This is a genomic window from Kineococcus endophyticus, from assembly GCF_040796495.1.
In the GTDB taxonomy this organism is placed as follows: Bacteria; Actinomycetota; Actinomycetes; order Actinomycetales; family Kineococcaceae; genus Kineococcus; species Kineococcus endophyticus.
In genome coordinates this window covers 115,344-171,117 of sequence record NZ_JBFNQN010000012.1, presented here as the reverse complement: position 1 = coordinate 171,117, position 55,774 = coordinate 115,344, and the positions used below count along the sequence as shown (strand labels likewise).

The 55,774-nt window shown below is 74.8% G+C and carries 62 protein-coding genes, 1 tRNA gene and 1 pseudogene (2 of these 64 only partly in view); 26 read left to right on the top strand and 38 right to left on the bottom strand.

The window, feature by feature from the left end:
- Positions 1–1,112 carry the 5' portion of an aldehyde dehydrogenase family protein gene (locus AB1207_RS17845; RefSeq protein ID WP_367639751.1) on the bottom strand. It extends 358 nt beyond the left edge of the window, so the window shows 1,112 of its 1,470 coding nt (coding positions 1–1,112); its start codon is at positions 1,110–1,112; the stop codon falls past the left edge of the window.
- 161 nt (positions 1,113–1,273) lie between these two features.
- On the opposite strand from AB1207_RS17845, the gene AB1207_RS17840 reads away from it, so the two are divergent.
- On the top strand, positions 1,274–1,831 hold the full coding sequence (locus AB1207_RS17840; protein ID WP_367639750.1) for a TetR/AcrR family transcriptional regulator: 558 nt from the start codon (positions 1,274–1,276) through the stop codon (positions 1,829–1,831).
- Between the two features lie 39 nt (positions 1,832–1,870).
- Here AB1207_RS17840 and AB1207_RS17835 read toward each other — a convergent pair whose 3' ends face one another.
- From AB1207_RS17835 to AB1207_RS17800, 8 genes are all read right to left on the bottom strand, one after another.
- Positions 1,871–2,332 (bottom strand): OsmC family protein, encoded by a 462-nt coding sequence (locus AB1207_RS17835; RefSeq protein WP_367639749.1) that lies wholly within the window; start codon positions 2,330–2,332, stop codon positions 1,871–1,873.
- 81 nt (positions 2,333–2,413) lie between these two features.
- Complete coding sequence (locus AB1207_RS17830; protein WP_367639748.1) at positions 2,414–3,493, bottom strand: sugar ABC transporter substrate-binding protein; 1,080 nt, start codon at positions 3,491–3,493, stop codon at positions 2,414–2,416.
- 31 nt (positions 3,494–3,524) lie between these two features.
- A complete protein-coding gene (locus AB1207_RS17825; RefSeq protein WP_367639747.1) occupies positions 3,525–5,147 on the bottom strand; it encodes a methyl-accepting chemotaxis protein in 1,623 nt (540 codons plus the stop codon).
- A 166-nt stretch (positions 5,148–5,313) separates the two neighbouring features.
- On the bottom strand, positions 5,314–6,336 hold the full coding sequence (locus AB1207_RS17820) for a hypothetical protein (RefSeq protein WP_367639746.1): 1,023 nt from the start codon (positions 6,334–6,336) through the stop codon (positions 5,314–5,316).
- Between the two features lie 204 nt (positions 6,337–6,540).
- Positions 6,541–6,804 carry a hypothetical protein gene (locus AB1207_RS17815; RefSeq protein ID WP_367639745.1) on the bottom strand — a complete coding sequence of 88 codons (264 nt, stop codon included), beginning with the start codon at positions 6,802–6,804 and terminating at the stop codon, positions 6,541–6,543.
- Positions 6,794–7,642: an aminoglycoside phosphotransferase family protein gene (locus AB1207_RS17810; RefSeq protein WP_367639744.1), complete on the bottom strand. Its 849-nt coding sequence runs from the start codon at positions 7,640–7,642 to the stop codon at positions 6,794–6,796. The genes AB1207_RS17815 and AB1207_RS17810 overlap by 11 nt, the downstream gene beginning before the upstream one ends.
- 182 nt (positions 7,643–7,824) lie before the next feature.
- The gene (locus AB1207_RS17805; RefSeq protein WP_367639743.1) at positions 7,825–8,127 is read right to left on the bottom strand and encodes a DUF1905 domain-containing protein; all 303 of its coding nucleotides are present in this window, start codon (positions 8,125–8,127) and stop codon (positions 7,825–7,827) included.
- A gap of 21 nt (positions 8,128–8,148) precedes the next feature.
- Positions 8,149–9,252 carry a spore photoproduct lyase family protein gene (locus tag AB1207_RS17800; RefSeq protein WP_367639742.1) on the bottom strand — a complete coding sequence of 368 codons (1,104 nt, stop codon included), beginning with the start codon at positions 9,250–9,252 and terminating at the stop codon, positions 8,149–8,151.
- A gap of 47 nt (positions 9,253–9,299) precedes the next feature.
- On the opposite strand from AB1207_RS17800, the gene AB1207_RS17795 reads away from it, so the two are divergent.
- Together AB1207_RS17795 and AB1207_RS17790 are read left to right on the top strand one after the other, a co-directional pair.
- On the top strand, positions 9,300–9,947 hold the full coding sequence (locus tag AB1207_RS17795) for a hypothetical protein (RefSeq protein ID WP_367639741.1): 648 nt from the start codon (positions 9,300–9,302) through the stop codon (positions 9,945–9,947).
- Between the two features lie 41 nt (positions 9,948–9,988).
- Positions 9,989–10,351, top strand: coding sequence for a VOC family protein (locus AB1207_RS17790; protein WP_367639740.1), 363 nt, complete (start codon positions 9,989–9,991; stop codon positions 10,349–10,351).
- Positions 10,352–10,404: 53 nt separating this feature from the next.
- Here AB1207_RS17790 and AB1207_RS17785 read toward each other — a convergent pair whose 3' ends face one another.
- Both AB1207_RS17785 and AB1207_RS17780 read right to left on the bottom strand, forming a co-directional pair.
- Positions 10,405–10,818, bottom strand: a complete 414-nt coding sequence (locus AB1207_RS17785; protein WP_367639739.1) for an ASCH domain-containing protein — start codon at positions 10,816–10,818, stop codon at positions 10,405–10,407.
- Between the two features lie 67 nt (positions 10,819–10,885).
- The gene (locus AB1207_RS17780) at positions 10,886–11,401 is read right to left on the bottom strand and encodes an AAA family ATPase (RefSeq protein WP_367639738.1); all 516 of its coding nucleotides are present in this window, start codon (positions 11,399–11,401) and stop codon (positions 10,886–10,888) included.
- A 64-nt stretch (positions 11,402–11,465) separates the two neighbouring features.
- Here AB1207_RS17780 and AB1207_RS17775 point away from each other — a divergent pair, with 64 nt between their 5' ends.
- Complete coding sequence (locus AB1207_RS17775; RefSeq protein ID WP_367639737.1) at positions 11,466–11,780, top strand: hypothetical protein; 315 nt, start codon at positions 11,466–11,468, stop codon at positions 11,778–11,780.
- Positions 11,781–11,802: 22 nt separating this feature from the next.
- Here the strand turns inward: AB1207_RS17775 and AB1207_RS17770 are convergent.
- Positions 11,803–13,184, bottom strand: a pseudogene (locus tag AB1207_RS17770) (APC family permease).
- A gap of 113 nt (positions 13,185–13,297) precedes the next feature.
- Positions 13,298–13,615 carry a hypothetical protein gene (locus AB1207_RS17765; RefSeq protein ID WP_367639736.1) on the bottom strand — a complete coding sequence of 106 codons (318 nt, stop codon included), beginning with the start codon at positions 13,613–13,615 and terminating at the stop codon, positions 13,298–13,300.
- 58 nt (positions 13,616–13,673) lie between these two features.
- On the opposite strand from AB1207_RS17765, the gene AB1207_RS17760 reads away from it, so the two are divergent.
- Complete coding sequence (locus tag AB1207_RS17760; protein WP_367639735.1) at positions 13,674–15,572, top strand: CYTH and CHAD domain-containing protein; 1,899 nt, start codon at positions 13,674–13,676, stop codon at positions 15,570–15,572.
- Positions 15,573–15,582: 10 nt separating this feature from the next.
- Here AB1207_RS17760 and AB1207_RS17755 read toward each other — a convergent pair whose 3' ends face one another.
- On the bottom strand, positions 15,583–17,316 hold the full coding sequence (locus AB1207_RS17755) for a putative bifunctional diguanylate cyclase/phosphodiesterase (RefSeq protein ID WP_367639734.1): 1,734 nt from the start codon (positions 17,314–17,316) through the stop codon (positions 15,583–15,585).
- 202 nt (positions 17,317–17,518) lie between these two features.
- On the opposite strand from AB1207_RS17755, the gene AB1207_RS17750 reads away from it, so the two are divergent.
- Complete coding sequence (locus tag AB1207_RS17750) at positions 17,519–20,242, top strand: putative bifunctional diguanylate cyclase/phosphodiesterase (RefSeq protein ID WP_367639733.1); 2,724 nt, start codon at positions 17,519–17,521, stop codon at positions 20,240–20,242.
- A 20-nt stretch (positions 20,243–20,262) separates the two neighbouring features.
- Positions 20,263–20,784 carry an FBP domain-containing protein gene (locus tag AB1207_RS17745; protein ID WP_367639732.1) on the top strand — a complete coding sequence of 174 codons (522 nt, stop codon included), beginning with the start codon at positions 20,263–20,265 and terminating at the stop codon, positions 20,782–20,784.
- 83 nt (positions 20,785–20,867) lie between these two features.
- Here AB1207_RS17745 and AB1207_RS17740 read toward each other — a convergent pair whose 3' ends face one another.
- A complete protein-coding gene (locus tag AB1207_RS17740) occupies positions 20,868–21,440 on the bottom strand; it encodes a GNAT family N-acetyltransferase (RefSeq protein WP_367639731.1) in 573 nt (190 codons plus the stop codon).
- Between the two features lie 243 nt (positions 21,441–21,683).
- Between AB1207_RS17740 and AB1207_RS17735 the strand changes: the two genes are divergently transcribed.
- The 3 genes from AB1207_RS17735 (at position 21,684) to AB1207_RS17725 (ending at position 23,241) form a co-directional block, all read left to right on the top strand.
- The gene (locus AB1207_RS17735; RefSeq protein ID WP_367639730.1) at positions 21,684–22,676 is read left to right on the top strand and encodes a glycoside hydrolase family 6 protein; all 993 of its coding nucleotides are present in this window, start codon (positions 21,684–21,686) and stop codon (positions 22,674–22,676) included.
- 16 nt (positions 22,677–22,692) lie between these two features.
- A tRNA-Gly gene (locus AB1207_RS17730) sits at positions 22,693–22,765 on the top strand.
- A gap of 23 nt (positions 22,766–22,788) precedes the next feature.
- Positions 22,789–23,241, top strand: a complete 453-nt coding sequence (locus AB1207_RS17725) for a hypothetical protein (protein ID WP_367639729.1) — start codon at positions 22,789–22,791, stop codon at positions 23,239–23,241.
- Here the strand turns inward: AB1207_RS17725 and AB1207_RS17720 are convergent.
- On the bottom strand, positions 23,193–25,214 hold the full coding sequence (locus tag AB1207_RS17720) for a SpoIIE family protein phosphatase (protein ID WP_367639728.1): 2,022 nt from the start codon (positions 25,212–25,214) through the stop codon (positions 23,193–23,195). The genes AB1207_RS17725 and AB1207_RS17720 overlap by 49 nt on opposite strands.
- 20 nt (positions 25,215–25,234) lie before the next feature.
- Complete coding sequence (gene soxR, locus AB1207_RS17715) at positions 25,235–25,696, bottom strand: redox-sensitive transcriptional activator SoxR (RefSeq protein WP_367639727.1); 462 nt, start codon at positions 25,694–25,696, stop codon at positions 25,235–25,237.
- Positions 25,697–25,743: 47 nt separating this feature from the next.
- Here soxR and AB1207_RS17710 point away from each other — a divergent pair, with 47 nt between their 5' ends.
- Complete coding sequence (locus AB1207_RS17710) at positions 25,744–26,418, top strand: VOC family protein (protein WP_367639726.1); 675 nt, start codon at positions 25,744–25,746, stop codon at positions 26,416–26,418.
- 25 nt (positions 26,419–26,443) lie between these two features.
- The gene (locus AB1207_RS17705; RefSeq protein ID WP_367639725.1) at positions 26,444–27,481 is read left to right on the top strand and encodes an LLM class flavin-dependent oxidoreductase; all 1,038 of its coding nucleotides are present in this window, start codon (positions 26,444–26,446) and stop codon (positions 27,479–27,481) included.
- 150 nt (positions 27,482–27,631) lie between these two features.
- Here the strand turns inward: AB1207_RS17705 and AB1207_RS17700 are convergent, their stop codons facing one another.
- The 5 genes from AB1207_RS17700 to AB1207_RS17680 are packed head-to-tail and all read right to left on the bottom strand — an operon-like array spanning position 27,632 to position 31,302.
- The gene (locus AB1207_RS17700) at positions 27,632–27,901 is read right to left on the bottom strand and encodes a DUF4235 domain-containing protein (RefSeq protein WP_367639724.1); all 270 of its coding nucleotides are present in this window, start codon (positions 27,899–27,901) and stop codon (positions 27,632–27,634) included.
- Between the two features lie 7 nt (positions 27,902–27,908).
- The gene (locus AB1207_RS17695; RefSeq protein WP_367639723.1) at positions 27,909–28,205 is read right to left on the bottom strand and encodes a DUF3618 domain-containing protein; all 297 of its coding nucleotides are present in this window, start codon (positions 28,203–28,205) and stop codon (positions 27,909–27,911) included.
- On the bottom strand, positions 28,202–28,675 hold the full coding sequence (locus AB1207_RS17690; protein WP_367639722.1) for a phage holin family protein: 474 nt from the start codon (positions 28,673–28,675) through the stop codon (positions 28,202–28,204). Before AB1207_RS17690 ends, AB1207_RS17695 begins: the two co-directional genes overlap by 4 nt.
- 32 nt (positions 28,676–28,707) lie before the next feature.
- Positions 28,708–30,342 carry an L-glutamate gamma-semialdehyde dehydrogenase gene (gene pruA, locus AB1207_RS17685; protein ID WP_367639721.1) on the bottom strand — a complete coding sequence of 545 codons (1,635 nt, stop codon included), beginning with the start codon at positions 30,340–30,342 and terminating at the stop codon, positions 28,708–28,710.
- 42 nt (positions 30,343–30,384) lie between these two features.
- Positions 30,385–31,302 carry a proline dehydrogenase family protein gene (locus AB1207_RS17680; protein ID WP_367639720.1) on the bottom strand — a complete coding sequence of 306 codons (918 nt, stop codon included), beginning with the start codon at positions 31,300–31,302 and terminating at the stop codon, positions 30,385–30,387.
- Positions 31,303–31,391: 89 nt separating this feature from the next.
- Here AB1207_RS17680 and AB1207_RS17675 point away from each other — a divergent pair, with 89 nt between their 5' ends.
- From AB1207_RS17675 to AB1207_RS17650, 6 genes are all read left to right on the top strand, one after another.
- A complete protein-coding gene (locus AB1207_RS17675) occupies positions 31,392–32,489 on the top strand; it encodes a PucR family transcriptional regulator (RefSeq protein ID WP_367639719.1) in 1,098 nt (365 codons plus the stop codon).
- A gap of 87 nt (positions 32,490–32,576) precedes the next feature.
- A complete protein-coding gene (locus tag AB1207_RS17670) occupies positions 32,577–33,377 on the top strand; it encodes a PHP domain-containing protein (RefSeq protein WP_367639718.1) in 801 nt (266 codons plus the stop codon).
- The gene (locus AB1207_RS17665) at positions 33,374–33,865 is read left to right on the top strand and encodes a hypothetical protein (RefSeq protein ID WP_367639717.1); all 492 of its coding nucleotides are present in this window, start codon (positions 33,374–33,376) and stop codon (positions 33,863–33,865) included. The genes AB1207_RS17670 and AB1207_RS17665 overlap by 4 nt, the downstream gene beginning before the upstream one ends.
- Complete coding sequence (locus AB1207_RS17660) at positions 33,862–34,365, top strand: putative immunity protein (protein ID WP_367639716.1); 504 nt, start codon at positions 33,862–33,864, stop codon at positions 34,363–34,365. The genes AB1207_RS17665 and AB1207_RS17660 overlap by 4 nt, the downstream gene beginning before the upstream one ends.
- A 41-nt stretch (positions 34,366–34,406) precedes the next feature.
- On the top strand, positions 34,407–35,372 hold the full coding sequence (pip, locus tag AB1207_RS17655; RefSeq protein WP_367639715.1) for a prolyl aminopeptidase: 966 nt from the start codon (positions 34,407–34,409) through the stop codon (positions 35,370–35,372).
- Positions 35,369–35,821 (top strand): MarR family transcriptional regulator, encoded by a 453-nt coding sequence (locus AB1207_RS17650; protein WP_367639714.1) that lies wholly within the window; start codon positions 35,369–35,371, stop codon positions 35,819–35,821. The genes pip and AB1207_RS17650 overlap by 4 nt, the downstream gene beginning before the upstream one ends.
- 3 nt (positions 35,822–35,824) lie before the next feature.
- Here the strand turns inward: AB1207_RS17650 and AB1207_RS17645 are convergent, their stop codons facing one another.
- From AB1207_RS17645 to AB1207_RS17620, 6 genes are all read right to left on the bottom strand, one after another.
- The gene (locus AB1207_RS17645) at positions 35,825–36,694 is read right to left on the bottom strand and encodes a DUF4241 domain-containing protein (protein WP_367639713.1); all 870 of its coding nucleotides are present in this window, start codon (positions 36,692–36,694) and stop codon (positions 35,825–35,827) included.
- Between the two features lie 68 nt (positions 36,695–36,762).
- A complete protein-coding gene (locus AB1207_RS17640) occupies positions 36,763–37,164 on the bottom strand; it encodes a hypothetical protein (protein ID WP_367639712.1) in 402 nt (133 codons plus the stop codon).
- Positions 37,165–37,265: 101 nt separating this feature from the next.
- A complete protein-coding gene (locus tag AB1207_RS17635; RefSeq protein ID WP_367639711.1) occupies positions 37,266–38,144 on the bottom strand; it encodes a hypothetical protein in 879 nt (292 codons plus the stop codon).
- Positions 38,141–38,596, bottom strand: coding sequence for a hypothetical protein (locus AB1207_RS17630; RefSeq protein ID WP_367639710.1), 456 nt, complete (start codon positions 38,594–38,596; stop codon positions 38,141–38,143). The genes AB1207_RS17635 and AB1207_RS17630 overlap by 4 nt, the downstream gene beginning before the upstream one ends.
- A gap of 26 nt (positions 38,597–38,622) precedes the next feature.
- Positions 38,623–40,656, bottom strand: a complete 2,034-nt coding sequence (locus tag AB1207_RS17625; RefSeq protein ID WP_367639709.1) for a SpoIIE family protein phosphatase — start codon at positions 40,654–40,656, stop codon at positions 38,623–38,625.
- A 72-nt stretch (positions 40,657–40,728) separates the two neighbouring features.
- Complete coding sequence (locus AB1207_RS17620; protein ID WP_367639708.1) at positions 40,729–41,166, bottom strand: MarR family winged helix-turn-helix transcriptional regulator; 438 nt, start codon at positions 41,164–41,166, stop codon at positions 40,729–40,731.
- Between the two features lie 64 nt (positions 41,167–41,230).
- On the opposite strand from AB1207_RS17620, the gene AB1207_RS17615 reads away from it, so the two are divergent.
- On the top strand, positions 41,231–43,048 hold the full coding sequence (locus AB1207_RS17615; protein WP_437178970.1) for an ABC transporter ATP-binding protein: 1,818 nt from the start codon (positions 41,231–41,233) through the stop codon (positions 43,046–43,048).
- 4 nt (positions 43,049–43,052) lie between these two features.
- On the opposite strand, the gene AB1207_RS17610 is transcribed toward AB1207_RS17615, so the two are convergent.
- The 6 genes from AB1207_RS17610 to AB1207_RS17585 form a co-directional block, all read right to left on the bottom strand.
- Positions 43,053–43,391: a winged helix-turn-helix domain-containing protein gene (locus AB1207_RS17610; RefSeq protein ID WP_367639707.1), complete on the bottom strand. Its 339-nt coding sequence runs from the start codon at positions 43,389–43,391 to the stop codon at positions 43,053–43,055.
- Complete coding sequence (locus AB1207_RS17605) at positions 43,388–43,813, bottom strand: hypothetical protein (RefSeq protein WP_367639706.1); 426 nt, start codon at positions 43,811–43,813, stop codon at positions 43,388–43,390. Before AB1207_RS17605 ends, AB1207_RS17610 begins: the two co-directional genes overlap by 4 nt.
- A 102-nt stretch (positions 43,814–43,915) precedes the next feature.
- Complete coding sequence (locus AB1207_RS17600) at positions 43,916–45,364, bottom strand: PepSY-associated TM helix domain-containing protein (protein ID WP_367639705.1); 1,449 nt, start codon at positions 45,362–45,364, stop codon at positions 43,916–43,918.
- A 136-nt stretch (positions 45,365–45,500) separates the two neighbouring features.
- Positions 45,501–46,148, bottom strand: coding sequence for a hypothetical protein (locus AB1207_RS17595; RefSeq protein ID WP_367639704.1), 648 nt, complete (start codon positions 46,146–46,148; stop codon positions 45,501–45,503).
- Between the two features lie 28 nt (positions 46,149–46,176).
- Positions 46,177–47,460: a sensor domain-containing diguanylate cyclase gene (locus AB1207_RS17590; RefSeq protein WP_367639703.1), complete on the bottom strand. Its 1,284-nt coding sequence runs from the start codon at positions 47,458–47,460 to the stop codon at positions 46,177–46,179.
- A 90-nt stretch (positions 47,461–47,550) separates the two neighbouring features.
- Positions 47,551–48,129, bottom strand: coding sequence for a TetR/AcrR family transcriptional regulator (locus AB1207_RS17585; RefSeq protein ID WP_367639702.1), 579 nt, complete (start codon positions 48,127–48,129; stop codon positions 47,551–47,553).
- Between the two features lie 80 nt (positions 48,130–48,209).
- Between AB1207_RS17585 and AB1207_RS17580 the strand changes: the two genes are divergently transcribed.
- On the top strand, positions 48,210–49,787 hold the full coding sequence (locus tag AB1207_RS17580; protein ID WP_367639701.1) for an MFS transporter: 1,578 nt from the start codon (positions 48,210–48,212) through the stop codon (positions 49,785–49,787).
- Positions 49,788–49,824: 37 nt separating this feature from the next.
- Entirely contained in the window at positions 49,825–50,250 is a 426-nt protein-coding gene (locus tag AB1207_RS17575; protein ID WP_367639700.1) for a ChaB family protein, read from the top strand.
- A gap of 6 nt (positions 50,251–50,256) precedes the next feature.
- Here AB1207_RS17575 and AB1207_RS17570 read toward each other — a convergent pair whose 3' ends face one another.
- On the bottom strand, positions 50,257–50,706 hold the full coding sequence (locus AB1207_RS17570) for a DUF1801 domain-containing protein (RefSeq protein WP_367639699.1): 450 nt from the start codon (positions 50,704–50,706) through the stop codon (positions 50,257–50,259).
- A 140-nt stretch (positions 50,707–50,846) separates the two neighbouring features.
- On the opposite strand from AB1207_RS17570, the gene AB1207_RS17565 reads away from it, so the two are divergent.
- On the top strand, positions 50,847–51,284 hold the full coding sequence (locus AB1207_RS17565; protein ID WP_367639698.1) for a hypothetical protein: 438 nt from the start codon (positions 50,847–50,849) through the stop codon (positions 51,282–51,284).
- A gap of 43 nt (positions 51,285–51,327) precedes the next feature.
- Here the strand turns inward: AB1207_RS17565 and AB1207_RS17560 are convergent, their stop codons facing one another.
- Together AB1207_RS17560 and AB1207_RS17555 are read right to left on the bottom strand one after the other, a co-directional pair.
- Positions 51,328–51,618 carry a hypothetical protein gene (locus tag AB1207_RS17560; protein ID WP_367639697.1) on the bottom strand — a complete coding sequence of 97 codons (291 nt, stop codon included), beginning with the start codon at positions 51,616–51,618 and terminating at the stop codon, positions 51,328–51,330.
- A 66-nt stretch (positions 51,619–51,684) separates the two neighbouring features.
- Entirely contained in the window at positions 51,685–52,278 is a 594-nt protein-coding gene (locus AB1207_RS17555) for a hypothetical protein (RefSeq protein ID WP_367639696.1), read from the bottom strand.
- Positions 52,279–52,297: 19 nt separating this feature from the next.
- Here AB1207_RS17555 and AB1207_RS17550 point away from each other — a divergent pair, with 19 nt between their 5' ends.
- Both AB1207_RS17550 and AB1207_RS17545 read left to right on the top strand, forming a co-directional pair.
- Positions 52,298–52,924 carry a VOC family protein gene (locus AB1207_RS17550; RefSeq protein ID WP_367639695.1) on the top strand — a complete coding sequence of 209 codons (627 nt, stop codon included), beginning with the start codon at positions 52,298–52,300 and terminating at the stop codon, positions 52,922–52,924.
- Positions 52,925–53,049: 125 nt separating this feature from the next.
- The gene (locus AB1207_RS17545; protein WP_367639694.1) at positions 53,050–53,700 is read left to right on the top strand and encodes a PilZ domain-containing protein; all 651 of its coding nucleotides are present in this window, start codon (positions 53,050–53,052) and stop codon (positions 53,698–53,700) included.
- Between the two features lie 107 nt (positions 53,701–53,807).
- Here the strand turns inward: AB1207_RS17545 and AB1207_RS17540 are convergent, their stop codons facing one another.
- A complete protein-coding gene (locus tag AB1207_RS17540; protein WP_367639693.1) occupies positions 53,808–54,866 on the bottom strand; it encodes a DUF5666 domain-containing protein in 1,059 nt (352 codons plus the stop codon).
- Between the two features lie 192 nt (positions 54,867–55,058).
- On the opposite strand from AB1207_RS17540, the gene AB1207_RS17535 reads away from it, so the two are divergent.
- Together AB1207_RS17535 and AB1207_RS17530 are read left to right on the top strand one after the other, a co-directional pair.
- On the top strand, positions 55,059–55,757 hold the full coding sequence (locus tag AB1207_RS17535; protein ID WP_367639692.1) for a response regulator transcription factor: 699 nt from the start codon (positions 55,059–55,061) through the stop codon (positions 55,755–55,757).
- A gap of 3 nt (positions 55,758–55,760) precedes the next feature.
- A protein-coding gene (locus AB1207_RS17530) for a sensor histidine kinase (protein WP_367639691.1) crosses the window boundary here: on the top strand, positions 55,761–55,774 show its beginning. Its footprint extends 1,354 nt past the window's final position; the window shows 14 of its 1,368 coding nt (coding positions 1–14); its start codon is at positions 55,761–55,763; its stop codon lies off the right edge, out of view.

Sequence of the window (55,774 nt, the reverse complement as noted above, 5' to 3'; positions counted from 1 at the left end):
TCGAAGACGGTGGGTTCGAGGAAGAACCCGCGCTGCAGTTCCGGGGCGTCCGGCCGGCGACCACCGGTGAGCAACCGGGCTCCCTCCTGCAGCCCGAGAGCGACGTACCCCTCGACCTTGTCGCGGTGCTGCGCCGAGACGAGGGGGCCGCTCTCGACCCCCTCCTCCAGGCCGTTGCCGAACCGGATCCGGCGGGCCCGCTCGACCACGCCGGCGACGAGCTCGTCCGCGACGGACTCCTCGACGATCAGCCGCGTTCCGGCCGAGCAGACCTGGCCGGAGTGCAGGAACACCCCCGTGAGGACGGTGTCGACCGCGACGTCGAGGTCGACGTCGGCGAAGACGATGTTCGGGTTCTTGCCGCCGAGTTCCACGGTGACGCGCTTGACGGTGTCCGCGGCCGCCTTCGCGATGGCCCGCCCGGTGGCGAGGCCGCCCGTGAACGAGACGAGGTCGACGGCCGGGTGGCTCGTCAGCGCCGGGCCGACCGCACCCCCCGCACCGAGGACGAGGTTCACGACTCCCGGCGGGGCCCCGGCCTCCTCGAGCAGCCGGACGAGGTGGACCGTCGTCAGCGGGGTGACCTCGCTGGGTTTGAGCACGACGGTGTTCCCCGCGACCAGCGCGGGGGCCACCTTCCAGGAGATCTGCAGCAGCGGGTAGTTCCAGGGGGCGATGAGCGTGCAGACGCCGACGGGGTGGTGCACCACACGACTGACGACCTCGGGTCGCCCCACGTCGACGGTCCGGTCGACCTCGACGACGCCTTCCCGGACGTAGTACCGGAACACGGCGGTGACGTCGTCGACGTCGATGCGGGACTCGGCGAGCGTCTTGCCCGTGTCGAGCGTCTCCGTCCGGGCGATCTGCTCGCGGTCGCGCTGCAGCAGGTCGGCGACGCGGTTCAGGAGGGCGGCCCGTTCGGCGACCGGCGTCCGCGTCCAGGGCCCCTCGTCGAACGCCGTGCGCGCCGCCAGGACCGCCGCCTCGGCGTCCTGCGCGGCGGCCTCGTCGACGACCTCGAACACCTGCCCGTCGAAGGGGTTCATCACGTCGCGGGTCCCGCCGGCCGCGGCGGAGCGCCACTCACCGGCGATGAACAGTTCGGGCACGTGGACTCCTGACGGTCTGTGCCGGACCCGGGGACCCGGCGAGGAGCTGGTATGTCAGTGCGTGCGTCAACGTAGGACCGTGGTCCCGGCCGGTCAAGGGTTGGGACGGAGGGGATGACGGAGGCGACATCGACTGACCGTCCGGTAGGTAACCTGCCCTCGTGGCGACGCGGCGCGCGATCCTCGACGGCACCCTGGACCTGCTGCGGCACGGGGAACCGGTCACGCTCGACGCCGTCGCCCGGACGGTGGGGATCACCAAACCCGGTGTGCTGCACCACGTGGGCAGCAAGGAAGGGCTGATGCTGGCGGTGGTCGACGACGTCGTCGACCGCTGGGACACGGCGCTGCGGACCGTCCTGGGCGAGGACCCGGACGAGGCCGGCCCGGTACGGCGCACCCTCGCCTACGTCGAGTTCGTGCTCGCCACGCGCTTCGACGCCTCCGACGTGGCGGTCTTCGCCGACCCCCGGCTGCGGGAGCCGCTGACGGCGCGCTGGCAGGAGCGGATGTCGACCTGGTTCGACCTCGACGGTCTGCCGCCGCACGTGCGGGCGCGGCTCCTCGTCGCGCGGATGTGCGCCGACGGGGTGTGGTTCTCGGAGGCGACGTCGCTCTTCCCGGTGCCGGACGCGGACCTGGAGGCCCTCGGTGCGGTCCTGCACGACCTGCTGGGGCCGGACGCGCACCGCGGGTCGTCGCGGGGGGACGACGACTGACCGCGGTGCGCGCCGGGCTGCGCCGGGTTTCGCCGCCGCTCAGGACAGGGGCAGGCGCTCCCAGTCGCTGCTGAAGTCCGTGCCGCTGCGCTTGAACAGCTGCGTCACCGGGCAGCGGCGCTCGGTCTCGTCGCGCAGCGTCGCGAAGGTGGCGTCGTCGGCGTCCGTCTCGACCGTCACCTTGACGGTGACCCGGTCGAAGTTCGCGTTGCCCTCGGCGCCCGAGCCGATGACCGCCGGGTTCAGGTCGCCCTGGACCTGGAACGACCAGGTGCCCAGCTGCACCCCGAGGTCCTTCGCCACGATGCTGCCGGTCACCTGGTTGCACGAGGTCAGCGCACCGAGGGCGTAGCTCAGCGGGCTCGGCGCGGCGTCCTGCCCGCCGAACGACGGGTAGGTGTCGGCCTTGAAGGTGTGCTGGTTGTCGCCCGGGACGGTGAGGTCCTGGGCGACCCCCGTCCCCTGGGCCTGGACGACGAACGGCACGGTCTTCGGACTCACGGGTGCTCCTCTGGTCGGACGGGTGGGTGAAGCTTCACCCACCCGTCCGGAGGCGGCAAACGGTCGCGCGCCGGTGTCGTGTCAGCCGATGCCCTGCTGGGCGCAGAGCGTGCTCGCCGCACCCGCGCACAGCGCGTCGGCCGTCGTGTAGCCGGTGGCGAGCACCTTGCTCGTGATCTCCGGCTTGCCCACGGCCTCCGGCTGCAGCAGCACGGTCGGCACCGCGCCGCTGCCGTTGTCCGTCGTGCCCGTGGTCTGCGGCGTCTTGCCGTCCAGGACGTCGGCGACGACCGTGGCCGTCGCGCGGGCCTGCGCCGGGAGGTCCTTGAACACCGTCATCGTCTGCGTCCCGGCCAGGATGCGCTGCAGGGCAGCGGTCTCGGCGTCCTGCCCGGTGATCGGCACGCCGGAGTACCCGGCCTTGTCCAGCGCCTGCAGCGCACCGGCGGCCAGGCCGTCGTAGGCGGTGTAGACGCCGAGGAGCTTGCGGCCGCCGAGGGACTTCAGCGCCTCGGTCATCTCGACCTCGGCCTGGCTCGAGCTCCAGCCCGCGACGTAGCGCTCGTCGGCGATCGCGACCTTGCCGTCCAGGACGGAGTGCGCGCCCGCCGCGAACAGGCCGGCGTTGTTGTCGGCCGGGTCGCCCTCGAGCATGACGACGGCGCCCCCGGAGGTGTCCGGGCCCGCCGCGTCGAGGATGGCCTGCGCGCCGAGCTTGCCGACGGCCCCACCGTCGAACGACACGTAGTAGTCGAGCGGGACGTCCTTCACGAGCCGGTCGTAGGCGACGACGGGGACGTCGGCGGACTTCGCGGCGTTCACGAGGTCGCCCGCCTGCGCGCCGTCGATCGCGACGAGGACGACCGCCTTGGCCCCGGCCGTCACGGCCTGCCGGCCCTGGCTGTTCTGGGTGGCCTGGTCCGCGGCCGTCTGCACGTCGACGACGCAGGTCGGGCAGCGTTCGTGCAGGGCGACGGTGAAGTTCGGGACGTCGTAGGTCAGCGAGCGCAGCGACGTCGACGGCACGAGGAAGGCGATGTGCGGGGCCTCGGCCGGGGCGGCGGCGGTCGTGCCGGTCGTGCCGTCCCCGCAGCCGGCGAGCCCGGCGGTGAGGGCCAGGCCGAGGGCCGCGGTGGACAGGGCGCGGTGGGAGCGCTTCACGAGTCTGTTCTCCTGCGGGTCAGCGGGCGGGTCAGTAGCGGAAGCCGGCGACGGTGGACCGCATGCGCGCGGTCATCTCCACCAGGTCGCTCACGGCGCGGTCGGACTCGGCGGCACCGAGACCGGTGGAGCGGGCGGCGGCGGCGACCGTGTCGATCGTCGCGGCGATCTGGCCGGCACCCGTCGCGACGTCGGCGACGCTGCGCCCCATCTCCTGCGTCGTGGCGGCCTGCTCCTCGACGGCCGCCGCGATGGTGCCCTGGTAGTCGCTGATCTCGGCGACGACCGTGCCGATGCTGCCGATCGAGGCGACGGCGTCCTGCACGTCGCGCTGGATGGCGTCGATGCGGCGGGCGATGTCCTCGGTCGCGCGGGCCGTCTGGGAACTCAGTTCCTTGACCTCTCCCGCCACGACCGCGAAGCCCTTGCCCGCGTCGCCGGCGCGCGCGGCCTCGATGGTCGCGTTGAGGGCGAGCAGGTTCGTCTGCTCGGCGATCGAGGTGATCGTCTTGACGACGTCGCCGATCTCGGCGGACGAGCGGCCGAGTTGGGCCATCGTGTCGCCCGTCGCCGCCGCGACCTGGACGGCGTTGCCCGCGACCTCGGCCGCGCGGGCCGCGTTGGAGGAGATCTCGCGGATCGAGGACCCCATCTCCTCCGCCCCGGCGGCCGCGCCCCCGACGTTGGCGCTGACCTCGCCGGCGGCCTGCGCCACCGTGGCGGCGCGGTCGGAGACGTCCTGGGCGCCCTCGGCGATGCGACGGCTGCCAGCCTGGAGCTGCTCGGTCGCGACGGCGAGCGCCGAGGCGTCGTCGTCGAGACCGGACACGGTGCGGCGCATGCTCTCCGTCGCCGCGCCGAGCGCGACGGCCATGCGGCCGACCTCGTCGCGCTGGTCGATGTCGACGCTCGCGGTGAGGTCGCCGTCGGCGACCTTGCCCAGGACGTCGACGACGCGGCGCAGGGGGCGGACGACGAGGCGCGTGATCCACGCGGCGAGCAGGACGGAGAGCAGGACCCCACCGGCCGTGACGAGCACCAGGACGAGCCGGGCGCGGCCGTCGCTGTGGTGGGCGGCGGCCACCGACCCCTGCGCCGACGTCTGGGAGAGCGTGTCGAGCTGGTCAAGGGCGGCCTCGGCCTTGCCGGCCAGGAGCGCGACGTTGCCGAGGTAGAGCGTCTGGAACTTGGCGCGGTCGTCGGCGTCGCCGGACGTGGCGAGGGGGACGAGGAAGTTGTCGCGGGTGCCGCGGTAGGCGGTCCACCAGGTGTCGAAGGTGGCGACCTGCGTGCGCTGGGCCGGTGTCGTCGCGGCCGTGCGGAAGGTGTCGAGGTGGTCGGCGACGGCCTTGTCGTCGGCCGCGATGCGCTGCTGCAGGTCCTGGCGGGCCGCGTCGTCCTGCGCCAGCGCCAGGTTGGCGAGGTCGCGCTGCGCCTGCATCGTCGACGCGCGGACCTGGCCGAGGGCCGCGCCCGGGACGAGGTTCTCGGCGTAGATGGCGTCGGCGCGGGAGGTGACGTCGGAGATGCCCTGGAGCCCGACGGCGAGGAGGCCGCCGGCCATGACCGTCGAGGTCGCGATGAGCGCCGCGAGCTTCGTCGCCACCGAGCGGTCGGCGAAGCGGGTCCTCGGCGTGCGGGGCGTGGTCGCCATGGGGTGGGTGCTCCTGGGACGGGGGGACGCGTCGGTCGGCCCGTCGGGGGTCGACAACGTTCCATCGACGGTCACCGTGGGGACTTGACCAGTTCAGTCGCGGGGTCGCGGACCCGCCGCGTGCCGGCGTGGTGTGCATGAAGACGACGACGGCGGTCCTGGCACCTCAGCCTGTTGGGACGTCGTCCAGGTCGAACCGGTACCAGGTGGCCCCGATGGCCACGTGCAGCTCGGGCCCCCGGCAGGTGAAGCGCGCGAACTGCAGGGTCGGAACCGGTGCACCGTCGGGCAGCACGAGCCGGCGGGGTGGACCGGCCGGACGCAGTCCGTCGTCGGTGAGGTGCACGGGGGTGACGACGCCGCGCCCGCCGGCGGATGCGCCGATGAGCGCGGCTCGGGCGCCCTCGACGAGCAGCCCGCTGGCCCCGCTCACGGGGGCAGGGCCGTGGTCGACGGCCCGCGCGTCGTCGACGTTGACCAGGTGGAAGTCCACGTACGCACAGGTCCACGCCGCTTCTCCAGCGACGTTCAAGGCGTAGCAGTCGGAGATCACCGGCAGGTCGGTCTGACGCGCTTGCGGGTACCGCCACTGCGGCGACAGGTCGGAACCGAAGCGGACCAGGCCGTGCGTGCTGAGCCCTCTCATGGCGAAGACGCCTTCGTCGAAGTAGGCGGTCCACACCGCACCCGCGGCGGTGGTGAGAACGTGTTCGATGCCGTCGCCGAGGTGGGCGGTGCGCAGGACTCGACCGCTCTCGTCGTACACGGCAGCGTTGTGCTCGTCGCGGCGGCACCTGGCGTCGACGAACAGCACCTCACCGTCGGGCAACGGCTGGACGTGCCCACGAGGGGACCGCGAAGACAGCGGTGTGCGGTCGTTCCAACGACCGTCAGAGCCGTGCCGACTGACGACCCCCTCACCACCCTCGTTGCTGCCCGGCCAGAGGGCCACGGCGTCCCCGAGAGCGCCGAAGCCGACGGTCAACGGCTCCACAGGCGGCGACGTGTCGTCGGGGCGAAGGTCGGCGTGCCGACGCAGCGTCAGCGTGGGGTAGGCGAGCACCTCGTGCTCGCGGACGGTCCGCCGCTGCTCCCACTCCTTCCACAGTTCACGGGTCTCGGGGTGGCGTTCGCGGTCCTGACGGAACAGTTCCCGCCGTCGGTCGACGTCCTTCTCGTCAATCCCCAAGCGCCGTCGTTCCTCCTCGAGCCTCCGCCGACGTGCGACGCCGACTTGCCGGGACCGGCCCTCGTCGTCTGCCACACGTCGGGCTCGGTCGTCGAACCACTCGCGCCAGCGTGGCTGTCCCCAGTGCCGCATCTCCTCCCGCCAGGTCTCCCACACCTGACCATCGTGACCTGCGGATGAGCCCTCAGCAGCACAGCTGCGGGCTCAAGCGCTGCCCAACTGGCGCCGCATCCGGGCAGCCTCCTCGGCAAGCAGGCGCCGTTCTTCCTGAGTCAGGCGCCCCCACGCCGTGTCGAGCACGGTCCGGCCGCCCTCCTGGGAGATCGCCAGCAGCTCCGCGACCGCCCGGGACGCTCCTTCCCGGTCCTCGGCGGCGAGCACCGCAGCGGTGACCTCCTGCGCTCGGTCGGCGGCGGCGAGCTGCGCCTCCACCAGCGCGAGGCGCCACTCGATCCGTTCACGCTCCACCCGATCCTCCGGGCCCGGTCTGATCGGAGTCGTCCGGCTCGGACTCGTCCTGGAGGAGTTCCGCGGTCTGCTCGTCGAGTTCGGCGACCGCGCGCTCGAAGTCGTCGGCGACGCCCTCGGCGACGAGGGCGACCGCCGGGCCGTACCCGTCGGCGGCAGCTGTGCGCAGCCCTGCGGCGTGCTGGAGGGCTCGCTCGCGCACCGCGTCGAGGACGTCTGCCGTGCTGCCCTCCCAGCCGTAGGCGTCCAGGAGCAGGCACAACCGGCGGGGGCGGTCGGTGTCGGGGGCGAACCCGTCGCCGAGGGCGGTGTCGCGAGCCGTGAGGGGCACCCACGACAGCGCCACGAACGCCAGGTCCCGCAACGGGAGAGCAGGTCCGGCCAGGTCCCAGTCGATGAACCCGACGAGCTCACCGGCCTCGGAGTCGTCGGGGGACGGCGCCGGGCGCCAGACGGCGTTGTAGGGGGCGGCGTCGTGGTGGCCGACGACCTCCCCGGGACGGAGCTCGTCGTGGTCCCCGAACCAGCGCGCGTCCGGGGGCGGGACGAAGGAGCGTGAGGCGTCGTGGAACGCGCGCAGCCAGCGCCCCGTCGCGGTCAGGGCGGCGTCGCTGTGGGCCCACGCCGGCCAGGGTCGCCGGTCCCCGATCGTCTCCCCGTCGAGGTGGGTGAGCACCTCGCGGCCCTGCTCGTCGATGCCGAGCACCTCGGGGACCCGGGTGAAACCGACGGCGCGCAGATGACGCAGCAGCGCGTGCACGGCGGGGGTGTGGCTGCCGGTGGCGCGGCGGACGGTGTTCCCCGCGCGGACGGCGCCGTCGTTGCGTCCGCCGGCCATCCTCACCTCCGCAGGGTCCTCCACGACGGCAGAACGTGCTCCGGGGCCGGACGTCGTGGGTCGCGGGCGGAGGGGAGAGCGTGCCAGCGCTGCAGCCATGGGCGCGGAAACCGCCCAGAGAGCCCTTTCCCGGGGTTCTCGGGCGGATGGGTGCAGCGCTGGCATGCGGCGCCGGTCCTCCGTCACGACGGCCGGGTGGGGCTCAGCCGCATGCGGACGTCGAGGACGTCGCCGAGTGCGAGGTCCTCGGCGTCCCGGACCGCCTTCTTCACCGGCAGGGCGTAGCCGTCCTCTCGCGGGAACAGGGACGTCGTCCACTCGGTCGTGCCCGTCCGGGCCGTGACGGGGATGCAACCCCAGCCGTAGCTGACCTCGCCCGCGACCGCGGCGATGTCCTCGGACTGCTCGGGCGCGACCGTGACGAAGTGGAACGGCGCCGGACCGCGCCAGTACCAGAGCTCACCGCTGAACCGCAGTTCGTCCACGGTCCCAGCCTGCCCCGGAGCTCACGTCCAGTACAGGTACCGGGCCGCGGGGAGGCGCTCGGCGAGGACCCCTTCGAACCACCCGCGCAGCTCGCGCATGGTGTCGCGGTCGTAGACGTACTTCACCGCGCCGAACTTCCCGTGCTTGCGGCTGCGCGTGGACTCGTCGAGGTCGAGCTTCGTCGCCGGGTACCAGCCGAGCTGGACGTCCTTGCTCTTGGGCGTGAACCGGTGGGTGATGCACTCGACCGTGAGGTCGGCGTCGGCGGGGAGTTCCGCGGCGGCCGCGTCGAGGAGGTCGCCGTACGCGGTCCGCCAGTCGTCGACGGGCATGATCGGGGCGATCGTCAGGCCGACGGGGTACCCCGCGCGGGCGAGCCGGCCGAGCGCCCGCAACCGGGCCGGAACGCGGGCCGTCCCGCCCTCGAACCGTTCGACCCCGCCGACGTTCACGGACGTCCGGACGCGGGTGCGGCCGTGGTGGGGCAGGTCGAGCAGTCCGTCGACGTCGTCGTACTTCGTCGTCAGGCGCAGCTGCACGGGACCCGCCCAGTCGTGCGTCCCGAAGTGCGCGACCGTCGCGGCGAGGGAACCGGTGACGTGCTCGAGCGCCAGCGGGTCGGTGTAGCAGGACGCCTCGAACGTCGTGCCCTCGTGACCGCGGGCCTCGGTCCCCGACGTGACGCCACCCGTCCCGACGACCTCGTCCAGACCGGCCAGGATCCGCGGCAGGTCGGCGTAGACGCGGGTGATCGGCGGCCCCGTGAGCGAACCGGCGAGGTAGCAGTACTGGCAGTGGCCCGGGCAGCCCTCGGCGAGCGGGAAGGAGAAGTCGGCGCTCGGCGGGATGGGGGTCGGACGGCGCTTGGACGCGGCGCTCGTGACGACGGCGAGCGTGCGCTTCGCGCGGGCGTACGTCTCGCGGTCGTCCTTCCCGCGCAGCGGCGGGAGCCGGTCGCCGGACAACAGGCGGACGTCGCTGACGCCGGCGGCGGCGAGGCGCTCGAGGATCGCCTGTCCGTGCGGTTCGGCCTGGGCGGAGGCGGTGACGAGGACGTGCCGCGGAGCCCACAGGACGGGGCCGCGGGTGGGGTTCGGGAGCGAGGTCGGGGCGCTGGTGGCCATCACCCAGTGCAACCCGGTGCCGACGGTCGGGCATCCCGGAGTGGACGGTGACGTGTGCCACCGGCCGTCCGGGGAACACCTCCGACGTGCGCCCTTCCCCGTCGTCCCGACTCCTCCGCCACGGGTTCCGCGCCCTCGCACGGGCCCGGTCGGCGCGGGCTCTGCACCCCCGGGGCGACGTCTGGGCGGGGACCGTCCTGCGGCACGGGCTGAGCCCGGTCACCGGTGTGCCGTGGATCGACACCCCGGGCCGGGACAGCGCCCTGGTGCGACTGTCGCGCGGTGCCGGGCTGCCGTCGCCCTGGCCGGACGTGCTCGGTCTCGCGCTGCGTGTCCGGTCCCCCGGCGGCGATCCGTGGGACCTGCTCCTGTCCACCACGCTGGGGCGACGACTGCCGTGGCCACGCCGCGCCGCGGACCGCGGGGTGCACTCGAGCATCGCCGCGTTCCGCGCCCCGGTCGGACCGTTGCTGGTGGGGGCGCGGTTCCGGGGAGGGCGGTTCCTGCTGGCCGTCGCCGCACCGCGCGGACCGTGGCGACCGTTCGCCGACCTCGTCCTGGACGAACGGGTCGACGTGGACGTCACGTTCGAACCCGTCCTGAACCCGCCGGCCGGCCTCGTGGTGCCGGAACGGTGGCGGCGGCTGCGGGAACCCGCCTACGCGGGGTCGCGTGCGGGTCGGAGCTCCGTCTGAGACGAGGGACCCACCTGCTCGGGTCGCCGTCGGCGCCTACCGTGCAGGGGTCCTGTCCGTGCGGGTCCCTCGGCGAACTCGCCTGCGACGGCACCCGCCGGGTCGGGCACTTCTGGGCGCGGGCACTCGACTGGCCCCTGGTGTGGGACGAGCAGGAGGAGACGGCCGTCCAGTCACCGGCGGGCGGCACGAAGATCGCGTGGGGCGGACCGCCCGTGGCGCCGAAGCACGGCAGGAACCGACAACGCCTCGAGTTGTCGGTGACCTCCGGGTCCCCGTCCTACGTGGTCGAACGGCTCCTCGCGCTCGGGGCGAGCCTCCTCCCAGGCGCTGGTGACTCCGGGGACGCGGAGGTCGAACTGGCCGACCCCGACGGCAACGAGTTCCACCTCCTCACCGGCTGAGACACCCACGACGGCGGGCACGCCACGGTGGGCGCTGACCTGCGAGCACCCCGTCAGGGCTCGGCGGCGGTCGACACGAGGGTGAAGCGCAGGCACACGACCTCGGTGTCGCCGTCGACGGTGGTCCCCGAGCGCTGCCAGAAGGCGCGGTGGGCGCGGGCCCAGTCCTCCCGGTCCTCGAAACCCTCGCCCTCCGCCCGGGCGAAGTCGTCGGTCACCTCGTCGAACCGGACGACACGGACGTCGGTGACCTCGACGAGCGCGAGGCGCCGGTCGTCGTCGTCGACCAGCACCAACCGCTCGCCGACGACCTCGAGGGCCTCGTCCTCGTCGCGGTAGTCGGCGTCGAGCAGACCGGCCGTGGCGCGCTTCCGGCCGGCCAGCACGAGCGCGTTGAGCTCCGCCCGCATCCGACCCGGCTCGCCCAGGCCGAGTGCACGCAGTCCGTCCACCCGTGGCCACGTCATGTCGTCATGGTCCCCCGTCCCCGCGGGCGAACGCCCACCCGGCACCCCGGTGGCGGCGGGCAGCAGCTCACGAGGACGCCGGGCCGCCGAGGTCGGCGGTCCGGCGCAACAGGTCGTCGACAACCACCTCGACGGGTCGCGTCGCGTCCAGCGGCGTGCCCGGGGGAACGTCCTCCCGGGTGCGGTGCACGCGCAGGACGAGGTCGCGCTCCTCCGCAGTGGCCCCGAACTCGTCGGTCCCGGCGCGACCGGCGAGCCGGCATCGCAGCGTCTCCTCGTCGACCTCCAGGACGACGACGAGGTCGAAGAGGTCCAGGAACCACGCCCAGTTCCGCGATCCACCGCAGAAGAACGTCCGCGCCGCGGTGCGGTCCCCCGCGAGGTCCCGGACGGCGTCGTGACGCCACAGGTGGTGCGTGTGCCGCGGGGCGCCGGTGGTGGGTTCGCCGGTGACGGGATCGCCCTGGTGGGCGAGTGCGCGGTCGCCGTGGACCACGTGCTCACCGCGGCGTTCCAGTTCGGTGGCGACGGAGGTCTTCCCGGCGCCGGAGACTCCCTCGACGAGGACGTTGACCCTTCCCACAGCTTCGACGGTAGGGACGTCGACGGGCGCGCGCGAGGAGGTTGCGCCCCGCTACCGTTCTCGCGTGCCCTGCCCGCGCGCGCTCCCTCGCGGCCCGGTCGCCGCCCTCCTGCTGGCCGGGACGGCGGCGCTCGTCCTCGCGGCGTCCGACCTCGTCTGGACGAGGACGCAGGCCGAGGCCGTCGCCACCGGCGGGTTCCTCCTGGGGTGGGGCCTCGCCGTCGTCGCGTTCCTGGCGACCGGCACGGGCGTGGTGCAGACGGTGCGAGGGACCGACCGCCGCCCCACGCGCGCCGGGTTGCTGGCGGCTGCGGGCCTGCTCCTGCTCGCGGCGGTGCTCGCGCACCCGGTCGTCGGGAGCGGTGGCGGCGCGGCCTGACCGGGAACCGCCGCTCCCCCGGTCAGACGGCCGACCGGGACGCCGACCGGCGCCACAGGTGGGTGACGAGCCCCAGGACGACGCCGAGCCCGACGAGGACACCGGCGATCTCGTACTGCTCCGCGGCGCGGCCGGACGTCCACGGCAGCACGAGGTACGCGCAGGCCACAGCCCCCACGACGGGCAGCACCCGGCCGGCGGAGAAGTGCTCGTGCGCCACCCGGTCCCGCCGCAGGACGAGCACCGCGACGTTGACCACGCAGAACACCGTGAGCAGCAGCAACGACGTCGTGCCGCCGAGCACCGCGACGACCGGGGAGTCCGGCGCGAGGGAGACGTAGGCGATGAGGCCGAGGGCGATGACCGTCGTCAGGGCGATCGCGGCCCAGGGCGTCCGGCGGGAGCGCGAGACCTTCGACAGGAACGGCGGCAGGACCCCCTGCCGGCCCATGCCGTAGAGCAGGCGGCTCGCCATGAGCATGTTGATGAGGGCGGAGTTCGCGACGGCGAACATCGAGATGAACGGCAGCAGGTCCGCCATCGGGAACCCCGGGGCGGCGGTCTGGGCGACCTCGACGAGGGGCGTCTCGCTCTCCTGCAGGACCCCCACCGGGACGACCGCCACGGCGCAGATCGAGACCAGGACGTAGATGACGGCCGTGATGCTCAACCCGGTCAACAGCGTCCGGGGGAAGATCCGGCTGGGGTCCTTCGTCTCCTCGGCCATGTTCACCGAGTCCTCGAAACCCACCATCGCGAAGAACGCCAGCGAGGTCGCCGTGCTCACGGCCAGCAGCAGGTTCTTGTCCTCGGGCGTCTCGAAGAGGACCACGTGGGAGAAGTCCGCGTTCCCGCCCACGACGGCGTAGAACCCCAGGCCGATGACCGTCAGCAGACCCGTGAGTTCCACGATCGTCAGGACGACGTTGAGCTTGATGCTCTCGCTCACCCCGCGCAGGTTCACGGCGGCGATGAGGAGCATGAACGCCAGCGCGACGAGCAGGATCCCGGCGTTCCCCGTCGCCAGGCCGAAACCTCGACGAGGTTCGCGGCGAACGCCCGCGCCGCGGCGGAGGCGGACGTGATCCCCGAGCACATGACGACGAAGCAGACGAGGAACGTCAGGAAGTGCAGGCCGAACGCCTTGTGCACGTAGAGCGCGGCGCCCGCCGCCTGGGGGTACTTCGTCACGAGTTCGAGGTAGGAGAACGCGGTGACGGTCGCGACCGCGAAGGTCACGAGGAACGGCAACCACGCGGCGCCCCCGACCTCGCCCGCGACCTGGCCGGTGAGGGCGTAGACGCCCGTGCCGAGGATGTCGCCGACGATGAACAGGAGCAGGAGCTCGGGTCCGATGACGCGCTTGAGTTCCGGCGGGGCGTGGTGCTCGACGGTCGTGCTCACACTGACCTCCCACGACTGCGGCGGTGCGGGACGTGCGGGTGGTCCATCAGGGCAGCCGCCGCGCGGGCGGTCCAGACGAGCACGGTGCCGGACCAGGGAGTCAGCCCAGCGCGTCAGTCCAAGGAGTAGGCCGCCGCGAAGTCGTCCACGGCCCGGACCACGGCGCGCGCGGTCCCGGCGGGAACCCCGTCGACCTCGGTGAGGGCGGCCGCCCGTTCGTCGGTCCCGGTGCCCGCGGCCCGCCGGTCGGCGTCCGCGAGCGCCGCCGCCGCCAGCGCCGTCCGCGGCAGTCCGGCGGCCACGCCGAGCCGGTCGAGGACGAGGCCGGCGACCCAGTCGGGGTCGAAGCTGCCGTGCGGGGGCGCGAAGACGCGCTCACCCTCGACGTAGTCGCCGCTGCCGCCCCAGTGCCGTCCGGTGCTCTCCGCCACGTCCTGCACGGTAGGGCGACGGCGGGCGACGAGCCACGTCTGCCGGTACAACCGTGGCATGGTCAACCAGCCCGGACAGGTCCACGAGGAGATCGAGGTCAAGTACGACCTCGCCGCCGACGCCGAACTGCCTGCTCTGAGCTCCCTGCTGCGCGAGCTCCCCGACGCCGAGGAGCGGGGCTACCGCGAGGGCGACCTCGGCGAGCACGAGCTCGAGGCGACCTACTTCGACACCCGCGACCTCCGGCTGAGCGCGGCCAGGACGACGCTGCGCCGCCGCACCGGCGGTCACGACGCAGGCTGGCACCTCAAGACCCCCGGCTCCGACGGTGCGCGGAACGAGCGCCAGGTCCCGCTCGGGCGGGCCGTGAAGACGGTCCCGGCCCCGCTGCGCCGGCTCGTGGAGGACGTCACGGGCGGGGAACCGCTGGTGCCGGTCGCGCAGATCACCACCCACCGCACGGTGCGGACGCTGCTGGACGCCGCCGGGACGCGGCTGCTCGAGCTCGCGGACGACCGCGTGCAGGCGCGCCGCCTCGTCCCTGGCAACGCAGACGACGGGCAGGACGGCGCGCAGGGTGGAGGACTGGCCTCCGGCGCGGCCGGTGGTGCCGTCGTGGGCGCGGCCGGCGGGGCGGCCGTCGGCGCGGCGCCCGGCGCGGCCGTGGGGGCGGCGGTCGGGGCCGCCGTCGGTGCGGCCGTGAGCGCGGTCGACGAGCTGACCGACGAGGACCCCACCAACGGGGGCACGGGCGACGGGGGCACGGACGACGGCACGCAGGTCTGGCGCGAGGTGGAGCTGGAGCTCGTCGACGGCGACCGGGAGCTGTTCGACGCCGTCGACGCCCGGCTGCGGGCGGCCGGGCTGGAGGTCGCGGGGACCGGCTCGAAGCTGGCGCGCGTCCTGTCCGGCGCGCGTCCCGCCCCCGCGCCGCAGGCGGCGCAGCCCCCGGCCGGACCGAGCACCGAGCCGGAGCCAGAGCCCGAGCCCGCGCGGGTGTCTCCCGCGGACCGCGTCCTGACCCCGGCGGCCCCGCGCCGCACCGACCTCGGCCCGGGCTCGCGCGCCGGCGACGTCCTCGTCGCCCACCTCGCCGAGCAGGTGCAGCGCATCCTCGACCAGGACCCGCGCGTGCGGGCCGACGAGCCGGACAGCGTGCACGCGATGCGCGTCGCCACACGGCGCCTGCGCAGCGCGCTGAAGACCTACGGATCGCTGCTGACGACGCCGACGAAGCCGGTCCGCGACGAGCTGCGCTGGCTCGCCGCCGAGCTGGGCGCGGCCCGGGACGCGGAGGTCCTGCGCGACCGCCTCGTGCAGTCGGTCGCCTCGCTGGACCACGCGCCGGAGGAGCAGCCCACCGATCCCGCCGCGACCGGCGCCGTCCCCCAGCTCGTCCGTGAGCAGCTCGAGGGGGACTACCGCACCGCGCACGACCGCGTCCTGCGCGAGCTGGACTCCGAGCGCTACCAGTCGCTCCTCGACGTGCTGCAGGACCTCGTCGAACGGCCGCAGCTGTCCGACCGGGGCCGCCGCAAGGCGCGCACGGTGCTGCCGAAGCGGGTGCTGAAGTCGTTCGGCTCGCTGGCCGACCTCGTCCGGCGGGCCCAGCACGTCGACGCCGGGACCGAGCGCGACGAGCTGCTGCACGAGGCGCGCAAGGCCGCCAAGCAGACCCGCTACGCGGCCGAGGCCGTCGTCGTGGTGTTCGGCAAGGACGCCAAGCGCTTCGCCAAGGCGGTGACCGAGCTGCAGGAGGTCCTCGGCGAGCACCAGGACTCCGTCGTGACCCGGCAGCGGCTGACGGACCTCGCGTCCACCGCCCGGCCCGAGGTCGCCTTCGCCTACGGGCGCCTGTTCGAGCAGGAGGAGGCGCACGCGGCCGCCACCGAGGCCGAGGTCGAGGAGGTGTGGGCGGCCGCGCGGGCCAAGCGGCTGCACCGCTGGCTCCGCTGACGCGGGGAGCTCAGGCCCCCTGCGCTCCCGCGGGGAACCACCGCTCCTCCGGCCCGGGCACCCCGAAGTGGAAGCCCTGGGCCGACTGCCAGCCCTGGGCGGCGAGGTGCCGGGCCTGGTCGGCGGTCTCGACCCCCTCGCACGTCGAGGTGAGGCCGAAGTCGTCGGCCAGCCGGGCCACCGCCGCCGCGATGCGGTCCGACCCGGGGTCCTGCGGCAGGTCGGCGACGAAGGAGCGGTCCAGCTTCAGCCCCGTCACGGGCAGCCGGCGCAGGTAGGACAGCGTGGAGTAGCCGGTGCCGAAGTCGTCGATGAGCACGCCGACACCGAGGGCGGCGAGGTCGCGCAGCTCGGCCTCGGTGACGGGGTCGCCGGGGACGAGGGACCCTTCGAGCAGCTCGACGGTGAGCCGGTCGGGGGCCAGTCCGCGGCGGTCCAGGTCCCGGGCCACCGTCGGCGCGAACGTCCCGTCGAGGCAGCGGGCGGAGGTGTTGACGGCGACGCGGGCGGTGGGGTGGCGGGTGAGGAACCCGAGGGACTCCTCCAGGACCAGGCCGTCGACGAGGCCGACGAGGCCTGCGTCCTCGGCGACGTCGAGGAACTGCTCCGGCAGCAGCAGCCCGCGTCGCGGGTGCGCCCAGCGGACGAGGGCCTCGAACCCGGTCCGGTGGCCGTCGCGCAGGTCGACGACGGGTTGGTAGTGCACGCGGAGCTCACCCTCCTGCAGAGCGCGGCGCAGGTCGTTCTCGACGGTCAGCCGGCGGTCGGCGCGTTCGCGCAGGGCGTCGGTGAAGACGCGGCAGCTCGACCCGCCGGCGGCCTTGGCGGCGTCGAGGGCGGTGTGGGCGTCGCGCAGGACGGTCCCGGCGTCCACCACTCCTCCAGGACCTCCACCGCTCGCGGTCACGGGCAGGTCGACGAGGACGAGACCGGTGCTCGCCGAGCACCTGACCTCCTGGGGACCGTCCGGCCCGTCGACGCGGACCGGGGCCGCCAGGCTGCGCGTGATGCGGTGCGCCACGTCCACGGCCTCCACCTCGTCGGTCAGGCCGGCGAGGACGACGAGGAACTCGTCGTCCCCGACCCGGGCGAGCGCGTCCCCTCCGCGCAGGCCGACGGCCAGCCGCTCTGCGGCCGTCGCCAGCACCTGGTCGCCCACCTCGACCCCGAGGCTGTCGTTGACGACGCGGAACCGGTCAAGGTCGCAGGCGATGACGCCCAGCCGGGGGCGGTCAGCCGTGCGTCCCGCGGCGAGCCGGTCGGCGAGGTCGGCCACGGCCCCGGCCCGGTCCCGCAGCCCGGTCAGCGCGTCGCGACCGGGCCCGGGACGCGTGCCCCGGGGGCTGGAGCCGGACGAGGCCACATGCACCAGCAGCACGTGGCCCGCGCCGCCGGAGTCGCCCAGGGTCATCATCACGGTGCAGTGCTGGTCCTGCCCGTCGGGCCGGCGGACGAGGGCCCCGGTCAGGACGTGCTCGGCGCCGGCGAGGAGGTCCTCGACGAGGCGGTCGACGGGCAGCGGCTCCTCGACGGACCCGGGCGTCGAGAGGAGCTCACCGAGCTTGCGGCCGCGCGGGTCGAGGGCGAGCTGCGCGACGAGGGCGTCGCCCGCCTCCAGGACGAGGCCGTGCAGGTCGCAGACGGCGAGGCCCGTCGTCGCGGTCAGCAGGGCGCGCGCGACGTCGAGCCGTTCCTGCGGTCCCGCGTCGGACCCGGCCCCGGGGGGCTCCTCGTCCTGCTGCACGGCGTACCCCTCACCCTGGACCCCACCGTCGGATCTTCTAGAAGATCCTGTGCGTCGAGTGTGCCTCCTGCGGGCCTTCGACACAATCCACCGGCTCATCCACCGCGGTGATGCGGACCTCGCTGAGCCGAACGGGTCAGGGCGGGGCGGCCGGTCGGGCGGTGCGCTCAGGAAAGCGGTGCAGGACGCCGATCCTCTCCAGGTGGCGGACCTTCCCGAGCAGCGCGGCCGACGCGCGATCAGCCTGCGGACCAGGCTGCTCGTGCTCGTCCTGGTGCCCATCGTCGGCTTCTCCGCCTTCGCCTCCATCCTCGTGCTGCACCGCTTCCAGCGCGTCCAGGCCGCCGAGGACGCCGTCCGCCAGGTCCGCGCCGCCGTCGCGCTGGACGCCGTCCGCGCCCGCATCGCCGAGGAGGCGATCCCCCTCGTCTCCAGCGTCGAACTCGTCGACCTCGGCGCCGAGGGACCGTCCGCGACCCGCGAGAGCGGCCTCGCCACCGACCTGCACACGCTCTTCGACGAGGCCACCGCCCGCACCGACGCCGCCGCCGCCGAGGCCCGCGACGACGCCCTCGCCCGCCCCCGCATCGAAGCGGCCACCGAGCGCCTGACCGCCGTCCGCGCCTCCTGGGGAGCCGGCGACACCCCCAGCGAGCGGGAGACGAGCAACCGGCAGCTCTTCGACAAGTACCGGTACCTCGTCGACGACCTCAGCGACGCCGTCGACGCGCACCTGGCCACCGCCGACGTCGAGGGCGGCGGCGACACCGACCTCGCGCACGCGCTGGCCGACCTGCGCCGCACCGCGCACGCCACCACCCTGGCCGGGGAGGAGGTGCCGTACTACCTCGGGTTCCTCTCCGCACCCGAGGGCGCCGAGGGTCCCGCGCGCCAGTTGTTCCTGCGCAGCTGGTCCGGCTTCCAGATCGCCTCCGCCGACGTCACGGCCTCCGGGCAGGCCCGCGTCCGCTCGGGCTGGACCGCGGCCCTGGCCGACGAGCAGACCCAGGTCGTCGACCGCACGCTCGCCGGGGCCGTGGCCTCCGGCAACCACACCCCGCCGGACTCCGCCGTGCTCGTCTCCCTCAGCTCGGCCGTCGTCGGCCGCGACGACGCCCTCCGCTCCGTGCTCGACATCGCTGCCGCACAGGCGGTCCGGGCCGCCGAGCAGTACCGCGTCGACGCCCAGACCGAGCTGGTCAAGTACGCCGGCGCGACCGGCCTGCTGCTGCTGCTGTCGGTCGGCGGCGTGCTGTGGACGAGCCGGTCGATCGCCGCCCCGCTGGCCCGCCTCGCCGGCGCCGCCCGCTCCATCAGCCGCGGTGAGCTCGTCGACGTCGTCGTCGAGGGCCCCCCGGAGACCCGCGTCGTCGCGCACGGTCTCGGCGCGGCCGTCGCGAGCCTGCGCTCGGTGCAGGCGCAGGCCCAGGCCGTCGCGGACGGCGCGTTCGACGACGAGATCCTGCAGCGACCCGTCGGCGGACCCCTCGGCGGCGTCGTGCACGCCTCCGTCCAGCAGATCCTCGGCGTCATGCGCGACCGGGAGCAGCTGCAGGAGGAGATGGCCCACCAGGCCACCCACGACGCGCTGACGACGCTGCCCAACCGGGCCGAAGCGCTCGCCCAGATCGACCGCGCGCTGCGCCGCACCCACCGCACCGGTGACCGCGTCGGACTGCTGTTCCTCGACCTCGACCAGTTCAAGACCGTCAACGACTCCCTCGGGCACGTCGCCGGGGACGCCGTCCTGCAGACCGTCGCGCAGCGGCTGCGCCAGCGTGTGCGGGGTGTCGACGTCGTGGCGCGCCTCGGCGGCGACGAGTTCGTCGTCCTCGTCGAGCCCGTGCAGGACGAGAAGGGGCTGCTGGACTTCGGGCAGGCCCTCATCGACACCGTCTCGGCCCCCATCCCGTTGCTGGGCTCGGCCGAGTCGCAGGCCGTGATCGGGGCGAGCGTCGGCGTGGCCGTGAGCCGCGTCGAGGCCGGCGCCCCGCTCGACGAGTCCGGGGAGGCCGCCGACCGGCTGCTGCAGGAGGCCCACACGGCCGCCTACCGCGCCAAGAACGCCGGCCGCGGCCGCGTCGAGGTCTACGACGACGACCTGCGGCAGGCGCTCGCCGCCCAGGCCGCGCTCGAGGACGGGCTCCGGCGGGCGCTCGTGGAGGACGAGCTCGTCCTGCACTACCAGCCCGTCACGGACCTGGAGACGGGCCGCGTCCGCAGCGTCGAGGCGCTCGTGCGCTGGCAGAAGCCGGGCGAGGGGCTCGTGCCGCCGGGGGTCTTCATCCCCGTCGCCGAGGCCTCCGACCTCATCTGCGACCTCGGACGCTGGGCACTGAAGACGTCGCTGACGCAGCTCGCAGAGTTCGACGCCGCGGGCGGTCCGGGATCGGGCCTGAAGGTGGCCGTCAACATCTCCGGCCGCCACCTGCGCTCCCCGCGCCTGGTCGACGACGTCCGGTCCGCGCTCGAGGCGTCCGGCACGGCGCCGCAACGGCTCGCGCTGGAGATCACCGAGACCGTCATGGTCGAGGACGACGCCGCGTGGGCGCGCCTGGAGGAGCTGCGGGCCATCGGCGTGCAGATCGCCATCGACGACTTCGGGACGGGCTACACGTCGTTCGGCCAGCTCGCCCGCGTCCCCGTGGACGTCCTGAAGATCGACCGCAGCTTCGTCGACTCCGACGACCCGCGCACCGTCGAGCTCGTCCGGCTCGTCGTCGGCGCCGCCCGCAGCTTCGGCCTGCGCGTCGTCGCCGAGGGCGTCGAGCAGGCCTCGCAGGTGCACGCGCTGCAGGCCGTCGGTTGCGACACCGCGCAGGGCTACTACTTCTCCCGGCCCGTCTCGGCGGACCGGCTGCCGGCCGCCGTGACCGGGTGCCACGAGATCTTCGACGCGACCTGCCGTTTCGAGAAGGCTTCCTGACGGGCGTACGCTCGACGGTCGTGTCCCCGGCAACGTTGGACCTCGAGGACGGTCAGCTGACCGACGAGGCCATCCGCTCCACGATGACGAACTGCTCCCGCGGTGAGGCGCACCGGATGCGCGTCCCGGACTGGGTGCACGACTGCGACCCCGTCCACGAGGTGGTCGGCTGGCGCGACCCCAAGGCCCCCGAACGCGGCTGGCTGCTCGTCCCGCTGGGCAAGGCCGTCGTCGGCCTGGCCCTGCGCGCGACGCCCGGCAAGGGCGTGCGCGCGACGGCGATGTGCGACCTGTGCCGCACGACCCGCGCGCCCGGGGAGGTCTCGCTCTTCGTCGCCGCGCGTGCCGGGGAGTCGGGGCGCAAGCACAACACCGTCGGCACCTACCTGTGCTCGGACCTCGCGTGCGCCGACAACGTCCGCGTCCTGCGGGCCACGCCGACGCTCAAGCCGGACCCGGGCCTGAGCATCTCCCAACGGCGCGACGCGCTGCGGGAGCGGGCCGCGGCGTTCGCCGCGAAGGTGCTGGCGACGCGGGACTGAGGGTCGGGGCCGTCGCGCGTCGGAGGGATCGTCGACGCGTCGTGCTCGTCCGCCGAGCTGGTTGCGTCGGCGGTCCCACCACGTCAGCGCAGGTCGCGCCGCACCAGCACCCGCGGGAACCCGGCGAGCGTCGACGTCGTCGGCGCCGCGACGGTGAACCCGTGCGCCTCGAAGAGCGACCGCGTCCCGACGTAGGCCATCGTCAGGTCGACGCGCTCCCCGCCGTTGTCGACGGGGTAGGCCTCCACGACGGGCGCTCCGTCCTCGCGCGCGAACTCGACGGCGCCCTCGACGAGGTGGTGGGCGATGCCCTGCCCACGGTGGCCGGGGCGGACCCGGATGCACCACAGCGACCAGACGGGCAGGTCGTCGACGTGCGGGATGCGGCGGTTGGTCGCGAAGGACGTGTCCGCCCGCGGGTGCACGGCGGCCCAGCCCACGGGCTCGCCGTCCTCGTAGGCCAGGACGCCCGGTGGCGGGTCCTCCCGCACCAGCTCCCGGACCCGCTCCTCGCGGGCGGGGCCGGCGAGGGCCCGGTGCTCGGCGCCGGGGAGGCGGTAGCTCAGGCACCAGCAGACGTTCGCGTCCGGCCGCTTGGGGCCGACGAGCGCGGCGACGTCCTCGAAGACGGTGGCCGGGCGCACCTCGATCGCCATGCCCCCATCGTGACCCTGCGTCGTCCGCCGCTTCCAGGGCCCGCGTGGAAAACACACTTTCCGCCCTCAGGAAGGGGCGTGGAGGGGCGGAAAGAGTGTTTTCCACGCGGGACCGGGGGGGGTGGGGGACTGGGCCGCACGGGCGGTCCGCTCACCCGGGCGGGTCCACGGCGGTCACCGGGCGTGGTCGGCGGGCCGGTGCGTGCGGTGGACTGGCGGCTGCGGGACCGGCCCGCTCGACGGGTGGTGGACGTGGTGCGGGGACCGCTGCGGCGCGCGGGTGTGCTGGGGGTCGTCGGCGGGCTCGTCGCCGCGCTGACCGTGGGGGGAGGTGCCGTGGGCGAGTCCGTGCCGCGTCTCGGCCTGCGCCCGCTCTGGTCCGACCCGGACTCCCTGGCCCACGCCCAGCTCGCCGCCTACGAGACGGCCGGACGCACCGACCTCGCCGACGCGCTGCGCCCCCTGGCGCAGGCGCCGACGGCGACGTGGTTCACCGGTGACGCCCCGCGTGAGCGGGCCCGCGCCCTGACGACGGCTGCAGCGGCCGCCGGCGAGCTGCCCGTCCTCGTCGCCTACGACGTCCCCGGCCGCGACTGCGGGTCCTTCTCCGCCGGCGGCGCCGCGGACGACGACGCCTACCTCGCCTGGATCCGTGACCTGGCCGCCGGCATCGGCGACCGGCCGGCCGTCGTCGTCCTCGAACCGGACGCCGTGGCCTTCGCCGTCACGGGCTGCTCGGGCGTCGACCGGCGGGACCGGCTCGGGCTGCTGCGCCGCGCCGTCGAGGTCCTCGCCGCCCTGCCCGGCACCCACGTCTACGTCGACGCGGGGCACGCGGGCTGGGTGCAGGACCTGCCGGCGCTGGCGACGGCGCTGCGGGCGGCGGGGATCGACCGGGCCGCGGGCTTCGCGCTCAACGTCTCGAACTTCCAGCCCACGGACGTCACGGTCGCCTACGGCCGCAAGCTGTCCCACCTCCTGGGCGGGGCGCACTTCGTCGTCGACACGAGCCGGAACGGGGCGGGCGCGCCGGTCGCCACGGGCCGCGACGAGGACTGGTGCAACCCGCCGGGACGCCGGATCGGGCGCCTGCCCACGACGCTCACGGGCGAGGACGTCGTCGACGCCTGGTTGTGGGTGAAGCGCCCCGGGGAGTCCGACGGGAGCTGCCGTCCGGGTGAACCCGCGGCCGGGGAGTGGTTCGAGGGGTACGCCCTCGCCCTGGTCGGCGTGTAGAGTCGTCACTGCACGTGCGGACGTAGCGCAGTTGGTAGCGCATAACCTTGCCAAGGTTAGGGTCGCGAGTTCGAGTCTCGTCGTCCGCTCTCTGGAAGTAGCGTCGGTCCCCGTGAGGGACCGGCGCTCTTCTGCTTCCTGGGCCTGGATCGCGGTCCGCGCCGCCCGCAACCTGCCCGCCAGCACGCTCGCGCTCGCCTGGGCGCTGCACCACGGGGCCACCGTGTTCGTCGGGGACGACCTCTTCGTCGAGTGCTCCGGGATGCCCCGCGGCACGTACGGCCGGGGCGGGACGACCGTCGGGAACGTCTGGCTGTACGGCGAGCTCGGCGGGGAACGCCGGAGGCGGCACGAACTGCGGCACGCCGACCAGTACGCGCTGCTGGGGACGTTGCCGTTCGCCACGCTCTACGGCCTCAACGCCCTGGTGACGCGGAACCTCCCGCACCGCAACGTCTTCGAGCGGTGGGCCGGGCTGGAGGACGGCGGTTACGCCCACCCGCCGCGGCGCCGGCGTCAGGGCCGGACGCGCACCGCGAGGACCGCGACGTCGTCCTCGGCGTGACCGTCGACGAGCTGCAGGACGCCGTCGCACAGCTCCTCAGGGCCCGACCCCGCGAACTTCTCCGCCGTCCGGGCGAGCCAGGCCAGACCCTCGTCCAGGGACGCCCCGCGGCGCTCCACGAGCCCGTCGGTGTAGAGCAGCACCGTCGCCCCCGGCGACAGGCCGTGGACGTGGTCGGCGCGGACGAAGCCCGCCTCGAGCCCCAGCAGCAGGTCGGGACTGGTGCGCAGCAGTTCGACCGTGCCGTCGGGGTCCACGACGAGCGGCGGCATGTGGCCCGCGTTGGACCAGCGCAACCGCCACGTCGAGGAGCCCTCGAGCGGTTCGACGGTGGCGAGGATGCCCGTCGCGAGCGCGCCGACGCCGAGGTCGCGCATCGCGCGGTCGAGCGCGGACAGGGCGGCCGCGGGCGAGACCTCCAGGGAGTAGCCGATGCCGCGCAGGAGGTTGCGCACCTGCCCCATGGCCGCCGCGGCGTCCTGGTCGTGGCCGGTGACGTCGCCGATGACGAGGCAGGCGGCCCCGGCCGCGGTGAGGAACGCGTCGTGCCAGTCCCCGCCGACCTGCGCGTGCTCGGCCGCGGGGAGGTAGCGGACGGCGGTCTCGAGGTGCTCCGGCTGCGGCGCGGACGTCAGCAGACTGCGCTGCAGCGTCTCTGCCATCGTCCGGACGGCCGCGGCGGCGGTGCGCTCGGCCTGGGTGGCCCGCACCCGGTCCAGCGCCTGCGCCGTGGACGCCGTCAGGGCAGTCAGCAGGTCGGTGTCCTCGGCCGACAGCTCCCGGGGCGAGCGCCACGACAACCCCAGCGCCCCGATGACGCGGTCGCCCACCCACAGGGGCCAGGCGGTCGCACCGTCGTCGGAGACGACCGCCGTCCCGCGCAGGGCGGCCCCGAGGGCCCCGACGGCGGGGTCGCGCTCGTCACCGCGCACGCGCAGCGCACCGTCCTCGAGCAGGCCCAGGACGATGCCGTCGGCGCCCAGCAGTCCCGCGGCGCCACGGCCGAGGACCCGCAGGACGTCGTCCTCGGTCTCGACCGTCGGCAGCGCCTGCGCGACGGCGACCAGCCCCGCGAGCCGCTGGGCCTGCCACTCCTGCAGGTCGGCGCGCCGGCGTTCGGCCTCGTAGGACGCGGCGGCCGACAGCGCGTCACCGACGGTGGCCGCGGTCAGGCGCAGGAAGTCGCGGTAGGCCGCGTCGAGGGGCACCAGCTCGCTGAGGCGCGCGGCGAGCACGCCGGGCGACTCCCCGCCGAGCGCGGCAGGGATCCGCACCCAGGCCAGCCGGCCGTCGGCGGTATCCTCGACGAGCACCTGCCGGGGCGAGAGGGGCGCCGGCGGGGAGGGCAGCGTCGTGGGACCGCCGGGCAGCTGCAGGTCGACCGCCGGCAGGTCCAGCGGGGCCGTGGACAGCACGTCGAGCGCCTTGCGGGCCAGCTCGGCGGGCGGCTGCAGCTCCGACGCGAGGTCGCCGAGGCGGGTGAGCAGCTCGAGGCGCCGGTGGTCCTGGACCTGGCGGGTCGTCTCGGCCGCGATGTCCATGACGCCGGCGATCTCGCCGTCGTCGTCGCGGACCGGGGAGTAGGAGAACGTGAAGTAGGTCTCCTCGGGGTGCCCGTGGCGGTCCATGACGACCGGCATGTCCTCGAACCAGACGGCCTCGCCGGAGCGGGCCTGCGCGAAGAGGGGCGCCAGGTCGTCCCACGCCTCAGCGAAGACGTCCCGGACCGGACGACCCAGCGCCGCGGGGTGCTTGTCGCCGATCATCTCCACGTAGGCCTGGTTGTAGAGCATCTCCAGGTCCGGGCCCCAGCAGATGACGATGGCGAAGCGGGTCTCCAGCGCCAGCTCCAGCGCGCGGCGCAGCGCACGGGGCCAGGAGTCGGGGTGCCCCACCGCCGTCGCCGACCAGTCGACGTCCTCGTACGCGCGACGGAGGTCCGTCGCGGTTCCGAAGGGCAGACGGGCGACCACGTCCCGAACCTAGTGCCCATCTAGACCATCGGCTCACCGTCCGTGGTCGCCTCGCGCAGCCACCGAGACCCCTCGCCCTCGGCGGCCGCCTCGTCGTGAGGGTTGAACAGGGTGCACCGGGTCATCGACAGGCACCCGCAGCCGATGCAGCCCGTGAGGGACGTCCGCAGGATCTGGAGCTCGCGGATGCGCTGGTCGAGGAGCATCTGCCACCGCTTCCCCACGCCCGCCCACTCCCGCGCCGAGGGGGCGCGGTCGGTCGGCAGCGTCGACAGGGCCTCGGCGATGTCGGCCAGCGACAGGCCGACGCGCTGACCCGCCGCGACGACCGCGAGGCGGCGCAGGACGTGGCGGGGGAAGCGGCGCCGGCCGGCGGCGTCCCGCACCGGGTGCACGAGTCCGCGCTCCTCGTAGTGCCGCAGCGCCGCGACGGACACCCCCGCCCGCGCCGCGACCGTCCCGATGCTCAGCAGCTCCGCCACGGACCCATCTTGACCTGCAGTGCACTGGAGCTGGTGGTCTGCCCTGCGTGCGCATCGACCACGTCGTCCTCCCCGTCCCCGACGTCCGCCGCAGCGCGGCCTTCTGGCGCGACGCCCTCGGGCTGACCGTCCACGAGGCCGAGGCCAGCTGTGTCGTGGAGGTGGGTTGGACGTCGCTGCAGCTCGTCCCCGACCCCGACGCGCAGCCCGGCACGCAGCACCTGGCGATCACCGTCCCCGGGGACGCCGGACCCGCCGCCCTGGCCTGGCTGCGGGAGCGGGCGACGGTCCTGGGCGACGGGCTCGTGGAGCTGTCGCCGTCGTGGGACGGCTGCTCGGTCTACTTCGAGGACGCCCCGGGGGGCACGGTGCTCGAGCTGGTCGCGCGGCGTCGCCTCCCGCACCGGCTCGGCGGTGCGGCGTTCGGGCCGGAGCACCTGCTGGGCGTCAGCGAGGTCGGCGTGCCCGTCGCGTGCGTCCCGACGGCGCGCGAGCGGCTGGCGCGCGGAGCGGGGCTGCCGACGTTCGGCGGGCCGGGGTCGCCGCAGTTCACGGCCGTCGGCGACGACGAGGGACTGCTCGTGCTCGTCGCCCCGGACCGGCCCTGGTTCCCGACGCGGGACCGGCCGGCCCGCGCGACCCGGCTGGACGTCACGCTGTCGGGGACACGCGGTCGTGGCGCTCTGCTGCTGAACCCGGGTACGCTCGTCTCGTATCGTTGAGACTTCAAGCAAGGGGCTGGGCATCGTGGAGATCGGGATCAGCGCGTTCGCGGAGACCACGCCGTACCCGGGGACGGGTACGACCATCTCGCACGCCGATCGGCTGCGAGAAGTCGTGGAGGAGATCGAGCTCGCCGACCAGGTCGGGCTCGACGTCTACGGCCTCGGCGAGCACCACCGCCCCGACTACGCGGCGTCCGCCCCGGCCGTCGTCCTGGCCGCCGCGGCCACCCGCACGTCCCGCATCCGGCTCTCGACGGCCGTCACCGTGCTGTCCTCGGACGACCCCGTCCGGGTGTTCCAGCAGTTCGCCACGCTGGACGGGCTGTCGGACGGGCGCGCGGAGATCATGGCCGGCCGCGGCTCGTTCATCGAGTCGTTCCCGCTCTTCGGCTACGACCTCGACGCCTACGACGAGCTGTTCGCCGAGAAGCTGGACCTGCTGCTCGCGATCCGGGAGAACCCCTCCTCGGTGACGTGGCCGGGCGGGAAGCACCGCGCCGGGATCCCCGGGCTGGGCGTCTTCCCCCTGCCCGTCCAGCCGAAGCTGCCGGTGTGGATCGCCGTCGGCGGCAACCCCGAGTCCGTCGTGCGCGCCGGCACCCTCGGCCTGCCGCTGGCCATCGCGATCATCGGTGGCATGCCGGAGCAGTTCGCCCCGCTGGCCGACCTCTACCGCCAGGCGGGGCGCAAGGCCGGGCACGACGAGTCGCTGCTGCGCATCGCGACGCACTCGCACGGGTTCGTCGCCCCGACGACGCAGCAGGCGACGTCCGTGCACTTCAAGCCCTACCAGGGCGTCATGAACCAGCTGGGGCAGGAGCGCGGCTGGGGGTACTTCTCGCACACGTCGTACGAGGCCGCCCGCAGCCGCCGCGGCGCCCTGCTCGTCGGGTCGCCCGAGGAGGTCGCGGAGAAGATCCTCTTCCAGCACGAGCACCTGGGGATCGACCGGTTCATGCTGCACCTGTCCGCCGGGACGATGCCGCACGCGGACGTCATGAAGGCCGTCGAGCTGCTGGGGACCGAAGTCGCGCCGCTCGTGCGCAAGGAGCTGAGCTGACCTCGACGCTGCGTCACCGCGCGGGCTGGGCGGGTGCGGCTCGTTGACGCATCGGGCTCCTAGGTTCGGCCCGATGCGTCGACGATCCCCCCACGCCGGAGGCGCTGTGCACAGGGTTGTCCACACTGTCCACAGCCCGGGTGTGGATGGTCAGTCGCCCGGCCAGGAGCCGGTGAGCTTCTCGAACAGCACCGCGCCGCCCCGGTCGGAGGCGGCCTTGACCACCGCGAACACGAGGCCCTGGAGGGCCGCCGACAGCAGCACCTCCTTCCAGGGGTACTCGTGCTGCAGCGCGTCGGGGGCGTCCTCCTCGCCGGAGGCCTTGCGCCACACCTGCTTCACGACGGCGCCGGCCAGGACGCCGCCGAGGGCGCCGGTCGCGAGGCCGATGGGGCGGTAGACGAGCTTGGCCGCGTTCACGGGTGCCTCACCGCTTCCGGACGACGAGCCACACGGCGAACGCCGTCGCGGCGACGATGACGCCCACGAGCACGGCGGTCTGCTGCGGCGGGGTGCCGGGCGCGCGTTCGCTCGTCTCGCGGACGCGGTGCTGCGCCGTCGCCTTGAGGTCCTCGACCTTCGCCGAGGCCTGGGCCTTGACGTCGGCCTTCGCGGCGAGCGCGTCGGCGGTCTGCGCGAGGCGCTCGCGGGTCTTCTCGATGTCCTCGACGAGGGCGTCGCGGTCGGTGGGGACAGGCCCCGTGCCGGGGGTGGGGGTGCTCACCGGTGCAGCCCTTCCTTCACCGTCTGGACGTCCTGCTTGAGGCCGTCCACGGCCGCCTGCGGCACCGGCGGCGTGGCCTCCGAGACCTCCTTCTTGCCCATCAGGGCCAGGACCGCGGCGATGGCGAAGAGGACGACGCCGACGATGAGCGCGGACAGCCAGGCCGGTACGAGGTACGCCAGACCCAGGATCGCGGTCGTCACGAGCGCCCCGAACCCGAAGAACGCGAGCAGGCCGGCACCGGAGAACATCCCGATCCCGATGCCGGCCTTCTTGCCCTTGGCGGTGAGGTCGACCTTGGCGAGCTGCACCTCGTCCTTGACCAACCGGGACATCTGCTCGGTGAGCTGGCTGACGAGCTGTCCGACGCTCTCGTCGCGGCGGTGCTCCGTCGTCGACGCGGCCGGGCCCGGGCCGTGCGACACGCTCAGGTCGTCGGTCCGGGTTCCGGACCCCGTGGGTTGAGTCATGCCGGGCCCTTACCCGCGCACGGTCCTCCCAATCAGCCCATGTGCGGGTACACGTGCGTCGTCGGCGCGACGAACGTCTCCTTGACCGCCCGCGGGCTCGTCCACCGCTGGAGGTTGAGGATCGAGCCGGCCTTGTCGTTGGTGCCCGAGGCGCGGGAACCCCCGAACGGCTGCTGCCCCACGACCGCGCCCGTCGGCTTGTCGTTGACGTAGAAGTTCCCGGCGGCGAACCGCAGGGCCTGCGACGCCTCGGCGACGGCCGCGCGGTCGGTGGCGATGACCGACCCCGTCAGCCCGTAGGGGGCGCCCTCGTCGACGGTTCGCAGGACGTCGGCCCACGCGCCGGGGCGGGAGTCGTCGTAGACGTGGACGGCGAGGAACGGACCGAAGTACTCGCTGCAGAACGCGTCGTCGGACGGGTCCTGCCCGAGGACCACGGTCGGGCGGACGAAGTACCCCTCGGAGTCGTCGTACGTCCCGCCGGCGGCGATGGTGAGGCCGTCGGTGCTGCGGGCGCGCTCGATCGCGGCGACGTTCTTGGCGTAGCTGCGGGCGTCGATGACGGCGCCGCCGAAGTTCGACAGGTCGGTGACGTCGCCGTACGTGAGGGAGTCCACGGTGGCGAGGAACTCCTCACCCATGACGTCCCAGACGGACTTCGGGACGAACGCGCGCGAGGCCGCGGAGCACTTCTGCCCCTGGTACTCGAACGCGCCGAGGGTGAGCGCCGTCGACAGGGTCGCGGGGTCGGCCGAGGGGTGCGCGACGACGAAGTCCTTCCCACCCGTCTCCCCCACCAGGCGCGGGTAGGTGCGGTAGTTCCCGATGTTCTCCCCGACCGTCCGCCACAGGTGCTGGAACGTCGCGGTGGAGCCGGTGAAGTGGATGCCGGCGAGGTTCGGGTCGGCCAGCAGGACGTCGGAGGCGTCCTTGCCGTCCCCGGTGATGAGGTTGACGACGCCCGGCGGCAACCCGGCGGCCTCGAGCAGCTTCATCGTGTGCCACGCCGCGAGCGTCTGCGTCGGAGAGGGTTTCCACACGACGGTGTTCCCCATGAGCGCGGGCGCCGTCGGCAGGTTCCCCGCGATGGCCGTGAAGTTGAACGGCGTGATGGCGTAGACGAAACCCTCGAGCGGACGGTGGTCGAGGCGGTTCCACACCCCGGGGCTCGAGATCGGCTGCTCCTCGAGCAGCCGACGGCCGAACGCGACGTTGAAGCGCCAGAAGTCGACGAGTTCGCAGGGTGCGTCGATCTCGGCCTGCTGCGCGGTCTTCGACTGCCCCAGCATCGTCGCGGCGGCGACCTTCTCGCGCCACGGTCCGGCGAGCAGGTCGGCCGCGCGCAGGAACACCGCGGCGCGGTCGTCGTAGTCCATCGCGGCCCAGTCGCGGCGGGCGGCGAGCGCTGCGTCGGCGGCCGCGCGGGCCTGGTCGCGGGTCGCCGTCCCGAACGTGCCGAGCACGCTCGCGTGCTGGTGCGGCTGGACGACGTCGACGCGGTCTCCGCCGCCGGGCACCTCCCGCCCGCCGATGGTCTGGGTGAGCTCGACGGGGTTCGCGACGTGCGCGGCGAGGGCGTCGGTGAGGAGCTTGCGCTCGGGGCTTCCGGGGGCGTACCCGTGGATCGGTTCGTTGCGCGGGGCGGGGACGTCGGTCACGGACTGCACGACGGGTTTCCTTCCGTCTCGATGGTCGTCGGGGGTTTCTCGTCAGCCGGCGACGAGGGAGCGGGCGAAGAACGCGAGGTTGGCCGGGCGTTCGGCGAGGCGCCGGGAGAAGTACCCGTACCAGTCGGTGCCGTAGGGCACGTAGACGCGGACAGTGTGGTCGCGGGCCAGGCGCTGCTGCTCGCCGGCGCGGATGCCGTAGAGCATCTGGAACTCCGCCGACCCCTGCGGCCTGCCGCTCAGGAGTTCCTCGGCCAGGGCGACGATGCGCAGGTCGTGGGTGGCGATCATCGGGTAGGCGCCACCGTCCAGCAGGATCCGCAGGCACCGGACGTACGCCTTGTCGACGTCGGCCTTCGCCGGGTACGCGACCTCCGGCGGTTCGTTGTAGGCGCCCTTGACGAGGCGGACGCGGGAACCCTCGTGCGCGAGGTCGCGGGCGTCGCCCTCGGTGCGGCGCAGCATCGCCTGCAGGACGCAGCCGGTGCGCGGGAAGTCGGCGCGCAGCGCGCGGACCGTCGTCAGGGTGTCGTCGACGCGCGTGTGGTCCTCCATGTCGACGGTGACGTCGACGCCGAGGGCGTGCGCCCGCTCGACGAGGAGGTGGGCGCGCTCGGTGGCCCGGCGGGGACCGTCGGGGCCGAGTCCCTGGCCGAGGGCGGAGAGCTTGATCGAGATCTCGTTGCCGGTGGTGAGGCCCTCGCCGGCGAGGCGTTCGAGGAGCTCGGTGTACCCGGTGACGGTCTCGTCGGCCTGCTCGGGCGCGGTGATGTCCTCGCCGAGCCGGTCGAGGGTCACGGCGATGCCCTGCGCCGTGAGGTCGCGGACCGCGCCGGCGGCCGCGTCGACGTCGTCACCGGCGATGAAGCGGGAGACGACGGGCCGGCTGAGGCTGCTGCCGGTCACGAGCCGGCGCACACCGTCGTTGCCGGCGACGCCCAGGAGGAGTTGTCCGAACACCCTTCGACGCTAGAACGCCGGGGTGACCGGGGCCACTGACGTCTGCCACGTCTTTCCCGTCCCACGTCGTACAGGTGGATGATGTCGAGGTGAACCCGACCGACCAGGTGCAGGACCTCGTCGACACCGTGGCCGAGCTCACCGGCGCCCCGGTGACGCTCGAGGACCGCGACCTCCTGCTCGTCGCCAGCTCCGGCCACGACGACGACATCGACGACGTCCGCCGCCGGTCGATCCTGCGCCGCCGCTCGGACCCGCGGGTGCAGGAGCTGTTCGCCGGGTTCGGGATCGCGCGGGCGACCGGACCGCTGCGCATCCCCGGCGACGCCGCGTCCGGACGGCTCGCCCGCTGGTGCCTGCCGGTGCGCTGGCGCGGGGTCACGTACGGGTACCTGTGGCTCCTGGACCCGCACGAGCGCGTGCGCGAGGAGCACCTCGACCGGGTCCGCGACGCCCTCGACCTCGTGGCGGCGCACCTCGCGACGCGGGCCCGGACGGCCGACCGCACGACATGGGCCGTCGGGGAGCTGCTGTCCACCGACGCGGGGTCACGCGCCCGGGCGGTGGAGGAGCTGCAGCGTGACGGTCTGCTCACCCCGACCGTCGCCGTCGTCGCCATCGCCCCCGTCGACGGCGGGCCGACCGGCGCGGTCAACGGCTGGCTGCTGCCCCGGGCGGTCCTGTCCGCCGCCGTCGGCCACCGCGCGGCCCTCGTCGTCCCGACGCCGCTGGGGGGTCGCGACGTCGCCGAGCGCGCGGCGGCCGCGCTCGTGTCCCAGCACCCGGGGGGACTGGCCGTGGGGGTGTCGGGCGTCGTCGCCGCCGGGTCCGCGCACACCGGGTGGCAGCAGGCCGATGCGGCGCTGCGCTCCGGCGGCGCCGGGGTGCGGGAGTGGGAGCGGCTCGGCGCGCTGCGACTGCACGCCCTCGGCGACCCGGCCGCGCTCGCGGACGTCGTGCTCGACGAACGCGCGCGCCGGCTGCTGGCCACCGAACCCGACCTCGTCCTCACGGCGCGGACCTACCTCGACCTCGCCGGGTCGGCGCAGCGGACGGCCGAGGCCCTGTCGATCCACCGGCAGACGCTCTACCACCGGCTGCGGCGGATCACGGCCGTCAGCGGGTTCGACCTCGACGACGGGCGGGACCGGCTGGCCCTGCACCTGGCGCTGGTGCTGGGCGGCTGACCGTGCTCACGGCAAGAGCGGGTGGAAACGTACCGGTCCGGGCACCGGCCCCTCGCGCTGCCGCGGAACGGCTGACAGGCTGGCCCGGTGCTGCCCCCCGACGGTCACGTGCACAGCCAGTTCTCCTGGGACGCGCGGAACGTCGGCGCGATGCGGGAGACGTGCGCCCGTGCCGTCGCCCTCGGCCTGCCGTCCGTCGCGTTCACCGAGCACGTCGACCTCACCCCGTTCCGCGCGGGTTTCCTCGTCGATGAGCACGGCGAGTTCGTCGTCGACGGGATCCTGCGGGCGCCGTTGCCGGACGCGGACGCCTACCGCGAGAGCCTGGACCGCTGCCGCGCCGAGTTCGCCGACCTCGTCGTCCTCAGCGGCCGGGAGGTGGGTCAGCCGCACCCGCACGCCGCGGAACTGGCCGCGCTGGAACCCGTCGACCGCGTCGTGGGGTCGCTGCACTGCCTGTGGGACGGGGAGGCATACGCCGAACCGTGGCTCCTCACCGAGAGCCGCCCCGCGCCGGACGTGTTCCGCGACTACCTCGCCGAGGTGTGCCGGATGACGACGGCGGACTTCGACACGTTCGCGCACATCGACTACCCCGTCCGCAGCTGGCCGGGGGAGTTCGACCCGGCGGACTTCGAGGAGGAGCTCCGCACCGCCCTGCGGGCGCTCGCCTCGACGCAGCGGTGCCTGGAGTACAACACCCGGCTGCCGCTGCACCCGACCGTGCTGCGGTGGTGGGTCCAGGAGGGCGGCGAACGCCTGACGTTCGGCAGCGACGCGCACCACCCCGGTGCCGTCGGGCACGGCCTGGCGGAGGCGGGAGCGCTCGCGCGGTCGGTCGGCTTCGTCCCGGATCGCCGGCAGCAGGACCCGTGGGTGCGCGCATGACCTGGTGGGAGGACGTCCACGGCGACCCCTGCCGGGAGTGCGGGACGTCGTGGAACGTGGGCGTCGAGCAGGCCGTCGACGACGTCGCGCGGGTGCCGTGGGAGTTCGCGCTCGTCCTGCCGCTCGCCGGTCCGCCGACGACCGGCTGGTCCGGACCCGAGTACGTCGTGCACGTCGCCGACACGCTGCGGTCCTGGTCGGAACGGCTCGTGGCGGCGCTCGCGGGCGACCCGGCCGTCCCCGCCGGGCACGACGCGGACGAGCTCGCCGAGGCCCGGCGCTACTCCTCGTTCGGCCCGGGGGCGGCGCTGTGGGCGGTGCGGCGCGCGGCCGAGGACTGGTGCGACGTCGTCCGGGAGGCGCAGGCGCGCGGGGCCGTCGTCCGCCACCCCGCGCACGGCGTGCTGAGCGTGCGCGACGTCGCGCTGCGCAACCGCCACGGGGCGCTGCACCACGTCTGGGACGTGCGGCGGCTGGGCGACCGGTGATCCTGCCGGCCGTCCGCGACCCGCGCCTGGTCACCGTCCGCCGCGGCGGCTCCCTGACGGACCACGACCACCACCTGCTGGCGCTGTGGGCGGCGGACTGCGCCGAGCACGTCCTGGAGCTGTTCGAGCGCGAGCGCCCGGACGACCGGCGCCCGCGCGAGGCCGTCGACGCCGCGCGGGCCTGGGTGGCGGGGGCGCTGCCGATGATGGAGAGCCGGGCCCGCGGCGGGCACGCGATGGGGGCCGCGCGTCCCCTGCGCGGGGCGGCCCGCTTCGCCGCGTACGCCGCGGGGCAGGCCGCGTGCGTGGCCCACGTCGCCGAGCACGACCTCGGGGCGGCCGCGTACGCGATCAAGGCGGTCGCGGCCGCCGCGGGTGTGGACGCCGGGCGGCACGAGCGGGACCGCCAGCGCGACCGGTTGCCGGCGGCTGTCCGGTCCCTGGTGCTGGAGGACCAGGAGCGGCGCGACCCGATCTGCTGGGGTGTGTTCTCCGCTTAGGATCCGGTGCAACAGCACTGTTGCATCGGAGGGGGACCACGGTGGCCGGCTACCCGGAGGGCGCACCGCACGCGCAGGGGATGCTCGACGTGGGCGACGGCCACCGCGTCGCGTGGTGGGTCAGCGGGAACCCCGCCGGGACACCTGCCGTCGTCCTGCACGGCGGACCGGGCGGCCGCGCGACGCCGGGGTGGCGGCGCCACCTGGACCCCGACCGCTACCGGATCGTCCAGTTCGACCAGCGGAACTGCGGTTCCAGCACCCCGTCGGCCGCGGACGACGTCGTCGACCTGTCCGCCAACACCACCCCGCACCTGCTGGCCGACGTCGAGCGACTGCGCGAGCACCTCGGCGTGGAGCGGTGGCTCGTCCTGGGGGCGTCGTGGGGCAGCACGCTGGGACTGGCCTACGCGCAGCAGCACCCCGAGCGCGTTCGGGCGCTCGTCCTGTTCTCGGTGGCGACGACGACGCGTCGGGAGGTCGACTGGATCACCCGCGACGTCGGCCGCGTCTTCCCCCGCGAGTGGGAGGCGTTCCGCGACGCCGTCCCGCCGACCGAGCGCGACGGCGACCTCGCCGCGGCGTACGCGCGGTTGCTGCACGACCCCGACCCGGGCGTCCGGCACCGCGCGGCCCGGGACTGGTGCACCTGGGAGGACGTCCACGTCTCCCTCGCCCCGGGCCACCAGCCGAACCCGCGCTACGAGGACCCGGCGTTCCGCCTCGCCTTCGCCCGCCTCGTCACCCACTACCTCGCGGCCGCGGGGTTCCTCGCCGACCTCGCCCCGGGCGGTGACCTCGTGGCGGGCGCGGACCGGCTCGCCGGCATCCCGGGTGTCCTCGTCCACGGCCGGCTCGACGTCTCCAGCCCGCTCGACATCGCCTGGCGGTTGCACGGCTCCTGGCCCGGCAGCGAGCTCGTCGTCGTGGAGGACGCCGGGCACGGCGGCGACGCGTTCCTCGCGCCCGTCACCGCCGCCACCGACCGTTTCGCCGGCACGCCGTGAACGCGCAGGTCACGGGCCTGGGGACGCAGCTGCGGCGGCTGCTCGACCGGCTCGAGCGCGACGTCGCGGACCTCGGTGCCGAGCTGGGGCTGGAGGGCCACCGCCCCCGGTACTCCCCCGTCGTGCGGGCCGTCCTCGCGCGCGGGCCGCTGACCATCACCGGGGTCGCGGACGCGACGGGCGTGACGCACTCCGCCGCCAGCCAGACCGTCGCGCAGATGCGGCGCGACGGGTGGCTGCAGGCGGCCCGCGGGGCGGACGGCCGCGAGCGGGTCGTGGACCTCACCGAGCACGCACGCGAGCTCGTCCCGCTGCTGGAGCAGGAGTGGCGGACGACGGAGGCCGCCGTCGCCGACCTCGACGCCGAGCTGCCGATGCCGCTGGCCGAGCTGCTGACGCTGGCCGAGGCGGCGCTGGACCGGCGCTCGCTGCGGGAGCGGATGCGCTGAGCGTCACTCCTCGAGCGGGGCGTACCCCACGGGCAGGCCGCCGGTCGTCCCGGCGGTCTCCCACGGCATCCCACCGTCGCTGAGCACGGACACCACGCGACCCTCGGCGTCGTAGCCCGCGTAGGTGGGGTAGCCCCCGTCGCCGACGCCGGTCGAGAAGACGACCCCGTCGTCCACGCCGTCGGTCGAGCGGACCAGGCAGAGGGGCCCGAGGCGGCCGGGCGGGTCGGCGGCGGCGAGGTAGGCGTCGAAGGCGGCGCCGAGGTCGTCCGGCGCGAGGGTGCCGTCGGCCTCGAGGTCGACCGGCGGGGCGGCCGGGGACCAGAAGCCGCCGTCACCGCCGTCGGTGAGGATGCCCAGCCCGTCGACCGAGGCCCACCGCACCACCTCGGCGTCCGCGAACGACAGCTCCAGCCAGGCGACCCGGCCACCGTCGCCCGGGTCCCAGACCTCCACGGTGACGTCGGCGTCGACCGGCCCGTCCGCGACGGGGAACGGCTCGGCACCCGAGGTCGAGGACGCCCACACGGCGTCCGCGCCGGGACCACCGAGGAGGGAGCCCGTCGGCAGGCGCAGGGTCACCGCGTGCTCGAGGTGCACCGGCCCCGTCATCGCCGGCACGTCCGGCGGCGACGCCGGGAACCCCACGCTCGCCGGGGGTGCCAGGTGGGTGGTGCCGGGCCGCGGCGGGTCGCCGGCGCAGGCCCGGAACGCCACGGTCGGCACGGCCGCGGGAGTGGTCGTCGTGGCGTCCGTCGGCGAGGGGGTCTGCGGCGCGGGCGCCGCGCCCGGGGTGGCGCACCCGACGAACAGCAGCACGGGGAGCAGGACGAGGGGCAGGACGGGACCGCGGGGCACGGCCCAGAGGAGCACGCCGGGACGCCGCAGGGACGGGAACGCCCGGCCGCCACCCGGACGGAGCAAACGCCCGGGCCACGGGCTCAGGCGCGCGCCCACACCTCCTCGACCGCCGCGACCTGCGCCGCGAGGTCCAGGTCCGCGACGTCCAGCCGCACGTCGGCGGCCGGCGGGTCCTCGGCGTCCCGGCGGTGCAGCCAGGCGAACTCCTCCTCGGTCAACCACACCGGCCGGGTGGCGGCGCGGCGACGCGCCTCCTCGAAGGGCACCACGAGGTGCACGACGAGGACGTCGGGGAGGCGCTCGCGGTGGACGGCGACGGTGGCCGGGTCGAGCACGTCGGCGAGGACGACGTCGAAGCCGTCCCCCCGCAGGTTCGCGGCCAGGGCGCAGGCGTTGCGGACGGCGAGCAGCATCTGCCGCGGTCCGTCCGGTTCCCAGACGGGCGCGAGGCCGCTGACGACGAACTGCCGGACGTCGTCCACGTCGACGTACGCCGCGGCCGGTCGAGCGCTCGCCAGCGCCCGGCCCGTCGTCGTCTTCCCGACCGCCGGGCCGCCGGTCAGGACGAGGGGCCGCCGGAGGTTCAGACCGGCTCCCGCACCGGCTCGCCCGCCACCGGCCGGACCCGACGGCGCGCCCCGAGGCGCTCCAGCGGGAGGAAGGCCGCCCAGCAGACGACGGTCGGCAGGAAGTGGATGCCGAGGGTCAGCCAGGTCGAGAGGTGGAAGAGCATCGCGGCCCCGAACGCGACGTACAGCTTCTTCCCGCGCAGCCACAGGGCGACGGGGGCGAGGAACTCGCAGACCAGCACCGTCCACTGCACGGCGACGAGGAAGGCGGGGAAGCGACCGACCCAGTCGCCGAGCGTCGACCCTCGCCGGGTGACGGCCCAGACGGTGACGGCCCCGTTGGCCCAGGCCCACGGCGTGCCGCTGCGGACGCACTTGCTGACGGCCGACCCCGCGTACGTCATGACGGTCGCGACCTGCACGCAGCGCAGCGCCCAGCCGGCGGCCCGACTGGTGCGCTGGTCGCCGAAGTCGGCGCGGCCGGCGGTCAGGAGGACCACCATGCCGACGACGATCGCCATGTGGTCGTGCGCCACGTAGCCGAAGCCCATCGACCACAGCACCCAGGACAGGTAGCCGAGCGAGCTCAGCCAGCCGGCGAGGTACCGGGTCCGCCGGGGCAGGGCGAGGACGACGCCGAGGGCCATCGCGGCGAGCGACAAGGACGCCGTCACCGTCGTCGGCGCCGGCAGGTGGAGCACGCGGCCGACGAGCGTGGGACGCCAGAAGGCACCGATGTGGACGTGCTCGAGGACGTGGTTGGTGATGAGCGTGGCGTCGACCAGCGCGAACGTGGCCAGCACGACGCGCAGCCACGCGACCCGCGCGACGGGCAGGGCGGGGACGAGGAAGTGCGACACCCGGTCCCCCCGGCTGCTCCCGACGCGGTTCACGCGGCGTTCCAGGTGGCGAGCACGCGGACCTCGGTCGGGCCGACGAGGCGGGCGTCGCGCATCTGCTGCTCGCTGCGGACGAGCCGCAACTGCCGCAGCCGGATTGCGCCCGGGTGCAGGGCCGCCCGGGACCGGGCGATGTCCCCCAGCAGGGCGGGGTCGGCGATGATCCGCTGCCCCTGGGACTCCAGCTCGGCGCGCGACAGCCCGACCGCGGCGGGGCTCAGGGGCACCTGGACGGTGCGGCCGTCGACGGTCGTGCCCTCCAGCGAGGTGGAGACGACGCTGCCGTCCGCGGGGCGGGGGGTCGCGTACTGGGACAGCGATCCGAGCGGGAACCAGTCGTTGGTGTCGGCCAGCTGACCGCCGAGCAGGACGACGACACCGGCGCCGAGTGCGGCCACGCGCCAGGCGACGGATCGACGGGACAGGTCGCCGGGCGTGGTGCTCACAGTCGGTGATTCTGGCCGACGGGGGGTCAGCTCCGGGTGCGAACCGCCACGAGGGCCACGTCGTCTTCCGGGCGCTCGGGCAGCATCTCGTCGAGGACGGCGTCGCACAGGTCCTCGAGGTCGCGGTGCGCGTTGCGCTCGACCGCCGCGAGCAGCAGCGTCGTGCCCTCGTCCAGGCTCTGGTCGCGGCGCTCGACGAGGCCGTCGGTGTGGAAGAGGACGGTGTCACCGGGCCGCAGCACGACCTCGCCGTCGTGGCGTGGGGTCGTCGGGTCGATGCCGAGGAGCAGGTCGGGGCCCTCGCTCCCCTCGGCGACGACGAGCGGCACGGCGGTGCCGCCGCGGCGGAGCACGACGGGCGCGGGGTGACCGGCGCTGGAGAACTCCAGGACCACGCCGTCCGGGCGCGGTTGCAGGCGCCCCACGAGGACCGTCGCCAGCGTCCCCAGCCCCAGTCCCGCCACGGCCGCGTCCAACCGCCGCAGCAGCGCGGCCGGTCCGTCGGGGGCGGCGAAGGCGATGCCGCGCAACAGGTTCCGCAGCTGCCCCATGGCGGCGGCCGCGGCGGTGTCGTGGCCCACGACGTCGCCGATGACGAGGGTCGTCGTCCCGTCCGGCTGGTGGAAGGCGTCGTACCAGTCGCCGCCGACCTGGGCCGCGCGCGCGGCGGGCCGGTAGCGCACGGCCGTCTGCCAGTGCGGGGACTGCGCGGGCGGGGTGAGCAGGTCGCGCTGCAGCCCCTCGGCGATGCGCTGCTGCTGCCCGTAGAGGCGGGCGGTGTCGAGGGCCAGGGCGGCGCGTTCGGCGACGCCGGAGATCGTGGCGAGGTCCTCGGGGTCGAAGGGGCGCCGGCCGTGGTCCCGCGCGAGCGTCACCAGCCCGACGGTCCGTCCGCGGGCCCGCAGCGGGAGGACGACGACGTGCTCGGGGTCGAGGGCGGTCACGACATCCCGGGCGGGGCCGGGTCCGACGAGCTGCTGGATCGTCGCGACGGCCGGGGTCGGCAGGGTCACCGGCCGGCCGGTGCGCACGGCTTCGAGGATGAAGGGCGGTCCGCCGGGGTTGTGCCCGACGAGCGCGCGCATCCGCTGCGCCCGGTAGGCCTCGAGGAGGTCCTGCCGCGTGGGGTCGGCGTGCTGGCACCCGACGTCGCGCAGCGTGGACTGGCCCTCGACGACCGAGACGATGCACCAGTCCCCCAGGACGGGCACGAGGATCCCGGACAGCCGGGACACGGCCGTCTCGGCGTCGAGCGTGCCGGACAGGTGGGAGCCGACACGGGTCAGGACCTGGACCTGGGTCCGCGCCCGCTGCGCCGCCTCCTCGGCCTCGCGACGCGCGGCGGACGGCAGCAGCAGGACGTTCGTCCCGTCACCGTCCGGCCAGGCCCGCAGCTCGCACCACAGCGAGAGGGGTTCGGGGTGCAGGAGCTCGACCGTCTCGGCGCGGCCGGTCCGCTCGACCGACTGCAGGACGCGGTCGGCCTCGGACCCGGAGGCCAGGGGGAAGACGTCACCCCACGGCCGGCCGATCAGCTCGTGGCGCGGCCGGCCCGTGAGCCGTTCGGCCTCGCCGTTGAGGGAGCGCAGGAGCCCACCGTGGTCGAGCGCGTAGGAGGCGGCGGGCAGCGACTCCAGGGCACTGGCCGCGTCGACGACGTGGTCGGCCGTCGTGTCGTGCACGACGCCGAGCAACCGAGCGGGCCGGTGACCGTCGAGCAGGACCCTGCCCCGCACACCCACCCACGCCGGGCGGCCACGGCCGGGCCGGACGCGCAGTTCCACGTGGAACGGCGCGGCCGCCTCGACGGCGCGGGTCACGGCGTCGCGGAACCGGTGCGTCTCCGCCGGCCCGACCAGCTCGGCGAACCGGTCGGCGAACCCCGTCGCCGTCGCTTCGTCGGGGGTGCCCAGCAGCCCGGCGAGGCGGTCGTCGGCCGTCAGTTCGCCGGTGCGCAGGTCGTACTCGAAGAGGGCGACCCGGGCGGCGTCGAGGGCGAGGTCGACCTGGACCTCACGCACCGCCCCACGGGTGGAGGTGGGCCCGGCGGGCTCCAGCACGCTCGACACCTCCCTCGACGGACTGTCCGGGACAGACTGTAGTGGGGCGTCGGCTCTGGGTGAGGATCGATCTCACTCCACCGGGCCGGCGAGCGCCCCCTCGACCCGCCGCAGGAGGTCGAGCAGCTGCTGCCGGTCCTCCACGGGCAGCACCCCGAGCGCCCGGGTCGCCGTCGCCCGCGAGCGCCGGCGCAGCTCCTCGAGGACGGACGTCCCGGCCGGGGTGAGGTCGAGGAGCACGGAACGGCGGTTGGCGGGGTCGGGCGTGCGGCGCAGCAGGCCGGCCTGCTCGAGGGGGTCGACGAGGTCGGTGAGCGAGCGGGGGGCGATGTGCAGCCGGACCGCGACCTCCCCCATGCGCGGGGGGTCCTCGCAGCGCCCGACGACACGCAGCACCCGCCCCTGCGCGGGGGTGATGCCGAGGTCCTCGACGTCGCCGTGGGCCCCGCGGCGCAGCCGCCACTGCACCGAGCGCAGCGTCTCCAGCAGGTCCCCGTCGAGGTCGTCCACCCCCGCACCCTACCGTTCTTGAGGTAACCTCACTGTGAGGTGACCACAAGAAAGAGGTGAGTCCGTGCGGGGAGACCCCCAACGCGATCCCTTCCGGCCGGGGAAGACCGACACGACCGGCCTGGACCGGCCCCGTCGCGACGAGGTGGCCCGCGTGCTGCGGCTGTTCCGCCCGCACACGCGGACGCTGGCCGTCGTCGCCGTCCTCATCGCCTGCTCCGCCGTCGCAGGCGTGGCCTCGCCGTTCCTCATCCGCGAGGTCGTCGACGTGGCGCTGCCGCAGGGCGACCTGCGGCTGCTGGCCTGGCTGGCGGCCGGTCTCGTCGGCATCGTCGCCGTCGGCACCGCGCTCGACGTCGTCCAGGGCCTGCTGACGACGCGCGTCGGGCAGGCCGTCATGCACGGCCTGCGGACGTCGCTCTACTCGCACCTGCAGCGGATGTCCCTGGGCTTCTTCGCCCGGACCCGCACGGGTGAGGTGCAGTCGCGCATCGCCAACGACATCGGCGCGATGCAGACCGTCGTGACGAGCACGGGCGCGGACCTCGTCCAGAACCTCGCCACCGTCGTCGTCACCGTCGTGGCGATGCTCGCCCTGGACTGGCGTCTCGCGCTGTTCTCGTTCTGCGTGCTGCCGTTCTCGGTGTGGCTGAACCGCCGCGTCGGCCGTCTGCGCCGGCGGATCACGGCGCAGCGCCAGCGCCAGCTCGCCGAGATGTCCGCGACCGTCGAGGAGACGCTCTCGATCTCGGGCATCCTGCTGACCCGCACGACGGGCCGCACCCCCGAGGTCGTCGAGCGCTTCACCGCCCAGTCCGACGACGTCGCCCGCCTCGAGGTCGGCTCGGAGATGGCCGGCCGCTGGCAGTGGTCGCTCATCACGCTGACCATGGCCGCCGTCCCCGCCCTCACCTACCTGCTCGGCGGGTGGATCCGCGGCACGGGCACGGCCCTGAGCATCGGGACGCTCGTCGCGCTCGTGACCCTGCAGGGGCAGCTGTTCCGGCCGCTCGGCGCGCTGCTGCGGATCGTCGTGCGGCTGCACGCGTCGATGGCGCTGTTCGCCCGCGTCTTCGAGTACCTCGACACCCCGGTCGAGGTCGAGGAGCGACCCGGCGCGCGCACCCTGCCGAACCCGCGCGGGCACGTGCGGTTCGACGACGTCACCTTCGGCTACCCCGGCGCCGAGCGCCCGACCGTCGCGGGGGTCACCCTCGACGTCCCGGCCGGCTCGTCCCTGGCCGTCGTCGGGGCCACCGGATCGGGCAAGACCACCCTCGGCTACCTGCTCTCGCGGCTGTACGACGTGGACGCGGGCGCGGTCCGCCTCGACGGCGTCGACGTGCGGGACCTGACCGCCCGGTCGCTGTCGGACGCCGTCGGCGTCGTGACCCAGGAGACGTTCCTGCTGCACGCCTCCGTCGCCGACAACCTGCGCTTCGCCAAGCCCGACGCGACGGACTCCGAGCTGCGCCGGGCCGCCCGCATCGCGCAGGTCGAGGACGTCCTCGACGCGCTCCCGCAGGGGTTCGACACCGTCGTCGGCGAGCGCGGGTACCGGTTCTCGGGTGGTGAGAAGCAGCGGATCGCGTTGGCCCGCACGGTGTTGCGGGATCCGCCCGTCCTGCTGCTCGACGAGGCCACCTCGGCCCTGGACACCCGCACCGAACGGGCCATGGCCGCGGCGCTGGCCGAGCTGTCGGCGGGCCGGACGACGATCACCATCGCCCACCGGCTCTCGACCGTCCGGGACGCCGACCAGATCGTGGTGCTCGACCACGGCCGGGTCGTCGAGCGCGGCACGCACGACGAGCTCCTGGCGGCCGGCGGCCGGTACGCCGAGCTGGTCGCCGCCGACGCCGAGCGGGTCGCGTCCGCCTGACCGGCTACAGGCTGCCGCGAGCGCGGGCGACGAGACGCTCGAGGGTGGCCAGGTACGCCTCGAACGCCTCCCGGCCGACCGCGGTCAGACGCACCGAGGTCTGGCGCCGCAGCGCCGCCACGGCACGCTCCTTGCGGACCTCCACGTAGCCGGCCTGCTCCAGGGCGGCGACCTGCTTGGACAGGGCCGAGTCGCTGGTGCCGATCGTGTCGCGGAGGAAGGAGAAGGTGACCCACTCCGCCGGAGCGAGCAGCGAGCAGATGCTCAGGCGGGCGGGGGTGTGGAGGAACTCGTCGATCGCGGCGGGGTCCGCGCCGGGCTGGGCGTCGGGTGCGGTGGTCACGGGCGCAGGCTCGCAACCATCCGGGCCTGCACCGCACGGGTCAGGGTGACGATGACCAGGCAGGCCCCGACCATGCCGACGGTGTTGGGCAGGGGCCAGTCGAGCCCCCGGGCGACGGCCTGGAACAGCACGTTCGCGGCGATCGCCGGGACGACCGTGGCGAGCAGGGCCGCTTGCCAGCGGCCGGAACTGCGGGTCGACCGCAGCTGCACCCCCCGCCGCCAGGCGACACCGACGCCCATGAGCATGAGGAGCACCCACAACCAGATCATGCCGGCGTCGGTGAGCACTCCGAGGGCGAGGGCGCAGGAGCACAGGCTCCACACCTGGCCCTTCGTCCAGGGCGCGGTGCCGGCCGTGACGGCCTGCTGACGGCGGTGAGCGGCCTCGGTGAGGGCCTGCTGTGCTTCGCGAGCGTCCACGGTGGAGGTCCTTCCTCGTCGGTTCGTTCTTGCCTGAGAGGAAAGCTACCCGCTGACTTTCCCTTCAGGCAAGACTTGAGCGACAGGAAACTCCGTCGTCCGTCAGGGCGCCGGGCGGACCCGCGGCACCCGACCGACCACGACGTCCAGCACCACGTCGACCACCACGAACGCCACCAACGACACCCCGAGCAGCGGCACCGCCCACCCGACGACGGCGGTGACGAGCACGACGGCGACCAGCACCGGACGCGACAGCTGCCGCCACGCACCGCGGTGGGCGGGCGGGCCGACGGCCAGGCGCCGGGCCGGGTCCGGGCGGCGCTGCCACCACATGCGGTAGCCCCACACGACGACCGCGGTCAGCCCCAGGCCCAGGGCGATCAGCGCGAGCTGGTTGCCCAGCCCGAAGGAGCCCATGTGCAGGTCGATCCCCCAGCGGGCCAGCTTGGCCGCGAACGGGTAGTCCTCGAAGCGGACGACGTCCACCACCTGCGCGTCGAGAGCCCCCGCGCTCGTGGCGGTGAGGGCGACCGCGGCGGAGTCGACCTGGGTGTGCAGGCCGCGGTCGACCTCGTCGACCTTCCACGCCGCACCGGGCGCGGCCGGGGCCTTGACCTCGATCTTCGCGGCCGTCAGCCCCGCGACGCGGGCCGCCGCCAGGATCTGCGCGAAGGCCTCGGGGCTGGCCTCTGCACCGGCCCCCACCGGTCTGGACGAGGTGTGCCCCGCGTGCTCCCCGTGACCCTCGTGCCCGGTCGCGCTCGTGTCCACGACGGGCGTCTGCCACGACAGCGCGCTGCGCAGCGCGGTCACCCGCTCCCCCGCGTACGTCGACCAGGTCAGGCCCGTCGCCGACAGCCCCAGCAGACCGACCGCGAGCCACGTCCCGACGACGGCGTGCAGGGTCCGCGTCCGGGCGCGGCTGCCCCGGACCGTCGGACGCGTCGCCCGACGCGCCCCTACCCGCCGGGCGGCCCACAGCCCCAGGCCGGACAGCGCCAGCACCCACAGCCACGACGCCGCGAGCTCGCTGTACAGCCGTCCCGGTTCCCCGAGGTGCAGGTTGCGGTGCAGCTGGTCCACCCACGTCCGCAGCGGCAGGACGCCGCTGGTGCCGTAGACCGTGAGCTCGCCGCGGACGGCGCCCGTGCCGGGGTCGACGAAGACGGCGCGGCGCTCGGACTCGCCCAGCGAGGGGTCGGAGAACAGGACGCGGGTGGTGTCCGAGGGGGTGGGCGCGGGCCGCACGGCGACCGGGTCACCACCGCCGTGGGCCTCGACGGCCGCGCGGACCTGGTCGGCCAGGGACACCTGGGCCGCGGACGGGACGACGTGCAGCTGGTGCCGGTAGACGGCGTCCTCGAGCTGCGGGGTGGCGGCGTAGAGCGTGCCGCTGACGGCGGCGACGAGCAGGAACGGGGCGACGAGGACCCCGGCGTAGAAGTGCAGGCGCAGCACCAGCGGGCGCAGCGGCGCCCACGGGGACGGCCGGGACGGGGTGGGTGGGACGGTCGAGGAGGCAGGGGTCAGCAGGTCGTCGGCAGGCACGAGGGTCCTCACGGATGGGGCCCGCGGGCGCGACGCGTCCACCCCCCGACGCGGGGTCGAGGGGCGACGGGGCGGGGCCCGGCGGGGTGGTCGGGGTGGGCAGCGGCGTCACTCGGCGACCGGTCGGCGACCGGTCTCAGCGGACGAGCGCCACCGGCGGACCCCGTCGCGGCAGGACCCGGGCCAGGACGGCCTCGTGCACCGGCCGGTGCTCGTCGCACGCGGACGGTCGCGGGAGGCGCACCGCGACGACCTCGCAGCGGACCACGAGGGCCACGACCAGCGGCGCGAGCCAAGCCCAGAGGCGCCACACGGCCCGCTCGCCACCGGCCAGGACGACGGCGGTGAGGAGGGTGGCGACGACGTGGGAGGCGAGCATCGGGGTCAGCACCACTGGGCCGAGGTCCAGGCCGGCGGCCAGGCCGGACACCCCGGCAGACGCCTCGGGGGCGACCGCGAGGAGGGCCACGGGGTGCCCGTGGCCGGCTGCCCCCATCGGCACCGCGGTGGCCTCGACCGGCCCGGCGGCGTCGAGGGCCATGAAGACGTGGTGCAGGACGAACTGCCCCGCGCCGAGCAGGGCGAGCAGCGCCACCGTCGTCAGCTGCCGGCGGGTCGCGACGTGCGCGACGAGGGCGACGGCGACGACCGCGGCGCCCGCGGCCGGTCCGGACGGCACGTGCCCGCCCCCGGCGACGTGGGCGGCCACGGCGAGGGCCAGGACGACGACCGTGACGACCGCGGTGCGCAGCGCGCGCAGGCCTCCGGTCGCGGGTCCGTCCACCGTGCCAGCGTAGGGGAGCGGCCGAGGTCTACGACGCTGTGTCGGACGCACGGTCGGACGCCCGGCGGCGGGAATCGCCGTCCCCGCCCTTCTGACGTGCGACGGCGTCCTCGACCCGCTGCAGCACCGAGCGGACGCCCGTGTCGAAGGGCGACCGGCACTCCAGGGGAGTGGCCCGCACGACCCCGACCGTCACGCCGACGGCCCGGTCGTCGGCGCGGCGGCCGCGCGCGGGCAAGGGCGCCGGCGGCGTCCACTCGCGGACGACGGCGGCGATGCGCTCGGCCTGCTCCTCGCCGGTGCCGGGCAGGACGACCGCGAACTCGTCGGCCCCGAGCCGGCCCGCGGTCGCGCTCGGCGGCAGGGCGGAGCGCAGGTGCGCGGCGAAGGCGATGAGGAGCGCGTCGCCGGCGGCCAGGCCGTAGGAGTCGTTGACGGCGCGGAAGCCGTCGAGGTCCGCGGCCAGGACGCAGACCGGTTCGTCGGCGTCGGCGGCGGCGCCGAGGGCGGCCGAGAGCCGCTCCTGCAGCAGGCTGCGCGCGGCGACACCCGTCAGCGCGTCGCGGTGCGTGGCCTTGGCCATCTGGGCGGCGCGGTCGCGCAGGGCGCGGGTGGCCGCGCGCAGGGACTGCTCGAGCTCCCGGACGGGGGTGACGTCACGGCTGACGAGGACGGCCCCCGCGTACCCGCCGTGCCCGTCGAACAGCGCGGTGGCGGCGGACTCCACGACGATCGACCGGCCGCCGGCGGTGACGAGCTCCACCTCGACCCCGGACCACGTGCGGCCCGCGACGAGCTCGCGGCGCACGGCGTCGAGGTACTCCTCGATGCCGTCGTCGTCGCGGCACAGCCCACGGACGTGGCGGCCGACGAGGTCCGCGGCGCGGACGCCGTAGAGGCGTTCGGCGCCCTTGTTGAGCAGCTGGACGACGCCCTGGACGTCGACGGTGACGATGGCGTCCCCGACGTGCTCGAGCAGGCCCTCGAGCAGGCGGCGGCTCACGACGCCGACGTCACCGCGGCAGACGCGCACCGACGTGTGCCGCAGGTCGCCGTCGGACCACAGGACGGCGGAGCCGCCGACGGGGCGGCCGTCGGCGTCGCGCAGGTCGACGGGGCCGGTCTCCTGCGGGACCGTGCCGAGCACCTCCTGCGGGTACCGGCCCAGGGCGGCCGAGGCGGGCAGCCCGAGGACGGACTCGGCGGCGCGGTTCCAGGCGCAGAGGCGGCCGGTCGGGTCCACCGACCACGTCGGGTCGGGGAAGCCGTCCAGGAACCGCGCCGTCGCAGCCTCCTGCGCGTCGAGCTGCACCGGCCCCACCTCGTCCCCTCGCCGCCCGCCGAACCACTCCCGGGGTGATCGGCGGTGACGGACGCCCGGACGAGCGCCCGATCGGGTGGCTCAGGCGGTCGGTGCGGCGTGGCGGCTCGACGCGACGAGGTGCCGCACCTGCTCGAGGATCTCCTCCAGGTCGGTGACGGGGATGCCCATGGACGCCGAACCCCACAGGCCGTCACCGATGAGCTGCACCATCCGGGCCAGACCGCGGTCGCCGCCGAGCTGGTCCTCGATGAGCTCGCGCCAGCCGTCGTTGACGGCCGTGAAGACCTCGCTGGCCCGGGAGTCGCCCTCCTGGGCCAGCCGCAGCATCGCGACGAGCGCGGTGCTCAGCGGGTCCGGGTCGCTGCCTCCCGCCAGGGAGACGGCCTCCGTCGCCGACGTGCGCACGTAGTACTCCGCCGGGCCCTCCGGGGCGACCCGCATCTGCTCGAGGTCCTCGCGGGCGAAGCGCTCGAAGCGCGTGATGAGGCCGTCGACGAGGGCGTCCTTGGAGGCGAAGTGGTAGAGCAGCCCGCCCTTGGAGACGCCCGCCCGGGCAGCCACGGCCTCGAGCGTCGCCGACCGTGCGCCGGTGCTGACGACGATGCTCGCGAAGGCGTCGACGAGGCGGTCGCGGGTCGCGAGGGGGTCCCTGGGCACCGGCCGAGTTTATCGACTCGCAGACTGTACCGTCCGGACGGTACAGTGGCTCCGACGCCAACTCGACGAACCGAGGAACCGTGAACACCACGACCGCCCAGCCGGTCTCCCCCCGCCCCGCCCGCCCGAGCAGCCGCCAGTGGGCTGCCCTGGCGGTGCTCGTCCTGCCGGTGCTGATCATCTCGATCGACATGACGGTCCTCAGCTTCGCGCTGCCCGCGATCAGCGAGGCCGTCTCGCCCACCGGCACCCAACTGCTCTGGATCGTCGACGGGTACTCCCTGGCGATCGCCGGCCTGCTCGTCACGATGGGCACGCTCGGCGACCGCCACGGCGCCCGCAAGCTCCTGCTCATCGGCTCCGCCGGGTTCGGCCTGGTGTCGCTGTTCGCCGCCTTCGCCGACTCCGCGACGGCGCTCATCGCCGCGCGTGTCGCCCTGGGGGTCTTCGGTGCCACCCTCATGCCGTCGACGCTGTCGTTGCTGCGCAGCACGTTCACCGACCGCGAGCAGCGACGGACGGCCTTCGCCGTCTGGGCCGGCGGGTTCGCCGCCGGGGGCGCGCTCGGCCCGATCGTCGGCGGCTGGCTGCTCGAGCACTTCTGGTGGGGTTCGGTCTTCCTGCTCAACGTGCCGTTCATGGTGCTGCTGCTCGTCCTCGCGCCGCTCGTCGTGCGCGAGCACCGCGGGGGCGGGGCGCACGGCCGCCTGGACGTGCTCAGCGTCGTCGTGTCCGTGCTGGCGCTGACGTCCCTCGTCTACGGCGTCAAGACGCTGGCCGAGCACGGCCTGGCCGCCGTGCCCGTCGTGACGTTCCTCGCCGGGATCGGCCTGGGCGTCCTGTTCGTGCGCCGCCAGCTCCACCTGTCCGAGCCGCTGCTCGACGTGGACCTGTTCCGCCTGCCCGTCTTCCGCTCCTCGGTGCTCGCCAACCTCATGAGCATCTGCGGGATGACCGGGATGCTCTTCGCCGTCTCGCAGTACCTGCAGCTCGTGCTGGGCCTGCGGCCGCTGGACGCGGGTCTGCTGCTGCTGCCGGGTGCGGTCGTGACGTTCGCGTCCGGGCTGATCGCCGCCCGGCTGGCCCGGCGGCTGCGCCTGGACCTGCTGATCGCGGCCGGTCTGCTGCTGGGAACCGCCGGGTACACCGTCATGGCACTGCTCGGCTCCGGCAGCGGGACGACCCAGGCCGTTCAGCTCGCCGTCGCCTTCGCCGTGCTGTGCGCGGGCGCGGGTCTGGCCGAGACGCTGACGAACGACGCGATCCTGTCCGCCGCCCCGGCGCACCGGACGGGGGCGGCCTCGGCCATCTCCGAGACGGCGTACGAGGTCGGTGCCGTGCTCGGGACCACCGTGCTCGGCAGCGTCCTCAACGCCGTCTACCGCCACCAGGTCGACGTGCCCGCGGGGGCCGAGGCCGCCCGCGAGACGCTCGGCGCGGCGGTCGAGGTGTCCTCGACGGTGCCCGGGGGCGAGGCGCTGCTCACCTCGGCGCGCGAGGCCTTCACCCACGGTCTGGACGCGACGGCCGCGGCCGGGGCGGTCCTGACGGCGGCCGCGGCGCTCGTCGTCTGGCGCTCGCTGCGGCCGCGGAAGGCCACCACCCCCGCCGGAGCGCAGCCGACGTCCCGGGATGTGGTCACGGCCGACCGGGCCTAGCGTCGGCGGCACCGGAACGGGACGTGAGGAGCGCGCGGTGCCGAAGACCTCCAAGACGGGCAAGCCCCTGGAGAAGGAGCTGCCCAGCACGTTGCAGCGGTCGGACGAGAAGGCGCAGGCGACCTTTGCCAAGGCCCACGACTCGGCCGCGGCGAGCTACCACGACGACGCGCGCGCCAACCGCGTCGCGTGGGGCGCCGTCAAGCACACGCACGAGAAGGTCGGCGACCACTGGCAGCCCAAGGAGGACGGGCACAAGGGGCCGTCCGACCCGCAGTCCGAGGGCGGCGTCGACACCGACCGCCGCTCCTCGGGCGGCGTCGACGAGCACGCGACGAAGGAGCACCTGCTCCAGATCGCCCGCGAGCTCGACGTGACGGGCCGGTCGAGGATGACCAAGGCCGAGCTCGTCGAGGCGGTCCGGAAGGCCAACGACAAGGCGACGCGGGACAGCCGTTCCTGACCGGTTTCAGGCCCGGGCGACGAGTGCGGCGATCTGCGCCCAGGCCTCCTCGGTCGGCTCCGCGGTGAGCGCGTAGGACGTCGGCCACAGCCCCGACGGGTCGTCCAGCGCGGCCTCGGGGCTGAGGCCGACGGTGGAGTAGCGCAGCTTGTCGCCCTGCCCGCTGCGGAAGAAGCAGACGACCTTCCCGCCGCGCGCCCAGCCGGGCTGGCCGTAGTACACCTTCGGCGCCAGGTCCGGGGCGACCTCGGCCACGGTGCGGTGCAGGCGTTCGGCGAGGGCGCGGTCGCCGTCCGGCATCGCCGCGATCTTCGCCAGGACGTCCGCGGCGTCGGCGGCGGCCCGGTCCGCCGCCTTGGCCCGCCTGGCCTGCGTCTTCTGCTCGGCCGCGCGCTCCTTGGCGGCGTCACGTTCCTGCGGGGACAGGCCGTCGCCCGCGCTCGTCCTCGACGTCATGGTGGTGGCTCCTGTCGTCCGCCGGTCATGTCCCTCGCACGCTAGGCCCGGCCGGAGGCGGGACGCTTCTCCGTTCCTGACCGGGTTCCGGTTCGCCGAGGCCCTTGCCGTCGCGGGCCGCTGCCCGCCACGCTCGTCGGGTGGAGCGCGGAGACGAGTTCGACCGTTCGATCCGGCGGGGCGTCGTCACCGGAGCCCTCGTGGGCGCGGTGACCACGGGGCTGTGGGGCGCCTGGACGCTCGAGGGCGAGGACGCGCGCACCATCGCCGTGGCCTTCGTCGTGCTCGGAGCCCTCGGCGGGTCGGTCGTCGGCGCCCTCTGCGGCACGCTCTCCGCCGTGGCGCACCAGGCGGCGCAGCGCCTCGGAACGGGTGGGGCCTGGTGGGTCACCGCAGCGACGGCCCTGACGACCGCTGCCGTGACCTTCGGCGGGTTCACTCTGTGGCCCGTCTTCTTCGGCGGGACGGTTCCCGTCGCTCAGCGAGCAGCGTGCGTGCTGGTCTGCGCCTCGGTGGCCGCCTGGCAGGTCCGCGGGCTGCAGACGGCGTCGAGCGGACCGGTCCCGCGGGCCGGATGACGTGGTCGAGGACGACACCGGCACCCGGCCCTGAGGACGTCCGTCAGGGGTGCCAGATGTCGTACGTGTAGAAGAGCCCGGAACGGCCGTCCCACGTCGTCGTGCGGGTCTGGTAGCACATGGCCACGTAGTTCTCGGGGTGGTAGCGGGCGTGGTACGCCTTCACCGCGTCGCGTCGCTCGACGCAGTCGGCCTTGCGGACGAACTTGTCGGGAGTGTGCTGCCAGTAGCTCGCCTGGGCGCTGCCCGCGGAGCTCAGCACGAGGGCTGAGGTCGCGACCGCGGTGGCCACGGCCCCGAGGGTGACGCGGACCCGGGAACGGGTGGAACGCATGCTGGTGCCTCCTGAGGATCGCCGTCGGTTCGGCGGCAACCTACCCCTGGCGCGAGGACCGGGGACTCAGTCCGCAGACCGCCTCAGCAGCGGCGCCGCGCACCGGCGGTGCGCTCCCTCGACCTCCTCCTGCTGACGACGGGCGCGGTCGGCCAGCCCGCGCACGCTCGCGGTGCCCTCGCCCCGCACCCCCTGCGCCGCGACGAGGTCGCCGAGCAACCGCGCGGCCACCGCACGTCGGTGCAGACCGCCGAGGACGTCCTCCAGCGCGAGCAGGCCCTCCACCACGGCGGCGCGGGTCGGGTGCGTCGTCGGGAGCACGCCCGCGACCCGTTCCAGCACGGGTAGCCGGTGCAGCAGCGGGGTGATGCGTCCGGCGTGCGCGGAGAGCCAGCCGACGCCGACGACGGCCCAGTCGGTGCTCGCACCGAGCCGGCGCATGGCCGTCCGGAGCGCGGCACGGTCGGCCGCCACCTCGCGGCGCACGCGCAGCAGTGTCGTCCGCTCGGCGGTGAGGACGTCGAGGGCAGCGGCGCGCCGCAACTGCTCACTGAGGGCCGTCGCCGCGGCGAGCTGTTCGTTGAGGTAGGCGCGCAGGACGGGGTCCGCGTCGGGCACCGCCACGCGCCGTCCGGGGAGAAGGGCGGCGATCGTCGGCACGAGGAGGACGCTAACCCCCATGGAGTTCCTGCGCGCCCTGCCGGTCCTGCCCGTCCACGACCTCGACGCCGAGACCACCTTCTACGAGGCGTTGATGTTCCACGTGCAACACCGCGACGACGACTTCGTGGCGCTCGAGTCCGGCGGGGTGCTGTTCGGGCTGCGCCGGACTCCCGCGGAGGTGACCGTGCCGCCGGCCGGTCTGTCGTGGCAGCTGCAGGTCGACGACGTCGCCGAGGTGCTCGCGGCGGTCCGGGGCGGCGGGCTGTACGTCCGCGAGACACCGCACCAGCAGGACGGCGGGCAGTGGACGGTGCGGCTGGCGACGCCCGCCGGCTACGAGCTGCTCCTCGAAGGCCCCTCCACGGGGACGACCGTCCTGGACCTGCGGGCTCTCGCGCTCTCGCTGCCGGACGTCGTCGAGCTGGTGGACGAGGGTCGCACCGGGTTCCGCCGGATGGGTGGTGCCTGGCTCGCTCGCGTGGCGGGTGACCACGCCGAACTGCACACCGGCGAGGGTCCCGACGGCATCACCGCGGTGGACCTGCGGACCGTCACGCGCGACCACCTGGAGGAACTGCTCCGCTCGGCCTGGGAGGAGAACCCGGGTCCGGTCCCGGACGTGGGGCCACTGCGCAGGGAGTGACGAATGTGACAGCGGGTAGCGACTTGAGGGGTGACGAGCTCCGTCGTTCAGGTGGAACGGGGCCCCGTAGTCACGTAGCGTGTTCAGTCGATCACATGATCGGTGGGACAGCCAGGGGGAGAGCGATGGACGCGGTGCAGGGCGGCACGATCATGACCGAAGGACCCGCGGTCGACACGACGGTCACGCTCATGCCGACGACCGCCGCCGGCGCGGGCGTGTGGCACACGGGGACCGTCCGCTCGTGGACGGCCGGGGTCGCCGGCCTCGTCGTCACCAGCCACGTCGCCACGACTCGCGCCACCGTCGAGGAGCTCGACGGCCAGCGCGTCTGGGTCAGCACCGACCCCGGCGACGGGTCCGCCGTCACCCCGCACGCCGTCTTCCAGGCGATCGCCCAGGCCCACCGCGACGACGAGCTCGCGCTGACGGGGGTCATGCTGCTCGCGTCGGAGACCCGCCGCGGCGCCGTCCGCGCCCCCGCGTCGCTGCCGGCCCACCTCACGACGACCGAGGGCGTCGCGGACGTCCGCACCGTCGACTACTCCCGCACCGGCATGCGCATCGAAGGCGCTGCCGACGTCCCCGGTGGTGCCGACGTCGAGGTCGCCCTCGAGCTGGCCGACGGCCGGGAGGTCCACGCTCGCGGCGAGGTCCTGCGCGTCGACGAGGAGTCCGGCGAGGCCGTGGTGCGCTTCGTCGAGCTCGAGGAGGGGGCCGCGGAGGCCCTCGAGCGCAGCGTGCTCACCGAGCTGGCCCGCCAGAACCAGGGCTGAGCGACCCCGGAGACACGACAACACCCCCGGACCCTGGGTCCGGGGGTGCTGTGCGTTCGCGGCGGGACGGTCCCGCGGGGGAACGGCCTGGCCCACCGCGGCTCGGGTCAGCTGCCGCTGGTCGGCGCGCTGCCGCCCGTGGTCGGCGATGCGCTGCCGGCGGGCGGGGTCGGAGCACCCTGGCCGGGGGCCGGGGCGCTGCCGTCGCCGGGCGCGGGCGCACCCTCGGGCGGCGTCGGCGCACCCTCACCCGGCGCCGGCGGGGTCGGAGCACCCTCACCCGGAGCGGGCGGCGTCGGCGCACCGGCGGGCGGCGCGGGCGGGGTCGGAGCCCCCTGGCCCGGGGCGGGCGGCGTGGGGCCACCGGCCGGCGGGGCGGGCGGGGTAGGGGTGCCCACCTCGACCCGGGTGGCGGTGAAGGACCCGCCGTCCCCGACCTCCGTCCCAGCGGCGGCCTCGGCGTGCACGTGCTCGCCGACCGCGATGGAGGAGGCCTCGGCGGACTGGCCGTCGCGCAGGACGGTCGCGCCAGCCACGTCCACGACGGTCGTCGCGCCGTCGGGGCCGGCGATGGTCAGCGAGCTGCCGTCGACGGCGGTGACGTTCCCGTCGGCGCGCAGCGGCTCCACCACGACACGGGCGGCCGTCCGGCTGTCGGACGTCGACGAGGAGGTCAGCTCGGCGTGGACGCGCTGGCCGACGCTGATGGCGCTGCGGTCGGCGGTCTGCTCGCCCTGGCCGGGGCCCTTGTCGAGCACGACGACGGTGTCGTCGTTGAGGGTCACGGTCGTGGTCTCGCCGCGCGGGGCGATGAGGGTCAGGGTGTCGCCGTCCAGGGCGGTCACGGTCCCGCCGGCGGGCGGGCCGACGCGGTCACCGGCACCCGGTCCACCGGGAGCACCGGGGGCGGGGGGCCCGGGCGCGTCGGTCCCGGGGGCAGGTGCCGTGCCGTCACCGGGGGCGGCGGGCGCGGAGGCGGACGGGCTGGTCGCGGTCCCGCTGGGGGTGCCGGGCGCGGTGGTGGCCGCGAAGGCGGCCGTGGTGGCGAGCCCACCGGCGGCCGTCGCCACGACGGCGCCGAGGACGAACCGGCGGATGCGGGCGCTGCGGCGAGCGGTGCCGTGCGCGGCGCGGTCGGTCGGGTCGGTGGGACGGGTGGTCGTCACGGTGTTCCTCCACAGGTCGGTCTTCGTGACTGCTCGGTGACTTGCTCACCGGGACCTCGTGGTCCGCGGTGAGGTCAAGACCACCGGCCGGAACTGAAGCGGACCTGAAGCGGGTGCGTTCCGCCGCAGTCCTTCAGGTCCCCTTCAGGCTGCGCGTTGGTGCCACCCCTGCGGCTCTGCGATGTTCTTCCGGTGCCCACCGCAGCCGTCCGGGTCCTCCTCGTCGAGGACGACCCGCTCATCGCCGAGTCCGTCACCGAGGCGCTCACCGACACCGGGATGGTCGTCCGCGCCCGCCCGGACGGCCGGGGCCTCGACGAGGTCGTCGAGCAGTTCCGCCCCGACATCGCCGTGCTGGACGTCATGCTCCCCGGCGAGGACGGCATGTCCCTCGCCCGGCGCGTGTGCGTGCCCCGGGACGTGCCCGTCGTCTTCGTGACGGCGCGGGACGACATCGACGACCGGCTCTCCGGCTTCGCGGCCGGCGCCGACGACTACGTGGTCAAGCCCTTCGCTGTCGAGGAGCTGCTCGTGCGCCTGCGGGCGGTGCTGCGCCGGTCCGGCCGCACGCCCCAGGTCGTCGAGGTGGACGACCTCGTCGTCGACGAGTCCGCCTCCGTGGCCCTGCGCGGCGGCTCCCCGCTGGACCTCACGGCGACGGAGTTCCGGCTGCTGGCCCAGCTCGTCCGCTACCGCGGGCGGACCCTGTCCAAGCTGCAGCTGCTCACCCAGGTCTGGGGCTACGAGCACTACGACCAGAACCTCGTCGAGGTCCACGTCAGCGCCCTGCGGCGCAAGCTGGAGGAGCACGGGCCGCGGCTCGTGCACACCGTCCGCGGGCTGGGGTACGTCCTGCGCGCGCCCACGGCGTCCACCGACGAGGACGGCTGAGCCGTGCGCACGGTCTC

Bases quoted from the DNA above. Each gene is read 5' to 3' on its own strand.
- AB1207_RS17740 (WP_367639731.1), bottom strand. From the start codon at position 21,440: ATGGCGATCGAGGTGCGCCCGGCCACCGTCTTCGAGGACGTCGCCGCG.
- AB1207_RS17760 (WP_367639735.1), top strand. From the start codon at position 13,674: ATGGTCAACCAGCCCGGACAGGTCCACGAGGAGATCGAGGTCAAGTAC.
- AB1207_RS17570 (WP_367639699.1), bottom strand. From the start codon at position 50,706: ATGACGTCGAGGACGAGCGCGGGCGACGGCCTGTCCCCGCAGGAACGT.
- AB1207_RS17545 (WP_367639694.1), top strand. From the start codon at position 53,050: ATGGACGCGGTGCAGGGCGGCACGATCATGACCGAAGGACCCGCGGTC.
- AB1207_RS17785 (WP_367639739.1), bottom strand. From the start codon at position 10,818: ATGACGTGGCCACGGGTGGACGGACTGCGTGCACTCGGCCTGGGCGAG.
- AB1207_RS17810 (WP_367639744.1), bottom strand. From the start codon at position 7,642: ATGGCCGGCGGACGCAACGACGGCGCCGTCCGCGCGGGGAACACCGTC.
- AB1207_RS17825 (WP_367639747.1), bottom strand. From the start codon at position 5,147: ATGGCGACCACGCCCCGCACGCCGAGGACCCGCTTCGCCGACCGCTCG.
- AB1207_RS17550 (WP_367639695.1), top strand. From the start codon at position 52,298: ATGGAGTTCCTGCGCGCCCTGCCGGTCCTGCCCGTCCACGACCTCGAC.
- AB1207_RS17560 (WP_367639697.1), bottom strand. From the start codon at position 51,618: ATGCGTTCCACCCGTTCCCGGGTCCGCGTCACCCTCGGGGCCGTGGCC.
- AB1207_RS17690 (WP_367639722.1), bottom strand. From the start codon at position 28,675: ATGACTCAACCCACGGGGTCCGGAACCCGGACCGACGACCTGAGCGTG.
- AB1207_RS17800 (WP_367639742.1), bottom strand. From the start codon at position 9,252: ATGGCCACCAGCGCCCCGACCTCGCTCCCGAACCCCACCCGCGGCCCC.
- AB1207_RS17665 (WP_367639717.1), top strand. From the start codon at position 33,374: ATGACCTGGTGGGAGGACGTCCACGGCGACCCCTGCCGGGAGTGCGGG.